49 protein-coding genes, 1 tRNA gene and 6 pseudogenes (2 of these 56 only partly in view) are annotated in these 56,317 nt (G+C 70.5%); 27 read left to right on the top strand and 29 right to left on the bottom strand.

The features are described from left to right. The 5 genes from ACQEWB_RS43430 to ACQEWB_RS43410 all read left to right on the top strand — a co-directional run. On the top strand, nt 1–670 hold the 3' portion of the coding sequence (locus tag ACQEWB_RS43430; protein ID WP_432841296.1) for a phytanoyl-CoA dioxygenase family protein. The gene continues 494 nt to the left of window position 1, outside the view; only the last 670 of its 1,164 coding nucleotides appear in the window; the start codon falls outside the window, past its left edge; its stop codon occupies nt 668–670. Between the two features lie 17 nt (nt 671–687). Next, entirely contained in the window at nt 688–1,464 is a 777-nt protein-coding gene (locus ACQEWB_RS43425) for an SDR family oxidoreductase (protein WP_432841292.1), read from the top strand. Nucleotides 1,465–1,507: 43 nt separating this feature from the next. Next, complete coding sequence (locus ACQEWB_RS43420; RefSeq protein WP_432841290.1) at nt 1,508–2,512, top strand: Gfo/Idh/MocA family protein; 1,005 nt, start codon at nt 1,508–1,510, stop codon at nt 2,510–2,512. A 158-nt stretch (nt 2,513–2,670) separates the two neighbouring features. Further along, a complete protein-coding gene (locus ACQEWB_RS43415) occupies nt 2,671–3,966 on the top strand; it encodes a protoporphyrinogen/coproporphyrinogen oxidase (protein WP_432841288.1) in 1,296 nt (431 codons plus the stop codon). A 23-nt stretch (nt 3,967–3,989) separates the two neighbouring features. After that, a complete protein-coding gene (locus ACQEWB_RS43410; RefSeq protein ID WP_432841286.1) occupies nt 3,990–5,012 on the top strand; it encodes a Gfo/Idh/MocA family protein in 1,023 nt (340 codons plus the stop codon). A gap of 4 nt (nt 5,013–5,016) precedes the next feature. Here the strand turns inward: ACQEWB_RS43410 and ACQEWB_RS43405 are convergent, their stop codons facing one another. The 6 genes from ACQEWB_RS43405 to ACQEWB_RS43380 all read right to left on the bottom strand — a co-directional run bounded on the left by ACQEWB_RS43405 (nt 5,017) and on the right by ACQEWB_RS43380 (nt 12,461). Continuing rightward, nucleotides 5,017–7,434, bottom strand: a complete 2,418-nt coding sequence (locus ACQEWB_RS43405) for a hypothetical protein (protein ID WP_432841284.1) — start codon at nt 7,432–7,434, stop codon at nt 5,017–5,019. Nucleotides 7,435–7,506: 72 nt separating this feature from the next. Then, nucleotides 7,507–8,526 carry a Gfo/Idh/MocA family protein gene (locus tag ACQEWB_RS43400; RefSeq protein ID WP_432841282.1) on the bottom strand — a complete coding sequence of 340 codons (1,020 nt, stop codon included), beginning with the start codon at nt 8,524–8,526 and terminating at the stop codon, nt 7,507–7,509. A 19-nt stretch (nt 8,527–8,545) separates the two neighbouring features. After that, nucleotides 8,546–9,448 carry a sugar phosphate isomerase/epimerase family protein gene (locus tag ACQEWB_RS43395; protein WP_432841280.1) on the bottom strand — a complete coding sequence of 301 codons (903 nt, stop codon included), beginning with the start codon at nt 9,446–9,448 and terminating at the stop codon, nt 8,546–8,548. Between the two features lies 1 nt (nt 9,449). Continuing rightward, nucleotides 9,450–10,361, bottom strand: coding sequence for an ATP-binding cassette domain-containing protein (locus ACQEWB_RS43390; protein WP_432841278.1), 912 nt, complete (start codon nt 10,359–10,361; stop codon nt 9,450–9,452). Between the two features lie 4 nt (nt 10,362–10,365). Further along, nucleotides 10,366–11,442, bottom strand: coding sequence for an ABC transporter permease (locus ACQEWB_RS43385; RefSeq protein WP_432844321.1), 1,077 nt, complete (start codon nt 11,440–11,442; stop codon nt 10,366–10,368). Then, entirely contained in the window at nt 11,442–12,461 is a 1,020-nt protein-coding gene (locus tag ACQEWB_RS43380; RefSeq protein ID WP_432841276.1) for a sugar ABC transporter substrate-binding protein, read from the bottom strand. The genes ACQEWB_RS43385 and ACQEWB_RS43380 overlap by 1 nt, the downstream gene beginning before the upstream one ends. Before the next feature lie 238 nt (nt 12,462–12,699). On the opposite strand from ACQEWB_RS43380, the pseudogene iolC reads away from it, so the two are divergent. The 7 genes and pseudogenes from iolC (at nt 12,700) to galE (ending at nt 20,927) form a co-directional block, all read left to right on the top strand. Next, a pseudogene (iolC, locus tag ACQEWB_RS43375) lies at nt 12,700–13,661 on the top strand (5-dehydro-2-deoxygluconokinase). A gap of 14 nt (nt 13,662–13,675) precedes the next feature. After that, entirely contained in the window at nt 13,676–14,563 is an 888-nt protein-coding gene (locus tag ACQEWB_RS43370) for a Cgl0159 family (beta/alpha)8-fold protein (protein WP_432841274.1), read from the top strand. Between the two features lie 33 nt (nt 14,564–14,596). Then, nucleotides 14,597–15,487 (top strand): 5-deoxy-glucuronate isomerase, encoded by an 891-nt coding sequence (iolB, locus tag ACQEWB_RS43365; RefSeq protein ID WP_432841272.1) that lies wholly within the window; start codon nt 14,597–14,599, stop codon nt 15,485–15,487. 43 nt (nt 15,488–15,530) lie between these two features. Then, the gene (gene iolD, locus ACQEWB_RS43360) at nt 15,531–17,366 is read left to right on the top strand and encodes a 3D-(3,5/4)-trihydroxycyclohexane-1,2-dione acylhydrolase (decyclizing) (protein ID WP_432841270.1); all 1,836 of its coding nucleotides are present in this window, start codon (nt 15,531–15,533) and stop codon (nt 17,364–17,366) included. A gap of 29 nt (nt 17,367–17,395) precedes the next feature. Then, nucleotides 17,396–18,889 (top strand): CoA-acylating methylmalonate-semialdehyde dehydrogenase, encoded by a 1,494-nt coding sequence (locus ACQEWB_RS43355; RefSeq protein WP_432841268.1) that lies wholly within the window; start codon nt 17,396–17,398, stop codon nt 18,887–18,889. 35 nt (nt 18,890–18,924) lie between these two features. Then, entirely contained in the window at nt 18,925–19,707 is a 783-nt protein-coding gene (locus ACQEWB_RS43350; protein ID WP_432841266.1) for a GntR family transcriptional regulator, read from the top strand. A gap of 179 nt (nt 19,708–19,886) precedes the next feature. Then, nucleotides 19,887–20,927: a UDP-glucose 4-epimerase GalE gene (galE, locus tag ACQEWB_RS43345; protein ID WP_432844319.1), complete on the top strand. Its 1,041-nt coding sequence runs from the start codon at nt 19,887–19,889 to the stop codon at nt 20,925–20,927. On the opposite strand, the pseudogene ACQEWB_RS43340 reads toward galE, so the two are convergent. Beyond that, a pseudogene (locus tag ACQEWB_RS43340) lies at nt 20,869–22,676 on the bottom strand (glycoside hydrolase family 15 protein). The gene galE and the pseudogene ACQEWB_RS43340 sit on opposite strands and share 59 nt — an antisense overlap. A gap of 330 nt (nt 22,677–23,006) precedes the next feature. Here ACQEWB_RS43340 and ACQEWB_RS43335 point away from each other — a divergent pair. Beyond that, on the top strand, nt 23,007–23,750 hold the full coding sequence (locus ACQEWB_RS43335; protein WP_432841264.1) for a TetR/AcrR family transcriptional regulator: 744 nt from the start codon (nt 23,007–23,009) through the stop codon (nt 23,748–23,750). 965 nt (nt 23,751–24,715) lie between these two features. Continuing rightward, nucleotides 24,716–25,291 carry a glycoside hydrolase family 16 protein gene (locus ACQEWB_RS43330; RefSeq protein WP_432841262.1) on the top strand — a complete coding sequence of 192 codons (576 nt, stop codon included), beginning with the start codon at nt 24,716–24,718 and terminating at the stop codon, nt 25,289–25,291. A gap of 42 nt (nt 25,292–25,333) precedes the next feature. On the opposite strand, the pseudogene ACQEWB_RS43325 reads toward ACQEWB_RS43330, so the two are convergent. Together ACQEWB_RS43325 and ACQEWB_RS43320 are read right to left on the bottom strand one after the other, a co-directional pair. Beyond that, nucleotides 25,334–26,297 (bottom strand): annotated as a pseudogene (locus ACQEWB_RS43325) (UDP-glucuronic acid decarboxylase family protein); the annotation flags it as partial. Between the two features lie 25 nt (nt 26,298–26,322). Further along, nucleotides 26,323–27,648, bottom strand: a complete 1,326-nt coding sequence (locus ACQEWB_RS43320) for a UDP-glucose dehydrogenase family protein (protein ID WP_432841260.1) — start codon at nt 27,646–27,648, stop codon at nt 26,323–26,325. A gap of 86 nt (nt 27,649–27,734) precedes the next feature. On the opposite strand from ACQEWB_RS43320, the gene ACQEWB_RS43315 reads away from it, so the two are divergent. After that, nucleotides 27,735–28,571 (top strand): class I SAM-dependent methyltransferase, encoded by an 837-nt coding sequence (locus ACQEWB_RS43315; RefSeq protein ID WP_432841258.1) that lies wholly within the window; start codon nt 27,735–27,737, stop codon nt 28,569–28,571. Nucleotides 28,572–28,576: 5 nt separating this feature from the next. Here ACQEWB_RS43315 and ACQEWB_RS43310 read toward each other — a convergent pair whose 3' ends face one another. After that, nucleotides 28,577–29,818 carry an ATP-grasp domain-containing protein gene (locus tag ACQEWB_RS43310; RefSeq protein ID WP_432841256.1) on the bottom strand — a complete coding sequence of 414 codons (1,242 nt, stop codon included), beginning with the start codon at nt 29,816–29,818 and terminating at the stop codon, nt 28,577–28,579. A gap of 127 nt (nt 29,819–29,945) precedes the next feature. On the opposite strand from ACQEWB_RS43310, the gene ACQEWB_RS43305 reads away from it, so the two are divergent. The 4 genes from ACQEWB_RS43305 to ACQEWB_RS43290 all read left to right on the top strand — a co-directional run bounded on the left by ACQEWB_RS43305 (nt 29,946) and on the right by ACQEWB_RS43290 (nt 34,328). After that, nucleotides 29,946–31,769, top strand: a complete 1,824-nt coding sequence (locus ACQEWB_RS43305; RefSeq protein WP_432841254.1) for a glycosyltransferase — start codon at nt 29,946–29,948, stop codon at nt 31,767–31,769. Then, the gene (locus ACQEWB_RS43300; RefSeq protein WP_432841252.1) at nt 31,766–32,116 is read left to right on the top strand and encodes a hypothetical protein; all 351 of its coding nucleotides are present in this window, start codon (nt 31,766–31,768) and stop codon (nt 32,114–32,116) included. Before ACQEWB_RS43305 ends, ACQEWB_RS43300 begins: the two co-directional genes overlap by 4 nt. 80 nt (nt 32,117–32,196) lie before the next feature. Next, entirely contained in the window at nt 32,197–33,480 is a 1,284-nt protein-coding gene (locus tag ACQEWB_RS43295) for an FAD-dependent oxidoreductase (protein WP_432841250.1), read from the top strand. Continuing rightward, nucleotides 33,477–34,328, top strand: a complete 852-nt coding sequence (locus ACQEWB_RS43290; RefSeq protein ID WP_432841248.1) for a glycoside hydrolase family 16 protein — start codon at nt 33,477–33,479, stop codon at nt 34,326–34,328. The genes ACQEWB_RS43295 and ACQEWB_RS43290 overlap by 4 nt, the downstream gene beginning before the upstream one ends. A 207-nt stretch (nt 34,329–34,535) precedes the next feature. Here ACQEWB_RS43290 and ACQEWB_RS43285 read toward each other — a convergent pair whose 3' ends face one another. From ACQEWB_RS43285 to ACQEWB_RS43260, 6 genes are all read right to left on the bottom strand, one after another. Continuing rightward, nucleotides 34,536–35,153: a polysaccharide deacetylase family protein gene (locus ACQEWB_RS43285; RefSeq protein WP_432841246.1), complete on the bottom strand. Its 618-nt coding sequence runs from the start codon at nt 35,151–35,153 to the stop codon at nt 34,536–34,538. Beyond that, complete coding sequence (locus ACQEWB_RS43280) at nt 35,150–36,154, bottom strand: glycosyltransferase family 2 protein (RefSeq protein WP_432841244.1); 1,005 nt, start codon at nt 36,152–36,154, stop codon at nt 35,150–35,152. Before ACQEWB_RS43280 ends, ACQEWB_RS43285 begins: the two co-directional genes overlap by 4 nt. Continuing rightward, nucleotides 36,151–37,494, bottom strand: a complete 1,344-nt coding sequence (locus ACQEWB_RS43275; RefSeq protein WP_432841242.1) for a lipopolysaccharide biosynthesis protein — start codon at nt 37,492–37,494, stop codon at nt 36,151–36,153. Before ACQEWB_RS43275 ends, ACQEWB_RS43280 begins: the two co-directional genes overlap by 4 nt. Nucleotides 37,495–37,503: 9 nt before the next feature. After that, nucleotides 37,504–38,802, bottom strand: a complete 1,299-nt coding sequence (locus ACQEWB_RS43270) for a glycosyltransferase (protein WP_432841240.1) — start codon at nt 38,800–38,802, stop codon at nt 37,504–37,506. Then, nucleotides 38,799–39,566 (bottom strand): glycosyltransferase family 2 protein, encoded by a 768-nt coding sequence (locus ACQEWB_RS43265; protein ID WP_432841238.1) that lies wholly within the window; start codon nt 39,564–39,566, stop codon nt 38,799–38,801. The genes ACQEWB_RS43270 and ACQEWB_RS43265 overlap by 4 nt, the downstream gene beginning before the upstream one ends. Nucleotides 39,567–39,713: 147 nt before the next feature. After that, a tRNA-Pro gene (locus ACQEWB_RS43260) sits at nt 39,714–39,787 on the bottom strand. A 101-nt stretch (nt 39,788–39,888) separates the two neighbouring features. Between ACQEWB_RS43260 and ACQEWB_RS43255 the strand changes: the two genes are divergently transcribed. The 3 genes and pseudogenes from ACQEWB_RS43255 to ACQEWB_RS43245 all read left to right on the top strand — a co-directional run bounded on the left by ACQEWB_RS43255 (nt 39,889) and on the right by ACQEWB_RS43245 (nt 43,549). Continuing rightward, the gene (locus ACQEWB_RS43255) at nt 39,889–40,518 is read left to right on the top strand and encodes a DUF309 domain-containing protein (RefSeq protein ID WP_432841236.1); all 630 of its coding nucleotides are present in this window, start codon (nt 39,889–39,891) and stop codon (nt 40,516–40,518) included. 96 nt (nt 40,519–40,614) lie between these two features. Continuing rightward, nucleotides 40,615–41,390 (top strand): annotated as a pseudogene (gene cobF / locus ACQEWB_RS43250) (precorrin-6A synthase (deacetylating)). 83 nt (nt 41,391–41,473) lie between these two features. Next, complete coding sequence (locus ACQEWB_RS43245; RefSeq protein ID WP_432841234.1) at nt 41,474–43,549, top strand: MDR family MFS transporter; 2,076 nt, start codon at nt 41,474–41,476, stop codon at nt 43,547–43,549. A gap of 69 nt (nt 43,550–43,618) precedes the next feature. Here ACQEWB_RS43245 and ACQEWB_RS43240 read toward each other — a convergent pair whose 3' ends face one another. Together ACQEWB_RS43240 and ACQEWB_RS43235 are read right to left on the bottom strand one after the other, a co-directional pair. Further along, a complete protein-coding gene (locus ACQEWB_RS43240; RefSeq protein ID WP_432841232.1) occupies nt 43,619–44,332 on the bottom strand; it encodes an Lsr2 family DNA-binding protein in 714 nt (237 codons plus the stop codon). Beyond that, a complete protein-coding gene (locus tag ACQEWB_RS43235; protein ID WP_432841230.1) occupies nt 44,329–45,081 on the bottom strand; it encodes a cobalt-precorrin-6A reductase in 753 nt (250 codons plus the stop codon). The genes ACQEWB_RS43240 and ACQEWB_RS43235 overlap by 4 nt, the downstream gene beginning before the upstream one ends. 222 nt (nt 45,082–45,303) lie before the next feature. Here ACQEWB_RS43235 and ACQEWB_RS43230 point away from each other — a divergent pair. Next, nucleotides 45,304–46,694: pseudogene (locus tag ACQEWB_RS43230) on the top strand (hypothetical protein). 54 nt (nt 46,695–46,748) lie between these two features. Here the strand turns inward: ACQEWB_RS43230 and ykgO are convergent. The 3 genes from ykgO to rpmG are packed head-to-tail and all read right to left on the bottom strand — an operon-like array spanning nt 46,749 to nt 47,346. Further along, a complete protein-coding gene (gene ykgO, locus ACQEWB_RS43225) occupies nt 46,749–46,871 on the bottom strand; it encodes a type B 50S ribosomal protein L36 (RefSeq protein WP_432841228.1) in 123 nt (40 codons plus the stop codon). Nucleotides 46,872–46,883: 12 nt separating this feature from the next. Continuing rightward, entirely contained in the window at nt 46,884–47,141 is a 258-nt protein-coding gene (locus tag ACQEWB_RS43220; RefSeq protein WP_432841226.1) for a type B 50S ribosomal protein L31, read from the bottom strand. Between the two features lie 40 nt (nt 47,142–47,181). Beyond that, nucleotides 47,182–47,346 carry a 50S ribosomal protein L33 gene (gene rpmG / locus ACQEWB_RS43215; protein WP_242761659.1) on the bottom strand — a complete coding sequence of 55 codons (165 nt, stop codon included), beginning with the start codon at nt 47,344–47,346 and terminating at the stop codon, nt 47,182–47,184. A gap of 123 nt (nt 47,347–47,469) precedes the next feature. On the opposite strand from rpmG, the gene ACQEWB_RS43210 reads away from it, so the two are divergent. Next, a complete protein-coding gene (locus ACQEWB_RS43210; protein WP_432841223.1) occupies nt 47,470–48,276 on the top strand; it encodes an HAD-IIA family hydrolase in 807 nt (268 codons plus the stop codon). On the opposite strand, the gene ACQEWB_RS43205 is transcribed toward ACQEWB_RS43210, so the two are convergent. Continuing rightward, entirely contained in the window at nt 48,262–49,035 is a 774-nt protein-coding gene (locus ACQEWB_RS43205; RefSeq protein WP_432841221.1) for a sulfite exporter TauE/SafE family protein, read from the bottom strand. The two genes, ACQEWB_RS43210 and ACQEWB_RS43205, sit on opposite strands and share 15 nt — an antisense overlap. 144 nt (nt 49,036–49,179) lie before the next feature. On the opposite strand from ACQEWB_RS43205, the gene ACQEWB_RS43200 reads away from it, so the two are divergent. From ACQEWB_RS43200 to ACQEWB_RS43190, 3 genes and pseudogenes are all read left to right on the top strand, one after another. After that, entirely contained in the window at nt 49,180–49,989 is an 810-nt protein-coding gene (locus tag ACQEWB_RS43200) for an alpha/beta hydrolase (protein WP_432841219.1), read from the top strand. 90 nt (nt 49,990–50,079) lie between these two features. Continuing rightward, a pseudogene (locus ACQEWB_RS43195) lies at nt 50,080–50,356 on the top strand (hypothetical protein). A gap of 89 nt (nt 50,357–50,445) precedes the next feature. Continuing rightward, entirely contained in the window at nt 50,446–51,249 is an 804-nt protein-coding gene (locus tag ACQEWB_RS43190; RefSeq protein ID WP_432841217.1) for an SAM-dependent methyltransferase, read from the top strand. Here ACQEWB_RS43190 and ACQEWB_RS43185 read toward each other — a convergent pair whose 3' ends face one another. The 7 genes in view from ACQEWB_RS43185 to ACQEWB_RS43155 are tightly spaced (at most 22 nt apart) and all read right to left on the bottom strand, a layout consistent with a single transcriptional unit that may run on beyond the window. Then, a complete protein-coding gene (locus tag ACQEWB_RS43185) occupies nt 51,250–52,152 on the bottom strand; it encodes an NAD(P)-dependent oxidoreductase (RefSeq protein ID WP_432841215.1) in 903 nt (300 codons plus the stop codon). Further along, nucleotides 52,149–52,838 carry an SDR family NAD(P)-dependent oxidoreductase gene (locus ACQEWB_RS43180; RefSeq protein WP_432841213.1) on the bottom strand — a complete coding sequence of 230 codons (690 nt, stop codon included), beginning with the start codon at nt 52,836–52,838 and terminating at the stop codon, nt 52,149–52,151. The genes ACQEWB_RS43185 and ACQEWB_RS43180 overlap by 4 nt, the downstream gene beginning before the upstream one ends. Next, nucleotides 52,835–53,710, bottom strand: coding sequence for a cupin domain-containing protein (locus ACQEWB_RS43175; protein ID WP_432841211.1), 876 nt, complete (start codon nt 53,708–53,710; stop codon nt 52,835–52,837). The genes ACQEWB_RS43180 and ACQEWB_RS43175 overlap by 4 nt, the downstream gene beginning before the upstream one ends. After that, nucleotides 53,707–55,059: an amidohydrolase family protein gene (locus ACQEWB_RS43170; RefSeq protein WP_432841209.1), complete on the bottom strand. Its 1,353-nt coding sequence runs from the start codon at nt 55,057–55,059 to the stop codon at nt 53,707–53,709. Before ACQEWB_RS43170 ends, ACQEWB_RS43175 begins: the two co-directional genes overlap by 4 nt. A 22-nt stretch (nt 55,060–55,081) precedes the next feature. After that, entirely contained in the window at nt 55,082–55,495 is a 414-nt protein-coding gene (locus ACQEWB_RS43165) for a transketolase C-terminal domain-containing protein (RefSeq protein ID WP_432841207.1), read from the bottom strand. Continuing rightward, nucleotides 55,447–56,061 (bottom strand): alpha-ketoacid dehydrogenase subunit beta, encoded by a 615-nt coding sequence (locus ACQEWB_RS43160; protein ID WP_432841205.1) that lies wholly within the window; start codon nt 56,059–56,061, stop codon nt 55,447–55,449. The genes ACQEWB_RS43165 and ACQEWB_RS43160 overlap by 49 nt, the downstream gene beginning before the upstream one ends. Next, nucleotides 56,049–56,317 carry the final stretch of a thiamine pyrophosphate-dependent dehydrogenase E1 component subunit alpha gene (locus tag ACQEWB_RS43155; RefSeq protein ID WP_432841203.1) on the bottom strand. Its footprint extends 709 nt past the window's final position, so only the last 269 of its 978 coding nucleotides appear in the window; the start codon falls outside the window, past its right edge; its stop codon occupies nt 56,049–56,051. The genes ACQEWB_RS43160 and ACQEWB_RS43155 overlap by 13 nt, the downstream gene beginning before the upstream one ends.

The raw sequence follows: 56,317 nt of genomic DNA, 5'->3' as shown, positions 1-56,317 counted from the left end.
CGTGGTCAACCCGGGCGGCCAGGCGCAGACCGTGCACCGGGACTACCACCTCGGCTTCCTCACCAACGAGGTCGCCGCCGCCTACCCGGCCCACGTCCACGTCCTCTCCCCCGTGCTCACCCTCCAGGGCGCCGTCGCGCACTGCGACATGCCCGTGGAGTCCGGGCCGACGATGTACCTCCCGCACTCGCAGAAGTACGAGCCCGGCTACCTCGCCTGGCGACTGCCCGAATTCCAGGCCTACTTCGAGGCCGAGCACGTCCAGCTCCCCCTCGCCAAGGGCGACGCGGCCTTCTTCAACCCGGCGCTGTTCCACGCGGCCGGCACCAACCGCTCCGCGGACATCCGGCGGATGGCCAACCTGCTCCAGGTGTCCTCCGCCTTCGGGCGGGCCATGGAGACGGTGGACCGCGAGGCGGTCGCGAACGCCGTCTTCCCGACCCTCCTCAGGCGCAGTTCCGAGGGCGTCGGCGAAGAGTGGCTGGAGCACGTGATCGCCGCGAGCGCCGAGGGCTACCCCTTCCCCACCAACCTCGACAGCGACCCGCCGGTCGACGGACTCGCCCCGCCCTCCCAGGCGGACGTGGTCCGGCGCGCGCTCGCCGAGAACCGGACTCCCGAGGCCCTCCGGGCCGAGCTGCGGGCCGGCGCCGAACGCCGGGAAAGCTGAAAGGACGTTCTGCAGTCATGGGACTTCTCGACGACAAGGTCGTTCTCGTCAACGGCGGCAGTCAGGGTGTCGGCGCCGCCATCGCGCGGGCGGCGGTCCGCGAAGGCGCGATCGTCTCCGTGACCGGCCGGCGGCCGGCGCCGGGCGAGGAGCTGGTGGCCGAGCTGACGGCGTCCGGCGGCAAGGCGATGTTCATCCGCGCCGACCTCTCGGACGCCGAGCAGGCGCGGACCGCCGTGGGTGACGTGGTCGCCGCGTACGGGCGGATCGACTGCCTGGTCAACTCCGCCGGACTCACCTCCCGGGGCACCCTGCTCGACACCACGCCCCAGCTCTTCGACCAGCACATCGCGATCAACCTGAAGGCGCCCTTCTTCGCCATGCAGGCCGCCGTCGCGGACATGGTCTCCCGCAAGTCACCGGGCACCATCGTCAACATCATCACCTCCTCGGCGCACGGCGGGCAGCCCTTCCTCGCCCCGTACGTCGCCGCGAAGGCGGGCCTGATCGGCCTGACCCGCAACGCCGCGCACGCCCACCGCTGGGACCGGGTCCGGATCAACGGCCTCAACATCGGCTGGACGGCCACCGAGGGCGAGGACGCCACCCAGAAGACCTTCCACGGCGCCGACGACGACTGGCGCGAGGAGGCCGCGGCCAAGCTGCCGATGGGCAAGCTGGGCCAGCCGGACGAGATCGCCGACTTCGTGGTCTTCCTGCTGTCGGAGCGATCGGGCGTGGTGACCGGATCGGTGATCGACTGGGACCAGAACGTCCTCGGCGGCCTCGACTAAGACCCCCCTCGGCAAACCCGCACCCTGCAAGGAGCAACACCCCATGCGTATCGGAATCCTCGGCCTCGGCCGCATCGGCGCCTTCCACGCCGAGACCCTGTCCGGACTCGACGCGGTCGAGTCGCTGGTGCTCACCGACCCGTTCGCGGACGCCGCCAAGTCGGCCGCGGAGCGGTTCGGCGGCGAGGTCGTGGACTCGCCGGAGGCCCTGTTGGCCGCCGGTGTGGACGGCATCGTGATCGCGGCCGCCACGGACGCCCACCCCGGGCTGATCCTGGCCGGCGTCGAGGCCGGCATCCCCGTCTTCTGCGAGAAGCCCGTCGCCAAGACCATGACCGAGGGCGTGCAGGTCCTCAAGGCCGTCCAGGGCTCGGACGTGCCGATCCAGATCGGCTACAACCGCCGCTTCGACGCCGGCTTCGTCGCCGCCCGCGCGGCCGTGCAGGCCGGCGAGCTGGGCAAGCTGCACACCGTCCGCTCCACCACCCTGGACCCGGCTCCCCCGCCGGCCGCGTACATCGCCGCCTCCGGCGGCATCTTCCGCGACTGCTCGGTGCACGACTTCGACATCATCCGCTGGGTGACCGGCCGCGAGGTCGTCGAGGTGTACGCCGTCGGCGGCAACCGGGGCGCGGACTACATCAAGGAGGCGGGCGACGCCGACACCACCGGCGCGATCCTCACCCTCGACGACGGCACCATCGCGGTGGTCTCCAACTCCCGCCACAACGCCCGGGGTTACGACGTCCGCATGGAGATCCACGGCTTCACGGACTCCATCGCGGTCGGCCTGGAGGACAAGCTCCCGCTGCGCTCGGTCGAGCCCGGCGTGACCTTCCCGGCCGGCACCCCGCACGACTTCTTCATGGACCGGTTCACCGCGGCCTACCGCGCCGAACTCACCGCGTTCACCGAGGTCGTGGCCGGGCAGCGCCCCTCGCCCTGCACGATCGAGGACGCGCTGGAGGCGGGCTGGATCGCCGACGCGTGCACGCTGTCGCTGCACGAGCACCGGCCGGTGACCATCGCCGAGGTCCGCAGCGCCTGACGGGCGCCCACGGTTCTCGTGTTCCGGGCACGGAACGGCCTCCGGTGCCCGGAACACGAGTGTGCGAACGGTCACGTTGCCCCAGTCGGTCACGCCCAGGCGATCTCCGGGTACGAGCATGAGATCCCGCCGGCCGGACCGACCGAGGAGCGATGCGCATGACCGAACAGACCTTCACTTCAAGGGAGTTACGTCCCCGCACGGTCGCCGTCATCGGCGCGGGCCCCAGCGGTCTCGCCGTCGCCCGGGAGCTGGAGCGGGCCGGGCACCGGGTGACCGTCCTCGAAGAGCGGGACACGGTCGCCGGGAAGTGCGAGAGCGTGGACGTCGACGGCCGGGCCTACGACCTCGGCGGACACATCTGCACCACCCGGTACGAGCGGATCGCGGAGCTGGTGACCGAACTGGACGTGGAGACGGAGCGCACCAGCCGGTACCGCGTCCTCGACGTCGAGGGGCGCGCGGCGACCCGGCAGGCGATGTCGTTCCTGCGCGAGGAATCCTTCCTGCGCTACCTGGCGCTGCGCGAACGGGAGTTCCCGCACATCGCCGACCCCGGCCTCGCCCACTCCGCGCGGGCACTGGCCGCCCCGGTCACGCAGTGGCTCGCCGAGCACGACCTCCAGTCCCTGGCCGAGTCCTTCGGCACGGGTTACACGGCGGCCGGATACGGCTACCTCGACGACGACGTACCGGCCCTGTACCTCGTCAAGTACGCCGAGATGACGGGCCTGTTGGCCGGTCCGCCCGAACTCCTGGGCCACACGGGCGCGTTCACGGTCGTGGGCGGGTTCGGCGCGCTGTGGCGGCGGGTCGCCGAGGAGCTGAAGGACGTGCGCTGTGGGGTGCGGGTGGAGTCGGTCGAGCGGCGGGCGGAGGGGGTACGGGTGCACACGGACGTCGGCCCCGTGGAGGCGGACGACCTGGTGCTCGCCGTCGCCCTCGACCGCGTCCTGCCGGTCCTGGACGCCACCGAGGAGGAGCGCGACCTGGCCTCCCGGATCCGCGCCAACGCCTACCACACCACCCTCGCCACCGCGTCCGGCCTGCCGGCGGACGCCTTCTACTTCCTCGACGCCCACACCGCGAGCCGCGAGTCGAAGGGCCACTGCGTCTCGTACCACCACCGCTACCCGGACAGCGACGTGCGGACCTTCTACTCCTACGGACACCCCGAGGACGTCGGCGCGCGGCTGCGGGAGGACGTGGCCGGGCTCGGCGGGCGGCTGGAGGCGGTGCATCTGGAGCGCGAGTGGGCGTTCATGCCGCACTTCGCCTCCGGCGACCTCGCGGACGGCGCCCTGGACCGGCTGGACGCGCTCCAGGGCCGTAACCACACCTACCACGTGGGCGGTCTGCCCGCGTTCGAACTGATCGAGTGCGCCGTCGCCCACGCCCAGGACCTCGCCCGCCGCCGCTTCCCGCCGGCGGGCGGCACACTGACACTGCCGTAACGGATCAAGGAGGAACCGACGTCATGAGCGAGACGAGCCGGGAACCACTGCGCATCGGAGTACTGGGCGCCGCGCGGATCACCGGGCGCGCCCTGATCGAGCCGGCCCGGGCGACCGGGCACCGCGTCGTCGCGGTGGCCGCCCGCGACCGGTCCCGTGCCGAGGCCTTCGCCGCCGAGCACGGCGTGGAGCGGGTCGCCGGCTCGTACGCCGAACTGCTGGCCGACCCCGAGGTGGAGGTCGTCTACAACCCGCTCGCCAACGGGCTGCACGGCCCCTGGAACCTCGCCGCGCTCGCGGCCGGCAAGCACGTCCTGTCGGAGAAGCCGTCGGCGAGCAACGCCGAGGAGGCGGCCGAGGTACGGGAGGTGGCGGCCAAGGCCGGCACGGTCTTCATGGAGGGCTTCCACTACCTCTTCCACCCGGTCACGCGGCGGCTGCACGAACTCCTCGACAGCGGTGAACTGGGCGACCTGCAACGGGTGGAGACGATGGTCGCGATCGGCGCCCCGGAGGACACCGACCCGCGCTGGTCCCTCCCCCTCGCCGGCGGCGCCATGATGGACCTCGGCTGCTACGGCCTGCACGCCCAGCGCATGCTGGCTCCCTGGACGGGCGGCGCCCCGAGCCTCGTCTCCGCACAGGGTGGCGAACGGGCCGGCACCCCGGGCGTCGACGAATGGCTGGACGCCGAACTCGCCTTCCCCAGCGGCGTCACCGGCTCCGCCCGCTGCCACATGGCCTACGACGGACTGGACATGGGCTGCCGGATCGTGGGCACGAAGGGCGAGGCCCTCGCCCCGAACTTCGTCCTCCCCCACCTCGACGACCGTGTCGTGGTCCGTACGGCGGAGGGCGAGCGGACGGAACGGCTCGGCACCCGGTCCTCGTACACGTACCAGCTGGAGGCGTTCGCGGCGCGGGTCCGCGAGGGCGCTCCGCTGGCGCTGGACGCGGACGACGCGCTGGCGACGATGACGCTGATCGACGAGTGCTACCGGGCCGCGGGGTTCGAGCCGCGGCCACGGACGACGATCGGGAGCTGAACGGCTAGATTCTCGCGGCGAGTTGGCGAACGACGGCGTCGAAGGCCGGGTCCGCGTAGTAGGCGCTGTGGCCGAGCATGGGGGTGGCGGGGGCGTTGTCGGACGCTACGACGGTGCGGGGGTCCCGGAGTTGGTATTCGGGACCCAGCTTGCGCCACCAGCAGCCTTGCGGTGGGCTGTCGGGGTCGGACTCGACCTGCACTTCGGTGATCGTCCGCCATTTGGTGACCGGCAGCACCGGGTCGACCGTCCCCGAGGCGGGATACGCGAGCACCGGCCCGCCGATGGGGTCGGTCCAGCGGTGCAGGTTGTACCAGCGTTCGGGCAGCTTGACCGCGTACAGGTCCGTGAGGGTGCCGTAGCCGATGTACGCCGGGAACAACCGGGAGTACGCCCACATCAGTTGGGAGCCGTAGGTGAGCAGGGCGAGCCGCTCGCGGGCTTTCTCGGTCGTGGCGAGGGCCGCCGCCGCGCAGATCAGGCTGCCCTGGCTGTGCCCGGACAGCACCACCTTGCCGCCGGCCGCGGTCCTGTCCTCCACCCGCTTGACCAGCCCGAGCACCGCGCGCCCTCCGTACGGCGGCGGCACGATCGGGTGGGTCCAGCGGGGCCAGAAGGCGAGCAGGTCCCAGATGATGCCCACGGAGCGGCGCCAGGCGGGGCTGCGGAAGGCCCGCATGCCGAGGAAGGCCAGGCCGGCGGCGAGGGCTGTCAGGGTCCAGGTGCCGAGTGCCTCGTCGGCGAAGGAGAAGACCGTGCGGGACGCGCGCCCGCCGTACAGGTGGTCGTCCAGCCACCCGGGGACGGGGTCCCGTCCGGGGAGCACCGCCACGACGCCTGCCACCCCCTGCGTGACGGCAGCGGCGCAGCCGACGGCACCGATGGCGCACAGCCAAGTCGGCAACCGGTACTTCAGGCGGGCGCGTTGCCACGCTTTGCGGATGAGGGTGACGGTGCGAGCTTCCGGCCGTGCGTCGTCCGGGTACTCCTGCACGATTCGCCCTGGGAACGACACCCCCTCGGGCCACCGGGGGCGCACCGCACGCCAGACGAGGGCGGCGGCCGCCATCGCGACGAGCGGCACGATGAACAGGCCCCACAGCAGGGTCGTCACGTGGAAGAGGTCGGGCAGGTCCAGGGACTGGTGGGTTTCCGTGAGCCGGTCGCGGTGGCCCAGCAGACGGGCCGTCTGCAGGATCAGGCCGGAGGTGAAGCCGGTGGCGAGCAGTACGGCGAAGCCGGTCAGGACGGTGCAGGTCATACCGCCCCACAGCCGCCGGTACGGCTCGGGTACCTCGGTGGGCTTGTACCCCCGTACCAGGATCAGGTTCGTCAGCCCGAGCGCCACCAACAGCACTGCCGCGTAGGCGTAGTACGCCTGGAAGGCCCAGTCGAAGCCGGTCAGCCATACCGGCAGCCCTCCCGTGCGCCGTACCACCCGGCCGCCCCAGAAGGCACCGGTGACCGCCGCGGCCACGAAGACCGCCCAGACGAGCCCGTACAGGATGTTGTAGAGCCGCGGGACGGCGTTGGGATCGTCAACGGCGTCCACCTTCTTCGCCCTTGGCGCGCGTCCGGCAGCAGTGACGACGAAACACCAGGCGGCGATGGCGGCCGCGACCCAGAACAGCGCCCACAGCAGGCACCAGGACCAGCCCATGGCGGCGTTCAGGCCGTACACGTAGTGCGTGGACAGGTGGGCGATCAGCATCGCGACCACGGCGAGGGAGGCGGTCAGGTGCAGGCGGCGCAGCAGCGCGGTGCGCGGCTTGGGTGCCCAGAAGTCCTTGCGCCCGAGGTCGCGGCCCGGTTCGGCGGTCGGCTTCAGGTCTCCGGGACGGGCGGGCGGCGGGTACAGGTAGACCTTGGAGCTGATCCTGTCGAGCACCAGGACCACGATCGCGGGCACCGCCGTCGCGACCAGCAGCCTCAGATGCCAGCCCACGCGCGCGTCGGTCAGGAAAAGCAACTTCTTCGCGCAGTTGGTGTCCCCGCCGCACTGCCAAGCCGCCTGGTCCACCGCCACGAAGGTCACGGCGGTGACCAGCAACAGGGTCATGCCCAGGGCGAGCAGCCGCAGCAGCGCCTCGGCCACCCCGAGGGCATGCTTCTGCCCCTTCTTCCCGGCCGGCGCAGGCAGCGTGAACCCGGCCAGGTTGATCACCCCGAGCGGAGCCATCAGCAGCCATACGGCCTTGGAGACCGAGCCCGAGGTCATGGCGCCCCAGCGGAACGCCTCGCAGCGGACGTCCGACTCCGGCGGGGTCTCGGGGAGGCGGTAGAACCCCGCCAGGTCGTCGCCGTCGACCTGACGGACGTCACTGATCTCCAGCAGGCTCTCCACGGGCGTCCCGCTGACGCCGTGCACGCGGATCTCCACGGTCTCCGCGGATACAGCCGCGGCAGGAAGGGTTTCGGTCACGGCGACAGGGTTCCGCGGCGCGCGGCGCCGGTCCATCACGCAATCGGGCGAAATTCCAAGGCCGTTGGGCCGTCAGCGGTACAGCGCCGGCCTCTCGGCCAGCTCCACCTCCACCCGGCCGCCCTCCGTCAGCGCCCGCACCCCCGCCTCGCACACCGCCGCCACCGCGTAGCCGTCCCACACGCTGGGGCCGGTGACCTCGCCCCGGCGGGTGGCGTCGACCCAGGCCTGCACCTCGCGGTCGTAGGCGTCGGCGAAGCGTTCGACGAAGTCCTGGGCGATGGTGCCGCCCCAGCGGCCGGCCATGGTGGTGACCATGGCGTGACCGTCGCCGATGCGCGCGGTGCCGCGTTCGCAGACCACCTCGGCCTGGACCTGGTAGCCGAAGCCGCAGTTGACGAAGATCTCGACGTCGACGATCGCGCCGCCGTCGGTCTCGAAGACCACGAACTGGGGGTCCTGCATCCCGCCCGGCGCGTTCGTGGACGGTGTCGGGCACAGCACCGTGACGGCGGTGATCTCCTGGTCGAGCAGCCAGCGGGTCACGTCCATCTCGTGCACGACGGAGTCGTTGATGAGCATCCCGCTGTGCCAGCCCGGCGGGGAGGCGACGTTGCGATGCCGGTTGTGCAGCATCAGCGGTCGGCCCAACTGGCCTGTGTTCAGGAGGGACTTGAGTCTCATGTACTCGGCGTCGTAGCGCCGCATGAAGCCGACCTGCACCCGGCGCCGCCCCAGCCGCTGCTCGGCCTCCATGACGCGCAGGGCGGAGGCCGCGTCGGGGGTGAGCGGCTTCTCGCACAGCACGGGCAGACCGTGCTCGAACGCCGCCAGCAGGGCCGCCTCGTGAGCGGGCCCCGGGGAGGCGATCAGTACGGCGTCCACGTCGACCGCCGCCATCGCGGCGGCCGGGTCGGTGTAGGCGGTGCAGCCGTCGACGCGGGCCGCCACGGCCTTGGCGCGTTCCGCGTCGACGTCCACGACCGCGGTGACTCTGGCCCCGCTGATGACCTCCTGGATGCGGCGGACATGGTCGGCGCCCATCTTTCCGGTGCCGACGACGGCGACTTGCAGCGTTCCCGGCCGAGCCATGGTCGTCCCCCTCGGTTGGTCAGGCGCCGCAGGACCTCAGGAACTTGCGGGTGCGCTCCGCGATCGGCAGCGGCTTGTCGGGCTCGCAGGGGTACATGTCCTGCTCGACGATCGCGAACAGCTCCACGCCGAGCCCCTGCGCCGCCTCCAGGACCGGCCCCAACTCCGGTACACCGGACGGAGGTTCGCACATCACGCCCTGCGCCACCGCGGGGCCGAACGGCGTCCCCTTCGCCCGCACGTCGGCCAGGATCCCCGGATCGACCTGCTTGAGGTGCAGATAGCCGATCCGCTCGCCGTACGTCTCGATCAGCTTGACGCTGTCGCCGCCGCAGTAGGCGTAGTGGCCGGTGTCCAGGCAGAGGTTGACCAGCTCGGTGTCGGTCGAGTCGAGGAAGCGCTCGACGTGGTCCTCGGTGTCGATGTGCGTGTCCGCGTGCGGGTGCACCACGAGTTCGAGGCCGTACGCCTCCTTCACCTCGTGCCCGAGCCGTTCCATGCCCTTGGTGAGGTGGGCCCACTGCTCGCCGGTCAGCTCGGCCGGCTCCAGGATCTCGGCCGTCTTGTCGTCCCGCCAGAAGGACGGGATGACGACGAGGTGCCGGGCGCCCATGGCCTGGGTGAGCGCGGCCACCTGACTCACGTGCTCCCAGGTGGACTCCCAGACGGACGGGCCGCGGTGCATGCCGGTGAAGACCGTACCGGCCGAGACCTTGAGGTCGCGCTTGGCGATCTCGTCGGTGAGCCGGGCCGGGTCGGTCGGCAGATAGCCGTACGGACCCAGCTCGATCCACGAGTAGCCGGCCCCGGCGACCTCGTCCAGGAAGCGTTCCCAGGGCACCTGCCTGGGGTCGTCCGGGAACCAGACGCCCCAGGAGTCCGGGGCCGAGCCGACTCGGATTCGGTCGAGGGCGTTCGCCATGTCAAGAGGCCCCTTCCGAGGAAGCGACGGGTGCGGTGAGGTCCTTCTCCTCGGGGAGTTCCTCGGTGTCGACGCCGCGGACTTGGGCCAGCTCGTGTTTGAGGGCGGCGAGTTCGGCGCCGCCGGCCATGTGGTTGGTCAGCTCGTCGAGGCTGACCTCGCTGCGGGAGGCGGACAGTTCCAGGGTGCCCAGGCGCAGGACGCTGAAGTGGTCGCCGACCATGTAGGCGTGGTGCGGGTTGTGGGTGATGAAGATGACGCCGAGGCCGCGGTCGCGGGCGGCGGCGATGTACTTGAGCACGACCCCGGACTGCTTGACGCCGAGGGCGGCGGTGGGCTCGTCCAGGATGAGGACCCGGGCGCCGAAGTAGACGGCGCGGGCGATGGCCACGCACTGGCGCTGGCCGCCGGACAGTGTGCCGATGGGCTGTTCCAGGTCGTCGAGGACGATGCCCATCTCGCGCAGTTCGTGGTCGGCGGTCTTCTTCATCTTCTCGATGTCGAGGCGGCGCAGGGGCCAGGGGCCCTTGGTCATCTCGGAGCCGAGGAAGAAGTTGCGCCACACCGGCATCAGGGGGACGACCGCGAGGTCCTGATAGACCGTCGCGATCCCGCAGTCCAATGCCTCACGGGGGCTGGAGAAGCGCACCGGGGCGCCGTCGACGAGGAATTCGCCTTCTGTGTGCTGGTGCAGCCCGGAGATGATTTTGATGAGCGTGGACTTGCCGGCGCCGTTGTCGCCCAGCACGCAGGTGACCTGGCTGGGGTGGACCTGGAGGTTCACCCCGTGCAGGGCGCGGATGTTCCCGTACGCCTTGCCCGCGTTGCGCAGTTCGACGATCGGGCCGCCCTCGCCCTCGGGTTCGACGTCCTGGAGGATGGCTCCGTGAGTTCCGGATTCGTTCTTGGTCATCGGGTCACCTCCTGGTCGCCGACTGGCGGACCCACAGATTGATCAGGACGGCGCCGAGCAGCATGACGCCCAGGAAGGCCTTGAACCAGTCCGGGTTCCAGCCGGCGAACACGATGCCCTGGTTGACCATGCCGAACATGAACGCACCGAAGACCGGACCGATCGCCGAGCCATAACCACCGGTCAGCAGACAGCCGCCGATGACCGCCGCGGCGATGTAGATCAGCTCCTGGCCCACTCCTTCGCCGGACTGAACGGTGTTGAACGTGAACAGCTGGTGCATGCCCAGGAACCAGGCGCCCAGGCCGACGAGCATGAACAGGGAGATCTTCGTGAAGGTCACCGGCACACCGACGGCCCGCGCGGACTCCTTGTTGCCGCCCACCGCGAAGATCCAGTTGCCGTACTTCGTGCGCAGCAGCACCCAGGTGGCGATGGCCGCGAAGACCAGCCAGTAGAAGACCGTGATCTTCACCTGGACGCCACCGATGTCGAACGAGGACGCGAAGACCTTACGGGCCTGGTCGAAGCCGTCCATGTTGCTGATGTCGTCGGTGGCGACGTTGGTGGTGACCAGCTTGGTCACCGCGAGGTTGGCGCCCTGGAGGATCAGGAAGGTGCCCAGGGTGACCAGGAAGCTGGGCAGGCCGGTCTTGACGACCATCCAGCCGTTGAAGAAACCGACGGCCAGCGAGACCAGGAGGGCGGCGAACACGCCGACCCACACGTTCACGGTCAACTGGTAGGCGAGCATGCTCGCGGTCAGCGCCGAGGTGATCACCGCGACGCCGGAGGAGAGGTCGAACTCGCCGCCGATCATCAACAGCGCGACCGGGAGGGCCATGATGCCGATGGTCGACGACTGGTAGAGCACGGTGGCCATCGAGCTGCCGTCCCGCACCGGCGGGGCGGCGATCAGGAAGAACACGTACACCGCGGCGGCACCGAGGAAGACACCCACCTCGGGGCGGGCCAACAGCCGAAGGGCCAGGGGCCGTTCAGCAGTCCGCCCGTCGGTCTCCTTCGGGCCGGGGGCCGGCGGTGTGGTCACCGCCGGCTCGGCATGCTGGGTCATACGGATCACCGAGTGCCCTTCGCGGCGAACGCGGCCACCGTCTCGACGTTCGACTTGTCGACGAAGGCCGGACCGGTCAGCACGGGCTGCTCACCGCCGCCGCTGTAGTTGCCGTTGTTCTTGTAGAGCCACAGCGAGTCCACCGCGAGGTAGCCCTGGAGGTAGGGCTGCTGGTCCACCGCGAACTGGATGGTGCCCTTGCTGATGGCGCTGGTGAGGTCCTTGTTCAGGTCGAAGGTCGCGATCTTCGCCTTGCTGCCCGCGTCGGACACCGACTGCACGGCCGTGAGGGCGAACGGGGCGCCCAGCGTGGCGATGTAGTCGATCGAGGAGTCCTGCTTGAGCTTGGCGGTGATCGTCGACTTCACGGACGGCATGTCGGTGCCGTTGACGTTGAGCACCTCGGTCTTGCCGGAGAAGGTGCTCTTGAGGCCGTCGCAGCGCTGGGTGAGGCCGACGTTGCCCTGCTCCTGCACGACACAGACGGCGTGCTTGGCACCGAGGGAGTTCAGCTTCTTGCCGAACGCCTCGCCGGCCACCGTCTCGTCCTGGCCGAAGAACTCCATCAGGCCGAGCTTCTTCCAGTCGCTCAGACCGGAGTTGAGGCCCACGACCGGGATGTTGGCCGACTTCGCCTTGCCGATGACCGTCTTCATGGCGTCCGGCTTTGCGAGAGTGACGGCGATGCCGTCGACCTTCTGGTCGATCGCGTTCTGCACCAGGGTGGCCTGGTTGCCCGCGTTCGGGTCGGCGGAGTAGATCAGCTTGATGTTGTCCTTGGCGGCAGCGGCCTCGGCACCCTTGCGGACGATGTCCCAGAAGGTGTCGCCGGGCGACTGGTGGGTGACCAGCGCGACGGTCATCCGGGGCGTGCTGGCCTTGCCCGCGGAGGCGGCGGCGCCGCTCTCCTCGGACTTCTTGCCCCCGGAACTGCTGGAGCAGCCGGCGAGGGTCAGGGCAGCAACCGCAGCCACCGCGACGACGGGGGCGAGTCTGCGGGAGCGGGGCTTTGAAGAGCGGTCCATCTTTCCTGGCACCTCACTGTGCTTTGCGGGGGAAAGGGAGAAAGGGATCCGAAGATCCAGGGCCCGGGATCTTGGCATGTCCGGGTCGTCTGCCGCAAATGCGGCGGTTGCGCTGGGACGGGATCCAATCCCTTGGCGCGCTCGCTGTCAATACTTTGTTAAGACATCATTTCACAAGCAGGTCCGAATGTAAGTACAAACTATTGACATTGCCGGTCCCGAGGCCTACACCTGTGACATGCCCGAGCCAGCGCAGTCCCTCGACTTGATCACTATGGGCCGTATCGGAGTGGACATCTACCCTCTTCAGTCCGGCGTTCCTCTGGCGAAGGTGGAGACCTTCGGCAAGTTCCTCGGTGGTTCGGCGGCCAACGTCGCGGTCGCGGCGGCCCGGCTCGGCCGGTCCACCGCGGTGATCACCCGCACCGGCGACGACCCCTTCGGCGCCTATCTCCATCAGGCGCTCAAGGAGTTCGGCGTCGACGACCGCTGGGTCACGCCGGTCGCCTCCTACCCGACACCGGTGACCTTCTGCGAGATCTTCCCGCCGGACGACTTCCCTCTGTACTTCTACCGGCAGCCTAAGGCTCCTGACCTGGAGATTCACACCGAGGACCTGGACTACTTCGCCATTCGGGCGACCAGGGTCTTCTGGATCACCGGCACCGGCCTGAGCGAGGAGCCCAGCCGCTCCACCACGCTCGCCGCCCTGAAGGCGCGCGACAAGGCGGGTACGACGGTCTTCGACCTCGACTGGCGCCCGATGTTCTGGCGGGACCCGGAGGAGGCGCGCCCGTACTACGCGGAGGCCCTCCGGCACGCCACCGTCGCGGTCGGCAACCTCGACGAGTGCGAGGTCGCCACCGGCGTCCGCGAGCCGCAGGCCTGCGCCGAGGCGCTGCTGGAGGCGGGCGTGGAGCTGGCCGTCGTCAAGCAGGGCCCAAGGGTGTCCTGGCGGTGCACCGCGACGGCAGCAGCGCGGAGGTCCCGCCGGTGCCGGTCGAGGTGGCCAACGGACTGGGCGCGGGCGACGCCTTCGGCGGCGCGCTGGTGCACGGGCTGCTTTCGGGCTGGGATTTGGCCGAAACCATGCGGTACGCCAATGCGGCCGGCGCCCTCGTCGCCTCCCGTCTCGCCTGCTCCTCCGCGATGCCCACCACGGCCGAGGTCGACGGCCTCCTCGCGCGCGCCACCCCCTGAAACGGAGCCTCGACTTGTCCCTCAGCATCTCCGACCTCGTCTCGGTCCGGGCCCGGCACCCGGAGGCCGTGGCCGAGGCGGCCGCCCGGCGCTCGCGTCGTCCGCTCGTCGGCGGCTCCGGCCGGCTGATGATCGTGGCCGCCGACCACCCGGCCCGCGGCGCGCTCGGCGTCGGCGGCCGCGGCCTCGCCATGGCCAACAGGGCCGACCTGCTGGAACGTCTCTGCATCGCGCTGTCGCGGCCCGGCGTGGACGGGGTGCTGGCCACCGCCGACATCCTGGAGGACCTCCTCCTGCTCGGCGTGCTGGAGGACAAGGTCGTCATGGGGTCCATGAACCGCGGGGGCCTGGCGGGCGCGCGCTTCGAGATGGACGACCGCTTCACCGGCCACCGCGCCCAGGACATCGCCCGCCTCCGCTTCGACGCGGGCAAGCTGTTGCTCCGTATCGACTACGACGACCCGGGCTCGTTGACCACCCTGGAGTCCACGGCACGAGCGATCGACGACATGGCGGCGCACCGTCTCCCGCTGTTCGTCGAGCCCTTCCTCTCCCGTCGGATCGACGGGAAGGTCAGGAACGACCTGTCCGCGGAGGCCGTCACCAAGTCCATCGCCATCGCCTCCGGGCTCGGCGGCACCTCCGCCCACACCTGGCTGAAGCTGCCGGTCACCGAGGACCCGGACGACATGGCCGAGGTCATGGAGACGTCCACGCTGCCCGCCGTGCTCCTGGGCGGGGAGGTCGGGGGCTCCGCAGAGGAGCAAGCCGGAGCGTACGAGCGCTGGCGCAAGGCGCTGCGGCTGCCCACCGTCATGGGCATGGTCGTCGGCAGGTCGCTGCTCTACCCGGCGGAGGGCAGTGTGGAGACGGCGGTCGACACGGCCGTCGGGCTGCTGTGACGCGCCTGTCATGACACGGACGAGGAGTGCTATATGACATACCACCTTCCCGCCGGCAAGGCCCTCGGCGGCCCCTACGTCGTCGACGTCACCCCGGAGAAGGCCGGCTGGGGCTACTCCAGCCTGCGCGTGCTGGAGCTGCCGCCCGGCGGCACGCACACCTTCGACACCGGCGAGAGCGAGTGGATCGTGCTGCCGCTGAGCGGCGGCTGCACGGTGTCGGCCGCCGACGACTTCGGCCACGACACCTTCGAACTCGCCGGCCGCGAGGGCGTGTTCAGCGGCGTCAGCGACTTCGCGTACGTACCGCGTGATGCCCGTACGACCGTCACGTCCGACGGCGGCGGACGGTTCGCGCTCACCGGCGCCCGCTGCGCCCGCCGGCTGCCCGCCCGTTACGGACCGGCCTCCTCGGTCCCGGTCGAGCTGCGCGGCACCGGCAACTCCTCCCGGCAGGTCAACAACTTCGGCGCGGCGGGCGTGTTCGAGTGCGACAAGCTCATCGCGGTGGAGGTGATCACGCCCGGCGGCAACTGGTCGTCCTTCCCGCCGCACAAGCACGACGAGCACCGGCCCGGCGAGGAGTCGGTCCTCGAAGAGGTCTACTACTTCGAGTTCGCCGACCACGACGGCACCCCGGGCCTCGGCTACCAGCGCGTGTCGCCCTCCGGTCACGGCCGCAACACCGACGTACTGGCCGAAGTACGCGGCGGAGACGTCGTGTTGATCCCCGACGGCTGGCACGGGCCCTCGATGGCGGTGCCGGGCCATCACATGTACTACCTGAACGTCATGGCGGGCCCCGAGCCCGAGCGCGCCTGGCTGATCTGCGACCACCCGGACCACGCCTGGGTCCGCGGCACCTGGCCGGACCAGCCGGTCGACCCCCGACTCCCCCTCTACACGGCCCCGGAGAAGTCCTGATGAGCACGACCCCACCCGCCGCCTGACCGTCGCCCAGGCCCTGGTGCGCTTTCTGTCCGTCCAGTACACCGAGCGCGACGGGGTCCGCAGGCGGCTGATCGCCGGCACCTGGGGCATCTTCGGCCATGGCAACGTCGCCGGACTCGGCCAGGCCCTCCTGGAGGCGGGCGAGGACGCGATGCCGTTCCACCAGGGCCGCAACGAGCAGGCCATGGTGCACGCGGCCGTCGGCTACGCCCGCCAGCTGGACCGGCTCTCCGCGCAGGCGGTCACCACCTCCATCGGGCCGGGCGCGACGAACCTCGTCACGGGTGCCGCCCTCGCCACCATCAACCGCCTGCCCGTGCTGCTCCTCCCCGGCGACTACTTCGCGACCCGCGTCGCCGATCCGCTGCTCCAGCAGCTGGAGCACCCGGTCGAGGCGGACCTGTCGGTGAACGACACCCTGCGCCCGGTGTCGCGGTACTTCGACCGCGTCACCCGCCCCGAGGCCCTGATCCCCTCGGCCCTGAACGCCATGCGCGTTCTCGCCGACCCCGCCGAGACCGGCGCCGTCACCCTGGCCCTCCCCCAGGACGTGCAGGCCGAGGCCTACGACTGGCCGGAGGAGTTCTTCGCCGAGCGGGTGTGGCATGTACGGCGTCCCGCTCCCGACCCCTACGAGCTGGCGGAAGCGGTGGCGGCGATCCGGGCCGCCGAGCGCCCGCTGATCGTGGCGGGCGGCGGCATCCACCACAGCCGGGCCGAGGAGGCGCTGAAGGCCCTGGTAGAAGCCACCGGCATCCCGGTCGCCTCGACCCAGGCGGGCAAGGGCTCGCTCCGCCACGACCACCCCGCCGACCTCGGCGGCATCGGGCACACCGGCACGGCGGTCTGCGACGACATCGCGCGTACGGCGGATCTGATCATCGGCGTCGGCACCCGGTACACGGACTTCACCACGGCCTCCAACACGCTCTTCCAGCAGCCGGACGTCCGGTTCGTCAACCTCAACATCGCGGCCTTCGACGCCCACAAGCTGGCGGCGCGGACGGTGGTCTGCGACGCGCGTGCGGGGCTCACGGCCTTGGCGGAGGGATTGGCCGGTCACCGTGTGAGCTCGGTCTACGAGGCCGAGTACCGCGAGGGCAAGCAGCGCTGGGAGCAGGTCGTCGACGCCGCCTACACGGCCGCCGACGAGAACGCCGTCCCCACCCAGACCCAGGTGCTCGGTGCCCTGGACGCGGTCGTCGGCGACGACGACGTGGTGATCAACGCGGCCGGCTCGCTCCCCGGCGACCTGCACAAGCTGTGGCGGGCCCGCAGCCCCCGCCAGTACCACCTGGAGTACGGCTACTCCTGCATGGGCTACGAGATCCCGGCCGGCATCGGCGTCCAGCAGGCCGCCCCCGACACCCCCGTCTGGTCCCTGGTCGGCGACGGCACCTACCTGATGATGCCGACCGAGATCGTCACGGCCGTCCAGGAGGGCCTCCCGGTCAACCTGGTCCTCATCCAGAACCACGGCTACGCCTCCATCGGCGGCCTCTCCGAGTCGGTCGGCGGCGAGCGCTTCGGCACCGCGTACCGCTACCGGGCCGCCGACGGCACCTTCTCCGGCGCCCCGCTCCCCGTCGACCTGGCCGCCAACGCGGCCAGCCTCGGCATGGACGTGCTGCGCGCCAAGACGATCCGCGAACTGCGCGAGGCGCTCGCCGCGGCCCGCGCCTCCGACCGCCCGACCTGCGTGTACGTCGAGACCGACACCGCCGGCCCGGCCGCTCCCCCGGCCGAGGCCTGGTGGGACGTGCCGGTGGCCGCGACCGCCGCCCGCGAGGCCGCCGTACAGGCCCGTGAGGAGTACGACCGCCAGGTCGCCGGGCAGCGTCGCCACCTCTGAACCACCGCTCTGTGAAAGGCCCTTGCACCATGAAGACCATCACCCACTGGATCGGCGGCAAGCCCGTCGAGTCCGCCTCCGGCCGTTTTGGCGCGGTGTACGACCCGGCGACGGGCACGCAGGAGAAGCAGGTCGGCTTCGCGACCGTCGACGAGGTGGACGCCGCCGTCGCCTCCGCGAAGTCGGCCTTCGAGACCTGGGGTGTCTCCTCGCTGGCCAGGCGCACCGCGATCCTCTTCAAGTACCGCGAGCTCCTCGACGCCCACCGCGACGAGATCGCCGAGCTGATCACGGCCGAGCACGGCAAGGTGCACAGCGATGCGCTGGGCGAGGTCGCGCGGGGGATGGAGATCGTCGAGCTGGCGTGCGGGATCAGCGTGCAGCTGAAGGGTGAGCTGTCGACGCAGGTGTCGACCCGGGTCGACGTCGCCTCGATCCGGCAGCCGCTCGGCGTGGTCGCGGGCATCACGCCCTTCAACTTCCCGGCCATGGTGCCGATGTGGATGTTCCCGCTGGCCATCGCGTGCGGCAACACCTTCGTGCTGAAGCCGTCCGAGAAGGACCCGTCGGCCTCCTTCCGGCTGGCCGAACTGGCCGCCGAAGCGGGCCTGCCCGACGGTGTGTTGAACATCGTGCAGGGCGACAAGACCGCCGTGGACCGCCTGTTGGAGCACCCGGACATCGAGGCGGTCTCCTTCGTCGGCTCAACGCCGATCGCAAAGTACATCCAGCTCAAGGCAGTTGAGCACGGCAAGCGGGTCCAGGCGCTCGGCGGCGCCAAGAACCACATGCTCGTACTCCCGGACGCGGATCTGGACTTCGCGGCCGACCAGGCGATCAACGCGGCCTACGGTTCGGCGGGCGAGCGCTGCATGGCCGTGTCGGTGGTCGTGGCGGTCGGCGACACCGGCGACGAACTGGTGGCGAAGATCGCCGAGCGCGCGAAGAACCTGCGGATCGGCCCCGGCAACGACCCGGCGTCCGAGATGGGCCCGCTGATCACCCGCGAGCACCGCGACAAGGTGGCCTCGTACGTCACTTCGGCGGCCGCCCAGGGCGCCGAGGTCGTGGTGGACGGCACCGGCTGCACGGTGGACGGCCACGAAGACGGTTTCTTCCTCGGCGTCTCCCTCCTCGACAAGGTACCGCTGACGGCGGACGCGTACCGGGACGAGATCTTCGGTCCCGTGCTGGCTGTGGTCCGTGCGGAGTCGTACGACGAGGCCATCAAGCTGATCAACGACTCCCGTTGGGGCAACGGCACCGCGATCTTCACCCGTGACGGCGGCGCGGCCCGCCGCTTCCAGCTGGAGGTCAAGGCGGGCATGGTCGGCGTCAACGTGCCGATCCCGGTACCGGTCGGCTACCACTCCTTCGGCGGCTGGAAGGACTCCCTCTTCGGGGACCTGCATGTCTACGGCAACGACGGCGTCGCCTTCTACACCCAGGGGAAGGTGATCACCACGCGCTGGCCGGACCCGGCCGACGCGGGCATCAACCTCGGTTTCCCCAGCCACTCCTGACGTCACGTCAGCTCTCATCGGAGGGAGGTACGTCCATGGCGAAGACCCGCACGACCCGTGCCGCGAACGCCCCCGCGCTCGACTCCCTGGACTTCGCCCTGGACCGGGGCAGTCCGGTACCGCTGTACTACCAGCTCGCCCAGCAGCTGGAGGCGGCGATCGAGCACGGGGCGCTCGCCCCGGGAAACCTCCTGGGCAACGAGATCGACCTGTCGACGCGCCTGGGCCTGTCCAGGCCCACGGTCCGCCAGGCGATCCAGTCCCTGGTCGACAAGGGGCTGCTGGTGCGCCGCCGGGGCGTGGGCACCCAGGTGGTCCACAGCCAGGTCAAACGCCCCCTGGAACTCTCCAGCCTCTACGACGACCTGGAGGCGGCCGGCCAGGGCCCGACCACGCAGGTGGTGCGCAACGAGCGCGAGCAGGCGTCCCCCGACGTCGCCGCCGCGCTCGGCATCGCCGAGGGCAGCGAGGTGATCGCCCTGGAACGCCTGCGCCTCACCCACGCCCAGCCGGTGGCCCTGCTCTCCAACTACCTCCCGGCGAACCTCCTCGACCTCGACTCGGCCCGCCTGGAGTCGACCGGCCTGTACCGGATGATGCGCACGGCCGGAATCACCCTGCACAGCGCCCGCCAGACCATCGGCGCCCGCTCCGCCACCGCCGAGGAGGCGGCCCGCCTGGACGAACAGGCGGGCGCCGCGCTGCTGACCATGCAGCGCACGGCGTACGACGACACGGGGCGCCCGGTCGAGTACGGCACCCACATCTACCGGGCGTCCCGGTACGCCTTCGACTTCCAGCTGCTGGTCCGGCCCTGACCCGCGCCCCTCTCCCCCTCGGCTCCGGCTTGACTCAGGGGGGCAAGGGGCGCAGAGTCGTACATATACGTCGTAAACATACGGCGTCAAACCGCCAGGACCGGTGAGGCACCGTGGATCATGAGCGGCGAGCACGGGCGCGCCAGGGGGCGGGTTCCCCGTGGGCGCCGTCCACCGTCCTGGTCACCGGCGGCGCCGGCTTCATCGGCAGCCACGCCTGCGTGGAGCTCCTCGACCACGGTTACGAGGTGATCGTGGTCGACGACTACGCCAACAGCACGCCCCAGGTCTTCGCCCGGGTCGAGCGGATCGCGGGCCGTTTCGTCGGCGCCGTCTACGAGCTCGACATCCGGGACCGGCGTGCCCTGTCGGCCGTCTTCGACCGCCACCCGGTGGACGCGGTGATGCACTTCGCCGCGCTCAAGTACGTGAGCCGGTCGGTCGGAAGGCCCGTCGAGTACTACGACACCAACGTGGGCGGCACCACAGCCCTGCTCCGCACGATGCACGAGCACGGGGTGCACCGGCTCGTCTTCTCCTCCTCCGGCTCGGTCTACGGCGAGGCGGGCCCGGGGCTCCTCGACGAGACCACCCCGGCCCGGCCGACCAACCCGTACGCGGCCTCGAAGTGGATCTGCGAACAGATCCTGGCCGACGTGTGCCGCCGCTGCCCCGAGTACACGGTGCTGTGCCTGCGCTACTTCAACCCGGCCGGCGCGCACGCCAGCGGCCTGCTCGGCGAGGCCCCGCGGGGCGTGCCCGAGAACCTCATGCCGTACGTGGCACAGGTCGCCGGCGGCCGCAGGGAGCGGCTACGCGTCTTCGGCGGCGACTATCCGACCCCCGACGGCACCGCGATCCGCGACTACATCCACGTGATGGACACGGTGGAGGCGCACCGGGTCGCGCTCGACCACCTGGTCGACGCACCGGGCATGCGGGTGTTCAACCTCGGCCTGGGGCAGGGCAGTTCGGTCCTTGACGTGGTCGCCGTGTTCGCCGAGACGAGCGGCCGCCCGGTGCCGTACGAGATCGGACCACGCCGCCCTGGTGACGTAGCCGCGCTCGTCTCCGACCCGAGTGCGGTGACGCGGGCCTGGGGTTGGCGGCCGACGCGGGATCTCGCGGACATGTGCCGGGACGCCTGGCGCTTCCAGCAGCTCAACCCGCACGGGTACGCCGGTGCCGGGCGCCGCCCGAACTCGGAGCACCCAGAGTGAAGGCGGTCTCCACCAGGGCGAGGTGGCTGAACGCCTGTGGTGCGTTGCCCAGTTGACGCCCGGCGTCCGGATCCCACTGCTGGGCGAGCAGTCCGACGTCGTTGCGGACGCCCAGCACCCGCTCGAAGACCTCCCGGGCCTCGTCGAGCCGACCGGTGGCGGCCAGCGCGTCTGCGTACCAGAGGGAGCAGGAGACGAACACGCCCTCCGAGCCCGACTCCCCTCCCCGTCCGGCGCGTACCGCCTCAGGAACCCCCCGTGCCGCAGCCGACGCATCGCACTGACCGTGCCACGCACCCGCTCGTCCCGGGCCGGCAGGAAGCCGAGCCGCGGCATGAGCAGCGCGGAGGCGTCGAGGGCGCAGGAGCCGTACGACTGGACGAAGGACCGCTGGCGGGCGTCCCAGCCCTCCCGGCACACCTGGCGGTGCACCTCGTCCCGCATGGCCCGCCACTCGCCCGTGGAGCCGTTACGGCCGAGCAGCCGCCCCATCTCCAGCGCGCGGTCGGCGGCCACCCAGGCCATGACCTTGGAGTGGACGAACTGCCGTCCCGGCCCTCGCACTTGCCACAGACCCTGGTCCGGCTCCCGCCAGTGCCGCAGCAGATGGCCCATCATCGCCTCGACGAGGTCCCACACATGGGCGGGCATGGGAATCCCGGCGCGCAGCGACAGACAGAAGGCGTCGAGGACTTCGCCGTAGACGTCCAACTGGAACTGTTTCACGGCGGAGTTGCCGAACCGCACGGGCCGGGAGCCCTCGTAGCCGGACAGCCACGGGGCCTCGGTCTCCGGCAGCAGCCGCTGCCCGCCGACGCCGTAGACGGCCTGAAGATCGGCGGGGTCGCCGGCGATGGCCCGCACCAGCCAGTCCAGCCAGGCGGTCGCCTCGTCGCGGTAGCCGCTGCGCAGTAGACAGGACAGGGTGAGCGTGGAGTCGCGCAGCCAGCAGTAACGGTGGTCCCAGTTGCGCTCCCCGCCGATGCGCTCGGGCAGCGAGGTGGTGGGCGCGGCGACGATGCCGCCGGTGGGCGCGTAGGTGAGGGCCTTGAGCGTGATGAGCGACCGCATCACGGCGTCCCGCCATGGCCCTTCGTACCGACATTGCCCGGCCCACCGCCGCCAGAGGTCGACGGTCTCCTTGAGCAGCGTCTCGGCCGGGACGCCGAGCGGCGTGGGCGGGTCGGGCAGATGGGAGGGCGACCAGACGAGGGTGAAGGCGAGGCGGCGTCCGGCGGCCACGGTGAACTCATGGACCGTGTCCTCCGCGCCCCCCAGCCCCTCCACGGGCCCGTCGACCCCCAGCCAGACGGCGTCCGGGCCGGCGACCGCCACCGCGCACCGGTCGACGGCCCGGATCCAGGGCACGACCCGGCCCTGGTGGAAGCGCAGCCGCAGCTCGCTGCGCATCCGCACCTCCCCCGAGAGCCCTTCGACGACCCGCACGAGGCACGGCAGTCCGCCGCGGGGCGGCATGAAGTCCACGACCTTCACGACCCCGGACGCCGTCTCCCAGCGCGACTCCAGCACCAAGGTGTCCGGCCGGTACGCCCGCCGCGCACAGGACCGCCCACGCTCGACGGGCGCGACCCTCCAGAACCCGTTCTCCCCCGTCCCCAACAGCCCGGCCAGACACGCGGGCGAGTCGAACCGCGGCAGACACAGCCAGTCGACGGATCCGTCGCGACCGACCATGGCGGCGGTTTCGAGATCGCCGAGAAGGGCGTAGTCCTCGATGGGCGCACTCATGACCGGAGGACCCCCCTCACGGGGCCGGGCGGGCCCAGCGCCGACGGGGGCGGCAGCTCCACCGTCGGCGCCGGTTGCGGGGACATCCGGTTCCGCATCACCCATCACCACTGGTCGGGGAGAAAAGGTATGTTTACGTCGTATACGTACATCATCGACCCCCGAGGTATCGGGGTCAAGTCCTTGGCAGCCGTGCCGAACGGGTGGGACGGGACGGCAAACGGTGGGGCGCCGACGAAGGGGATGATTTATGCCGTATACGTACATGGCGGCAATGCATAAAGTCATGGGGAACGGCACCCGCACGGGCTGATCGACTGGAGGCGGCACATGGCCAAGGAGCGGACCCAGGCGCCCCGGAAGAACACAGAGGCCGGCCCCGCCCGCCGGGCCGGGGACCGCGGGCGCTACGGCCGGCTGAGCCGGGAACGCGTGCTGGCCAGCGCCCTGCAGCTGGTGGACCGGGAAGGGCTCTCGGCGCTGAGCATGCGCCGACTGGGGGCCGAACTCGAAGTCGAGGCGATGGCGCTGTATCGATACGCGGCCAGCAAGGAATCCCTTCTGGACGGCCTGGTGGAAGCGCTGTATCTCGAACTCGAAGAGCGTCTGCCGACCACCGCCGGACCTGCCACCGAAGGCCCCGAATGGCGGGCCACGCTCCACCGGAACGCCCTGGCGACCTACGAGGTCTGCGTCGCCCATCCCCATGCGGTGCCGCTGCTCTCGACACGCATGCTGGCGGTCCCGCTGGCCAGGCGACCGCTCGCCGTCCTCAAGGACCACGAGAGGGTGATCGCCGCACTCCAGGAAGCCCGGCTGGACGGGACCCGGACCTCCGCCGCGTTCCGCGCCTACACCGCATGGCTGCTGGGCTACATCTCCGTGGAGCTGCAGCCCATGGTGGACAACCCCGAGGAACCCGATCCGGCATTCCGCCTGGGCCTGCACCGCATGCCACCCCAGGTCCTGCCCGGACTCCGAGAGAGCGCACCGGCCCTTGCCGTCCCGGGCGGACCGGAGCGGCTGGCCGCCGGGCTGGATGCCCTGCTCGACCGTTTCACCCGGGCCGAGTGAGCCTCACTGCCGCCGGACCGCGCGCGGGACGCGGCCGAAGTCGCGCTCAGCGATGCGCCGTTCGCTACATATGACCGAATTATTCCCGGCTGTGTCGGACATCACGCTATGAGGCCCAGCCGGTCAACTCCGCGCTGAAACAAGAAATTCCGGGCCGCCGGCACGCTTCGCCATGGAACAGGCTCTTGCGGATCGAATTCGCCTCGCGCAGAGTCCAGGGTCATTCAGTCCGCCATTACCCCGTACACAAGCGTGGCTCAACTGCCGAGTGTGGGGCGAAAGGTCACGCCGTACATGCCAAAACACATGCCTGCAATTCCGCGACACCGTCGCACCCGCACCAGGACCAAAAGGGTCGGTGCCCTTGTTCTCGCCGCTGCCGCCCTCGCCGGTGGTGCCGTAACCCAGGCCGACAGCGCGGAAGCCTCGACGCCGAACGTCGTCGTCGATTCCCTGTCCCTTTCGGCGACACCGAACGGGCAACTCAGAGCGACCGCGAAGGTCCACGCCTCGAGAACGATCAGAGTGCAGGCGCTGACCGTGGAAGCGCGATCTTCCGGCGGCGGCGCCTACGACTTTCCCGGATCCACCGCAACCGTCCTGGGAACTCAACCCACCAGCTACACCTCAGGAAGTCGCGCATTCCCCGCGGGCACCTACAGGTATTTCGTCGCCTACAAGCTGTACAACCGCTGGCACAGCCTTTCCCCGGTGAAGTCCTTCACCTCCGGCGAGGGCTCCACGCCTACGCCTACGCCTACGCCTACGCCTACGCCTACAGCAACGACCACACCATCAGCGCCGACGCCGACGCCCACTCCCGCAGACTCGCCCTCCGCGTCCCCGACAGCCGCCGACGCGCCGGTCGGAATTCCCGGGTCGTGGCACGCGGTGTTCAGCGACGAATTCAGTGGCACCGGCCTTGACGGCTCCAAGTGGAACTCGAACTGGTTCGGATGCTCCGGGTGCGTGACCAAGCCCCCAACAGCGCCGAAGAGTCCGCCTATTCCCCGTCACAGGTAAGCGTCAGTGACGGGTATCTCCACCTCAAGGCCGTCCAGCAGCCGACCACCGTCGGCGGCAAGACCTACCCGTACCTCTCCGGCCTGGTGAGCAGCAACGGCAAGGCCCAGTTCACCTACGGTGCCTTCGAAGCCCGCATCTACACGCCTTCGTCCGCCACGCAGATCGCCAACTGGCCCTCGTTCTGGGCGGATGGGCAGAACTGGCCGACGGACGGCGAGATGGACGTGCTGGAAGGCCTGAGCGGCTCCGCCTGTTACCACTTCCACTCCACGGCAGGCGGCCCGGGAGGCTGCGCCTCGGGCTCTTACACCGGATGGCACACCTTCGGCGCCGAATGGAAGCAGGGGTCGGTCACGTATTACTACGACGGCAGGCAAGTCGGCCAGATCACTTCCGGGATCACTTCCGCTCCGATGTATCTGATCCTCAACCACGCCATCAGTTCGAGTTACGGCGGCCCCACTGTGGTCCCGGCCGACATGATGGTCGACTACGTGAGGGTCTGGCAGCACTGATCCGGCCGTCTCGCAGCGGGTGCGGTGGTTCAGACGGGCCGAGCCACCGCGGCTTGTTGCGACGTTCGACCGAATGTCCCTGACTGTGTGGCGAACCAGTCCGCGGTGTACCGCAGCCCTTCCTCCAACGGCACCCGCGGCTGCCACCCGAGCCTTTCCCGGGCCCGGGTTATGACCGGGCGCCGGCGGACAGGATCGTCGACGGGCAGCGGGAGATGGCGCAGCTCGCTGTTCGATTCGGTGATCAGCCTGACCAGCTCCGCCAGTTCCCGCACCGTCCGCTCCTCCGGATTGCCCAGGTTGAACGGGCCCGGCTCATGTGAATCGAGCATGGCCACCAGGCCGCGGACCAGGTCGTCGACGTAGCAGAAACTCCGCGTCTGGCTGCCGTCCCCGAATATGGTCAGTGGTTCTCCCTGGAGAGCCTGTCGGATGAAACTGGAGATCACCCGCCCGTCATGGGCGCGCATATGAGGTCCGTACGTGTTGAAGATCCGCACGATCCCGACATCGGTCCCCCGGCTGCGCCGGTAAGCCATCGAAATCGCCTCGGCGAACCGCTTGGCCTCGTCGTAGACGCTGCGCGGGCCGATGGGGTTGACGTTGCCCCAGTAGTCCTCGTCCTGTGGATGCACCGCGGGATCGCCGTAGACCTCACTGGTGGACGCCAGGACGAAACGCGCTCCCCGACGCTCCGCCAGCCGCAGCGTGTTCTCCGTTCCCCGGCTGCCCACCGCCAGTGTCTCCAGCGGGTGCTGACCGTAGTCGACCGGGGACGCGGGGGACGCGAGGTGCACCACCGCGTCGATCCCCCGGGAGCCCGGAACGGCTCCGTGACGTCGCACGGGATGAGGTGGAAGCCTGGCTCGTCCAGCAGTTGGGCGATGTTGACGGACCTGCCCGAGGAGAAGTTGTCCAGGCAGCAGACGGAGTCTCCTCTTCGGAGCAGCGCCGCGCAGAGATGCGAGCCGAGAAAACCGCCGCCGCCCGACACCACGACACGCATGGCTTCCTCCTTCCGGTCGGCCCGGTCAGTCGAGTCCCGGACGCCCCAGGGCCCGCAGGGTCCATCCCGCCGAGCGCCAGGGCAGGGGGTCGAGTGTGTTGCGTGCGTCGACCAGGGCCGGGGTGCGCACCACCGTGGCCAGAGCCTCGGGGTCCAGCTGCCGGTACTCGGGCCATTCGGTGAGGTGCAGGACGACATCGGCCCGCTCGCAGGCCTTGGCCACATCCAGGGCGAACTGAAGCTCGGGGGACGCGGCCCGGGCGTTGTCGACCGCCTCGGGGTCGTGTACCCGGACCGTGGCACCACGCGACCGGACCATCTCGGCGACGGCCAGCGCCGGCGAGTCGCGGATGTCGTCGCTGAACGGCTTGAAGGCGGCGCCCAGTACCGCGACGTTCCGATCCGCGAAGGACCCGCCCAGGAGCCGCTTGGCGAGTTCGACCGTGCGCTTCCTCTGTCGCGTGTTGATCTCGTCCACCTGGCGGAGGAAGCCCACCGACCGGCCGAGCCCGAGTTCCTCGGCCCGCGCGGTGAAGGCCCGGATGTCCTTGGGGAGGCAGCTGCCTCCGAAGCCGAGACCGGGAGCCAGGAAGCGCGGGCCGATACGGGAGTCCTGGCCCATTGCATGGGCCAACGTGAGCACGTCGGCGCCGGTCGCGTCGCAGACCTCCGCCATGGCGTTGATGAACGAGATCTTCGTCGCCAGGAAGGCGTTCGACGCCATCTTGACCAGTTCGGCGGTGGCGAGGTCGGTGCTGACGAAGGGAGCGCCCGCGTCGAGAAGGGGCGCGTATACGGCCCTCAGCCGTGCCTCGGCGTGTTCCGTGCGGACACCGGCCACGACGCGTTCGGGTCGCAGGGTGTCCTGGACCGCGCATCCCTCGCGGAGGAACTCCGGGTTCCATGCGACATCGGCCGCCGGAGACACTGCCCCCAACCGCCGAGCCAGTCGCGCCGCCGTACCCACCGGCACGGTGGACTTGCCGACCATCAGCACCTCGTCGTGAGCACTGCCGTCCAGGCAACCGGCGAGTTCGTCGACGACCGAGTGCAGGTACCTCAGATCCGCGACTCCCGAGGCTGGATCCTGCGGGGTGCCGACGCAGACGAAGTGCGTGTCGCCGAACCGGACGGCCTCGGCAAGGCTGGTGGTGAAGCCCAGCCTCCCCGCGTTCACCGCTTTCACGAGCATCTGGGAGAGACCGGGCTCGAAGAACGGGACCCTGCCTCCTGCCAGCGCGGTCACCCTCTCCCGGTCGATGTCGACGCCGAGGACCTCGTGTCCGATCTCCGCCATGCAGGCGGCGTGAACTGCTCCCACGTATCCGGTGCCGATGACTGTCAGACGCATGTCGATCTCCCTGGGCGCAACCTTTCAAGTGTATATTTACGACGTATACGGACATGGTCACCCTGGCGAGAGCTCAGGTCAACACGATGACGGGAAACGTATTCCAGAGCGAGAAGATCATTCGACTGCGCCACCTGGGCCGATCGTTCATGACCGATCCACGGGAGGCGGTTCGGCTGGTGCCGGAAGGACTCGCCAGCTACTTCGAACATGCCGTCGACTACGACATCGACAAGGGCTGGGAACCCCGGTTGCATGAATGGCTCGGCGCCCCGTGGCCCTGCCCCGAGCTGGAGCGGGGCCAGGAGCTGTGGGAGTCCACGGGAGAGGAACTTGAGGCCCACGGACTGTCGTTCGGACGCCACACCTACGGGCAGTACAGCGACGCCGATGCCGCGCTGGGACGGGCCGTGTGGTGCGTGGTGCTCCATCTGCATCCCGCCGTGGTGGTCGAGACGGGGGTTGCCCGGGGAATCACCAGCCGAGTGGTACTCGAGGCCCTGGAGCACAACGGCGAGGGGCACCTGTGGAGCGTGGACCTTCCGCACCCCTTCGAGCCCGGCATCAGGGCCCAGACAGGAGTCGCCGTACCTCCGGACCGCCGGTCGAGATGGTCGTACGTCGAGGGGTCCAGCAGACGGAGGCTGCCGCCGCTGCTGCGCAGGCTCGGCCGGGTGGACGTCTTCGTGCACGACAGTCTGCACACAGCCCGGAACACACGGTTCGAGATGGAGTGCGTCGGACGCGTGCTGACCCCGGGGGGCGTCATGCTGGTCGACGACATCAGCACCCACCAGGGCTTCGACGACTGGACGCGCAGGACTGCGGGGACCCGCAGGCTGATCTGTCCGTCCGCCGACAGCGAGGGCCTGTTCGGCATCGTGGACATGTGCCCCGGCGCACGGCCGACCGCCCCGTCCTGACCCGGTCAGGGCCCGTCGGACGGAGGGTGGTCCGGTCGGGCTCGCGCACTTCGCGCCAGACGGCGTGCCACGAGTCCCATGAACCGCATCGCCTCGATCACGGCCGGCGCAGGGTCGTCCCTGCTCAACCATGCCCGCTCCGTGGCCCGCTCGTGCAGCAGATCGGGCGGCAGCCGTCGCTCCGTGCGCAGCCACGCGGCCGCCGACGCGAAGTCCAGCTGGCCGGCCACGAAGACCCGTCCCTCGACCTGCGGACCGACGGGCACCTCGCGGCCGGTCAGATCCAGGTACATGGCACGTACGACGTCGACTCCATGGACGTTCTCGAAGAGGCGGAACTGGGCGCCCGTACGCGGATTGAAATCGACCAGCTTGTACCGGCCGTCCCGCCGGTCGTAGCGCCAGTCGAGGTCCCCCACTCCGCTGTAGCCGATCCGCCCGCACAGCCGGGCCGCCAGCTCGGCCAGTTGCGGATTGCGCAGCGCCACGGCCCGGGTGGTCACCCCTGCGTAAGGCGGCCACGAGCGCAGTTTCAGTCCGGTGAACAACACCCGCGGCCGACCGCCCGGACCGCAGTAGAAGTGGGTGATCCAGTCCTCCGCCTGCTGTCTGGGTATGTACTCCTGCACCAGGAGCGGCGGCAGTGTGTCGGTCGGAAACCGGCCGAGCAGCTCCCGCTCGTCCCGCACCTTGGTCGTACTGGCCACAGCCGGTGCGCGGAGCCGGCTGAACGGCTCCAGGTTCTTGAGCACCAGCGGAAAGCCGAGTTCCCGGCCCGCGTCGACCAGTTCGCCTCGGTCGGCGGGTGCCAGCGAGCGCGGCGAGGGCACACCGGCGTCGGCGCAGATGCGATGCATGCTCGCCTTCCCCGCCAGGACACGCGGCAGGTCCGCAGGCACCGGCGGCAGCAGAAAACACTCCGCCAGCCGATCGGCATGCTCGGCCAGCAGGATCGCCGCCTCGTCATCGGTCGGCACCGCCACGCACCGCCTGCCCACGGACCGGCCGATGGACAGCAGGGCGTCGGCGAGCCGTCCCGGATCCTCCCGTCCGGTCGTCGGCCAGACGACTCCGCGGGTCAGATGACGTGAGACCGCGACCGGAGTGAAACGGTCCTCGACGATGGCGTGGACGGGGACACCCAGCCGTCCGAGCGTGCGTACGACTCCCAGACTGCCGTGATGCTGCGGGTAGTTGCCGATTCTGGTGAGGAGCACGGGAACTGGTTCGTCGAGCTCGGAGCTCATCCGCTCTCCCCTCGGAATGAACGAACACGGGCATGGTTCTAGAATCGAAGAGAAGTAATTCGCGGCTTATATCCCATTGTCTCGCGCATCACAGGTCGCGCCTGCGGACGACCTGACGAGGACCGATATGAAGCCTCCCGCGCCGACGGGCCCCGCCACCGATGCCGAGGCCGGATCCGGCGTCGCGGAAACGGACACGTCCCGCCCGAGGGCGGGTGCAGCACGCCGCTGGGCGGCCCGAGCGCTGCTCCCGGCCGCCCTCGCTCTGTGGTTGTTCTCGCTGCGCGACGTGCGTCTGCGCGGCATGCGGGACCTCGGCCTCCTCCAGGTGCTCCCGGTCTCCTTCTGGATCGCACTCGCCCTGCTCACCCTGGGCTTCTGCTTGGCGCTCGGAGACCGGCGGACGTCGAGTGCGTGGCTCGGCGCCCATGCGCTGGGCCTGATCGCCGTTCTTCACGCCACCCCCGCGCTTCTCTATCCGACCTTGCGGTACCCCTGGGCCTGGAAACACGTCGCGGTCGTCGATGCCGTGCTCCGCCACAACGGCAGTGTCCCGGCGGCCGAGGGATTCGCCATCTACAACGACTGGCCGGGGTTCTTCCAGCTCAACGCGTTGTTCGTGCGAGCGACCGGCCTGCACTCCGCCCTCGGGTACGCGAGCTGGGCCCCGCCGGTCAGCAACGCCCTCCTGCTGGGCCCCCTGCTGTTGCTGTACCGGGCGGTGGTCCAGGACCGGCGACTCGTCTGGGGAGCGGTGTGGATCTACTACTCCTGTTCATGGGTGGGGCAGGACTACTTCGCACCGCAGACCTTCGCGTTCCTGCTCTTCGTGACGGTCATCGCCCTGGTGCTGCGGCAGTTGCCGTCCTCGGCGCTGCCTCGATCCGGGGGCAGGCGCTGGGGAGCATGGCCGCCCGGCCCCCTGCTCGCCGTACTGATCATGGAAGTCACCATCGCGTCCTCACATCCGCTCACTCCGTTGATGCTGATCAGCGCGTTGCTGGCCCTTTCACTGCCCCGCCGCAACCGGAAGGTGACACTCCCGGTTCTGGCGGCGGCGGTGCTCGTCACCGCCGCCTGGGACGCCACCGTGGCCCGGCCGTACCTCTCGGCCCATCTGGACGGCCTCCTGGGGGCCCTGGCCCAGCCGGTCACCAACATCGCGTCGGCGGGCGTGGTGGGTCTGAGCAGTGCCGCCCCCGGCGAGGTCCTGCTGTCCTGGGCCGACCGGGGCCTGACGGGCGCCGTCGTCCTTCTGGCGGTGATCGGTTTCGTACGCCGTCCCTGGACGCGCCGTACCGGACTCCCGCTCCTCGCCGTCTCTCCGCTGGTGGCGCTCATCGCCAACAACTACGGCGGAGAGATGATCTTCCGGGCCTATCTCTTCGCGCTTCCCGCGACGGCTTTCCTGATCTCCGCGCTCCTGTTGGAACGCGGCACCCACAGCCGGCGGCGGCGCGAGCCGTTGGTCGTCCTCCCGATTCTGCTCGCCCTCCTCGGCGGCCTGGTCTTCGGCTACTACGGCAAGGAGGCCGTGAACCACGTGACCCGCGAGGAAGTCGCCGCCGCCCGCTTCGTGACCGCCGACACCCCACCGGGCGCCCGGCTCGTCACGCTCACGACCGAGGTCGCGGGTGCCGACATGTACTACGACCGCCACCCGCGGATCCGGCTGGCAGGACAGGACATCGACGTCAGGCGACGGCTGGTGAAGGACCCGGTGGCGGCCGTGCAGCCGTTCGTGGCACGGGCCACCGCGCGCAGACCTGCCTATGTCCTCCTCACCCGCGCGCAGGCCATGGAGTGCTATCTCACCGGCGTCCTGCCCGCCGACACGATGCGTCGCATGGAGCAGTCGCTGTCGAAGGCGCCCGGCTACAGCGTCGTCTACCGCAATCGTGACGCGGTCGTGTTCCGGTATGTGCCCCCCGCGACCGGAGGTGGGCGATGAGGGTGCTGAACTGGGGACTCGCCGTATTCGGCTGGATCGCCCTCGCGGCCACGGCCCTCCCGGCCGGGCATGCCCTGCGAGTGACCGCCGTGGCCCTCTTCCTGATCGTGTGTCCGGGACTGGCGTTCGTGACGCTGATCGCCCGCGGGGTGCGGCCGCCACGGAGCGGCCCGTACGCGCTGGTGGAGGCCGCGGTGCTGGGCGTCGTGCTCAGCCTGGCCATGTCGCTGCTGGTGACCGAGGCGCTGTGCCTCGGTGACCGGCTCACGAGTACCCGGGCGCTGATCGTCCTGGCGACGCTCACCTCTGGTCTGGCCTTGCCGTCCCTGATCCGGCGACGCGGCTGAACGCGTCTCGCATGGCTGATCGCCCGATACGGATGCAACCTGAAGGAAGAGTCTTTTGTCGGCCTTGAGGAGGGATGAGCATGCCCGGGAAGACCGGCTTCGCCGCCCGGCACCGAGCGGCCAGGGACAAGGCGACCAGCGGCTCCCACCGGCGGGCCCCCACCGTCGTGATCGGTGCCGGCCCGTACGGGCTTGCGACAGCCGCCTGGTTGAGCGCGGCAGGGGTCACACGACGTGTGTTCGGCGAGCCGATGGAGGGCTGGCGGACGCACATGCCGAAAGGCATGTATCTGAAGTCGGTCCCCACGGCTTCCTCGATCTCCACACCGGAATCCGGCTACCGGTTCGCGGACTTCCGCGCCGCCCAGGGGCTCGGCCCCGTGGGCGACAAGTATCCGATTCCCATCGAGGAGTTCATCTCCTACGGACAGTGGTTCCAGGACCGTCGTGTGCCCGGGTTGGAACGGCAGAAGGTGCGAACCGTCGCGGCGGTCGACGGCCGATTCGGTGTCACCCTGGACTCCGGTGAGGAGTTCCTCGCCGAGAACGTGGTGGTGGCCACCGGTCTGGTTCCTTTCGCCCACGAACCCTCGGAGCTTCGCGGCCAGGCTCTCGACGGCCTGGTCTCGCACACCTCCCAGCACCGTGATCTGGCCCAGTTCGCGGGACAGCGGGTGGCCGTTCTCGGCGCCGGTCAGTCGGCGCTGGAGAGTGCGGCGCTGCTCCACGAGGCAGGTGCCAGTCCCACCCTGATCGCTCGCGCTCCGTCCGTCGCCTTCGCCGTTCCGCCGACCACGGACCGGCCTGCCGACCGCTCCCGCACGACCCGGATCGCCAAGCCCGGTTCACCACTGGGTCCCGGTTGGTCCCTGCTGGCGTGCAGTTACGGCGGCGATGCCTACCGCCATCTGCCGCTGCGCGTGCGGACGCGGCTTCTGCACGACGTGCTGGGGCCGTGCGGTGCCTGGTGGCTGCGCCACCGCGTGGAGGACCACGTCTCGGTACGGAGCGGCCTTGCCGTGCGCTCTGCACGGCCCGAGAACGGGGCCCTGCGCCTGGAGCTGGCGGCCGCCGAGGGCCGGACGGAAGTACTGACGACCGACCATCTGATGCTCGCCACCGGCTACCGGGTGGACATCGACCGGCTCGGACTGCTGGCACCGGAGATCCGCCGAGCGGTGCGGACCTCCCGTGGCGCCCCCCGGCTGTCCGCCGGATTCGAATCCTCGGTGCCCGGCCTGTACTTCACCGGGCTCGCCGCGGCTCCCACATTCGGCCCGGTGCTGCGCTTCGTCGCCGGAACCGGATTCGCCGCACGAAAGGTCGCCGGCTCCGTGGTGACGGGCCCCCGGCACGAGCCGTGACCGCAAGACGTGCGCACCGCACGGCCCTCGGCATCCTGATGATGCTGATCGCGGCCTGCGCGGGCGGCACGCGTCCTGGTGCTCCGGCGTCCCCGCCTCCCACTCAGGCGAAGTCCTCCGTGCCTCCCGCTCCGGGAAACTGGAAACTCGTCTTCCATGACGACTTCGACGGCGCGCGTCTCGACACATCCCGCTGGGCCACGTGTTACGACTGGAACCGGAACGGCTGCACCATCGGCACCAGCAAGGAACTGGAGTGGTACAGACCCGGCCAGGTGTCGGTGGGCGGAGGGAAACTGACCCTTACGGCCACACGCCGCCCCACGAACGGCAGCGACGGACGTGTCCACTCCTGGACCTCCGGCATGATCTCAACCGGCCGCGACAACTGGTACGCCCAGCCCCGGCACACCTTCACCTACGGCTACTTCGAAGCGGCGATCCGCATTCCGTCGGAGAACGGGATGAGCCCGCAGTTCTGGATGATGCCCGCCTCTCGCCACACCCCGCCCGAGATCGACATCATGGAGTTCCTCTCCACCACCCACGAGCTCTCCATGTACATCCACTTCCGTGGCCCGAAGGGCACCGACAAGCATCGGGGGGCGCACTTCAAGTCGCCCGGCTTTCCCGACGGCTACCACGTGTTCGCGCTGCTGTGGGACGTCCGCAAACTGGTCTGGTACGTGGACGGGGTCGAGCGGTGGCGGGTGACCGACCCGGCGGAGGTGCCGAAGGTTCCCATGGAGGTCATCGTCAACCTCGCCGTGGGCCTTCCCCACCCTCCGCCCCGCTCGGTCGACTCCGCGCGGATGAGTGTGGACTGGGTCCGTGTCTGGCAGCGCTGACACCCGCGGCGGCCGGGAGGTAGCTGTACGGCCTTCCTGCCATCGCCCTCAGCCTGCGGTACGCCCGCCAGCCCCGGGTGCGGAACGCCTCGCCGAACGGCGCCACCGGAGCGCCCTCGCCCCGTGTCCAGAGCTCGAAGCGCTCCCTGCCGTGGTCGGCACGCACCATGAGCCGGGCGATCCGCAGCGGGTCGTCCCCGGGTGAGCTCAAAGCCGCTCCGCCCCTCGGACAGCGGCGGCCGACGTCCAGCCCGCCTCCCCCACCAGCGCCCGGACTCCGCGGCTGGAAAAGCCGTACGGGTACGCGAACGAGAGGACGCGATGGCCGAGGGCGTCCTCGAGTTGGCGCTTGCAGACTCCGACCTCGTCCCGCACCGTCCTCCGGGGCACGGTGTCCAGCTGTGCATGGGTCCTGCTGTGTCCGCCGATCTCGATGCCCGCTCGGTCGAGTTCGCCCACCTGGGCCCAGCTCAGCATCACGACGTCCGGGAAGGCGTTCCCGCCGGTCCGTGTGCACCGACCGCTCAGCGCGTCCGTGGTGACGTACACGGTGGCGGGAAGCCCCCGGGAGGCGAGCAACGGAGCCACCGTGGAGGCGAAGTCCGCGTATCCGTCGTCGAAGGTCAGCACGGCGGAACGGGCCGGAAGGGGGCTGCCGCCGTGCAGTGCGGCCACCAGTTGCCGCAGCGGGATCACCTTCAGACCGCTGTCGGCGATCATGTCCAGGTGCTCGACGAAAGTTCGTGGGGCGACGGTGAGCGGCGCGAGCCATGACGGCGGGTCGTCGGACACCGCGTGATACAGGAACACGGGTACGGCTCTCATCGGCGGCCCTCCGCCGCCGGCGGCCCCGATGTCTCCCTGCTCCAGGAGCCTTCGAGCCCCAACGGCCTGATCCACCCCGCGACATAGCCCACGACGGTGGCGCACACACCCACGGAAAGCGCCCCGACGGTACGCAGCGCGCCGGGGCGCCCGGGCCGGCGCAGATTCCGGGCGAACGCCCTGGGGATGGTGGACCGCAGATAGGTCCCCTCACTGGCCAGGGACGGTCTGCTTCCGATGTACCGGGCCACGAGAGCCTTCGACAACCCCTCCGCGAAGCAGCGGGCGCGGAAGTAGGACCAGTGGGTACGGCGCTCGGGAACGTGGTGGCGCACCTCCGCGGCCGGCTCGTAGAGCAGCACGGCGCCCGGGTTGCGGGCCGTGATCCGCAGGCACAGCTCCGTCTCGTCGCAACCCACCGGCGGCCAGGCACCGACACGGGCCAGTTCGTCGCGGAAGCCACCGCTGGTCACCACTGCCGACCTGCGGAAAGACATGTTGGCGCCGATGAAGTTGCGAACCGGCGCGACCGTCGTGGGCAGTCCCGGGTAGGAGCAGCCCACGACCCAGTCGAACTCCGGCGGGAACCAGACGGGCCGCGCGGTGGACCATCGTGGCAGGATCCGTCCGCCGACCCCGACCACCCGGGGATCGTCGTACCGCGCCAGCAGCCGGGCCGTCCATCCGGGCTCCGCGGCCGCGTCGTCGTCGAGGAAGGCGATCACCTCACCGTGCGCGGCCCCCACCCCGGTGTTGCGTGCGGCCGACACTCCTCGGCGCCCATGGCTGTGCATGACCCGGACGCCCGGGAACTCGGCCGAGGCTCGTTCGTAGAGGCCCTGACAGTGGTCGATGACCACGACGACCTCGTCGGCGGGGCGGTCCTGGGACAGCACCGAAACGACCGCGGACCGGAGGTCGTCCCACCGGTCGAGGGTGTAGGCGCAGATGACGACCGACAGGGTCCTCGTGCGGGGAGCGGCGGAGATTGCGTTGTTCATGATGACCTCTCTGCTGCCGGAACCAACCAGCGCGACCTGCATGCCAGCAGGGGGACTGCGATGAGGATCTCTGTGGCGAGCCAGGCAACACCCGCCCCGGTGACGCCGAGCCTCGGCAACAGCACCTCCGTGAGCCCGAGCACCCCGACGCACAGCGCCATCTGCAGGCCGATGGCCCAGCGCAGTCGCCGGCGTGCCCGGGCGACGTCGATCGCCACGCTCACCGCGAGATTCGGCAGTGCGGACAGCGCCAGCAGCCTCAGCGTCGTGGTGGCCTCGGCCGCGTAGGAGGAACCGAAGAGCGCCAGGATCTGCGGGGCCAGGGCGATCAGCAGGGCGCTGATCCCGGCCAGCAGCAGAATCGAGTGGCGAAGTACGCGAAGGCCGTGCTCGACCAGCCGTTCAGGCCTGCGCACCGACTCCACCACCAAGGACGTTCCCATGTTGCAGGCGAGCAGATACGGCACGTAGCCGATGGTCCACGCCAGTGAGAAGTAGGCGCTCTGCTCGGCACCCAGACTCTGCAGCACCATGAGCGGGACCAGGGTGTACGCGGCCAGTCGAAACAGCGAGCCGAACCAGTCGGCCGCCGCATACCCCAGCAGCCGGGGCGGCGGTGTCATCGCCCGGGTGTCCCGCTCGTGCCGCGGGACGGCCCGGCGCAGCAGGACGGCGTTGGCCACGAGCAGGGAGACGACGAGGGCTCCAGCCCACGACAGCAGAATCCCGGAGAAGAGTGCCAGCGCGGCCCCCAGGGCGAGCAACAGAATCTTCGCGCAGGCGAAGATCACGTTCTCGGCCACGACCCAGCCGGGTCGGCGCACGGCGGTGAGGGCGCCGTCCTGCATCACGAAGACGGCGTATCCGGCGGTGGCCAGCACGAAGCAGGCGCCGGTCACCGGTGTCAGCAGGAAGTCCAGCCGGGGCACGGCCACCGGCACCAGCGCCAGGAACACCGCGGCGGCCAACAGGCTGCAGGACACGCTCACCGCGTAGCAGGTGAGCACCAGTCTGCGGGTACGCAGCCCGGCGGTCGGCACGAACCGCACCAGGAACTCGTTGAGGTTGAGCTGCCCGATCCCTGCCAGCAGCAGGGACGCGGAGAGCGCCGCGTAGCTCAGGCCCACCACGTGCGCGTCGTACCAGTGCGTGGCGCACAGCCAGAAGACCGCGCCCAGGCCCGAGTTGACGAGTGAACTGACGGCGAGGAGATGTCCCGTACGCAGCAGGGGTTCGCCCGGAAGGACGGCGGCGATGCCCGCCCGCACCACTGCGCGGAGGGAGCGGTGCTCCGCACGGTCGGCACTCTCGGCGGGGGTGAGTGCCCGTGTGGTGTCCACGCGCTCACCTCAGAGTCCGGCGCGGTCGCGAGTCAGGCGTCCACGCAGATAGCCGCACGGTCCGTAGGCCATTCCCCTCACTTCCAGCAGGGCGAGGCGCCGGGACCAGTCGGCCTGCGGATCGGCGCTGCGGGCGCGCGATCGGGTCACGGCGTACCGGATCCCGCCGGGGAGCCGACGCACCAGGGCGGGCAGCCGACGGGGATGGCGCGCCAGGGCGCCGGTGAGATAGGCGCTGAGCCCGGCACCGTAGCCGAACACCTGCGCCGCCAGGGCTTCCTGCTGACGACGGTGGTGATGCCAGATGATGGCAGCCGGCTGGTAGGCGAGAGTGTGACCGGCGGTCAGGACTTCGAAGAAGGAGAGCAGATCGTCCCCGCCCAGGGCCGGGGTGCCGGCACCCGTGGCGTCGTCGAAACCGCCCAGCGAGCGGAGCACATCCGTCCGGAAAGCCATGTTCGCACCGGAGCCGAAGCGCCCGGCGGTGAAGGGGAACAGCGGGTCCGTCGGCGGATCGGACAGTGACCAGGTGCGGGGCGCGTATCCCTTGGCGAAGTCACCGTGCCGGTCGAGCGCGATCTGGGCCGGTGTCTCCAACTCCGCGGGAACGATCAATCCGGTGACGCAGCCGATGCGCGCGTCGGACGCGAACGTCTCGGCCAGCGCGGACAGCCATGAGGCGTCGACGAGGGTGTCGTCGTCCGTGAAGGCGACCGTGCGACCCCGCACGCGGGTCATTCCTCGGTTGTGGGCGCGCGCCAGGCCGGCGACGGGTTCGCGGACATAGCCGACCTGTCCGCCGAAGACTTCGCGGACCAGTGTCTCGGCCGCGCCGTCCGCCGGGGCGCTGTCGACCACGATGACCTCGAACTCGGGGTAGTCGGACCGCAGCAGAGAGCGCAGACAGCGGCGCAGTTGCTCCGGCCGGTCGCGGGTGGCCACGATCACGCTGATCAGCGGAGTATCCCTGAGGGCGCTGCGCCCGGTTGTCCGGCAAGGCCGTCCGTCGGGGCCGCCGTCCACGGTCCACTTCCGGTCCGCGGCGAGATGCCGTTCGAGGTCGCTTGCCAGCTGGACACGGGCGGCTTCGGCAATCGCCCGCCAGAGGTCGTCGGGCCCGGAGACCTCCGTGGCACCGACCATGCCCAGTGGGAGTCCGTGCAGCCGCACGAGCGCGCGCACCTGCCCCTGCGGCACGATCAGCCGCCGATCCCCCGGTCCCCGGAACTCGCCCGGGCGGGCCAGGTCGATGTCGACCACCCGGACCGGTGCTCGGACGCGGGCGGGACGCGCGGCGACGGAGCTCATGACGCGCTCGGCCGGCTCGGCGTGGCGGACCTCGCACCCGGCCGTTCCGAGAGCAGAGTGCGCAGCACCCTGCGTCCGTCGGAGATGGCGTGGAGATTGGAACGACCGCTGCGCCGGGGCAGTTCGAGGCTGGGGACCTCGGCGATCCGCAGCCCGGAGCGCAGGGCGTGCACGACCATCTCGGCCTCGATCTCGAAGCCCGCGGCATGCAGGTCCAGCTGGTCCAGGAAGCTTCGCCGGAAGGCGCAGAAGCCGTAGCAGAGGTCGGTCAGGGACGCGTGGTAGAGCCGGTTGGCGGTCATCAGAAGGGCCCGGTTCCCCATCCGCCGGAAGTGGGTGATGTCCAGGGAGCCACCGCCCTCGACGAATCTGGAGCCCTTGACGAAGTCGTAGCCGTTCTGGAGGAAGTGCAGGAAGTGGGGGATCTCGGCCGGAGACATGCTGCCGTCCGCATCCATCATCACCACGTAGTCCCCGGTCGCCGAGAGGAAGCCGGTACGCAGTGCGTTGCCCTTTCCGGGGCCGCTCTGGCGTACGTGGCGCACCGTGGGCAGGCACTCCATGGCCACCGGAACCGTCGCGTCGACGGAGTCGCCGTCGACGAGGATCACCTCGTCCACACACGTCGGGATCTGTTCGAAGACCCAAGGGATGTTCCGTGCCTCATTGCGCGCCGGCACGACCAGGCTCACGGTGCCACGCGGCCCACCGTTCGCCTCGCTGCCGGTGATCGGGTCGCTGCTGGTGATCGGGTCGCTGTACATGGCCACATGCCTCCACGACTACGGCATATGTTTACGGTGTATATCTACACTTTCGCCCGATCTGCCCTTTACGTCAAGAAGAGCCGGCTCAGGGAGCAAACGAAAAGGGCCCCCACAGGCTCTCGCCTGCGAAGACCCTTCGCACCGTCGGGACGACAGGATTTGAACCTGCGACCCCTTGACCCCCAGTCAAGTGCGCTACCAAGCTGCGCCACGTCCCGGTGCGATCGCCGCGGTGAACCGCGTGATCGCGCGAACAGCACTTTACCCCACGCCGGAGGCCCGACCGCAGCGGGGAGCCGGGGCGCGGGACAATCGGTGCATGGCCAGCACATCCTCAGGACGAACGCCGGGCACACAGGGACGGGACGACAAGGGCGGGGCGCGCGACGCGCGGGACCGGGACGGCGAGGGCGGGGCAAGTGGCACGCGGGACCGGGACGGCGACGGCCGGGCGCGCAACGCGCGTCCGCGGGACGGGCTGGGGCGGCCTCTGCCGTACGGCGCGCAGGGTGTCTCCCGGCAGCCCGAGGGCGTCGTACGCACCCCGGAACAGACCGTGACCGAGGCGCAGAAGCTGCTGGACGCCGGGAAGCCCTTCCACGCGCACGAGGTGTTCGAGGACGCCTGGAAGTCGGGTCCGGCGGCGGAACGGGAACTGTGGCGCGGGATGGCTCAGCTGGCCGTGGGGCTCACGCATGCCGCCCGGGGGAACGTCACGGGAGGCGCGCGGCTGCTGCGGCGAGGAGCCGGGGCGGTGGAGCAGTGGGCGATGGAAACAGGAGAACCCCAGCCGTACGGGATGGATCTGGCAGGGGTCGTCGCCTGGGCTCGGGGGCTGGCGGGCGAGGTGGAGCGGGACGGCGGGGACGGCCAGGGCGTGGATGCGGGGGCGCGGGCGCCGAGACTCAGAGGGCGGCCGGGACCGGGGGCAGATGCCGGGGAGCGGTAGGGCGGCAGGCGGCAGGCTCAACCCTGCGAGGCAGGGCCCGCCCACCAGCCCCGACGCGGTGTCCCCGTTGTCAGTGCCGTGCGGCAGACTCGAGGGGTGCGAAAGATTCATGTCATCGGTATCGGTGCGGGCGACCCCGAGCAGCTCACCCTGCAGGCCGTCAAGGCACTGCGGAGTACGGACGTGTTCTTCATCCTCGAGAAAGGTGAGGTGAAGAGCGATCTCACCCAGCTCCGCAGGGACATGCTCGACGCGCACATACCGGAGGGGCAGCCGTACCGGGTGGTGGAGGCGACCGACCCCGAGCGGGACCGGAAGGCGGGCGGGGCCGGGTACTCCCGGCCGTCGGGGACTGGCGGAGTGCCCGGGCCGGGATCTACGAGCGGTTGATCGCCGAGGAGTTGGGGGACGGGGAGAGCGGCGCGTTTCTGGTGTGGGGGGACCCGGCGCTCTACGACAGCACGATCGGGATTCTCGACGAGGTGCGGGAGCGCGGGGGCGTCGAGTTCGAGTACGTCGTCGTGCCCGGCATCAGCAGCGTCTCGGCGCTCGTCGCCCGCCACCGGACCGGGCTGAACCGCGTCGCCCGCCCCGTGCAGATCACCACCGGGCGGCGCCTCGCCGAGGGGTTCCCGGAAGGGGTGGACGATGTCGTGGTGATGCTGGACGCGCAGCAGACCTTCCGGCAGTACGCCGACCAGGACATCGACATCTACTGGGGCGCCTACATAGGCACGCCGGACGAGATCCTCGCGTCCGGGCCGATCGCCGAGGCCGCCCCGCGGATCGAGCGGCTGCGGTCCGAGGCCCGTGAGCGCAAGGGCTGGATCATGGATACGTATCTGCTACGCAGGCACCCCGAGGAGCGCTAGCCCGAGCCGCGGACCTGGGCTTACGCCACCCAAGCGGACCGCCTCCGCAGGCGCCGCTGGGCCGTCGGTGTGATCGTGACCTCGTGACAGTGACCGACGACACCGCCCCGTCCGTGGCCGCGCAGCCACCCGTGCTGGACTCGCGGCGCCGCAACGTCGTCTTCGTGACGATCATGCTCGGCATGCTGCTCGCGGCCCTGGACCAGACGATCGTGGGCACCGCCTTGCCCACGATCGTGTCGGACCTCGGCGGTGCCGCGCACATGTCGTGGGTGGTGACGTCGTACCTGCTCGCGGAGACCGTCTCGACCGTGCTGGTCGGCAAGTTCGGCGACCTGTTCGGCCGCAAGGTGGTCTTCCAGGTGTCGGCGATCGTGTTCATCACCGGCTCGTTCCTGTGCGGTCTGGCCACCAACATGTCGTTGCTGATCGCCTGGCGGGCGATGCAGGGCATCGGCGCCGGCGGGCTGATGGTGACGGCGATGGCGCTGATCGCCGACGTCATCCCGCTGCGGGAGCGCGGCAAGTACCAGGGCGCGATCGGCGCGGTGTTCGGCGTGGCGACGGTCATCGGACCGCTGCTCGGCGGGCTGTTCACCGACCATCTGTCCTGGCGCTGGGCGTTCTACGTCAACGTACCGATCGCGATCCTGGTGGTCGTCGCGGCCGCCCGCACCATCCCGGTGGTGAAGTCGGCCTCCCGGCCCGTCATCGACTACCTGGGCATCGCGCTGGTCGCGGTCGGCGCGAGCGCCCTGATCCTGGCGACCAGTTGGGGCGGCAACGAGTACGCGTGGGGTTCCGGCGTCATCATCGGCCTCTTCGTCGGGGGCGCGATCGCGCTCGCACTGTTCTGCTGGACGGAGACCCGGGCCCGCGAACCGATGCTGCCCATGCGGCTGTTCGGGAACCCGGTGTTCACGGTCTGCTCGATCCTCAGCTTCATCGTCGGCTTCGCGATGCTCGGCGCGATGACGTATCTGCCGAGCTATCTCCAGTACGTCGACGGCGACTCGGCCACGGTCTCCGGCGTGCGGACGCTGCCGATGGTGATCGGCCTGCTCATCGCGTCGGTCTTCAGCGGCAACGTGGTCAGCAAGACCGGCCAGTACCGGGTCTTCCCGATCGTCGGTTCCCTGGTGATGGGCCTCGGGCTGTATCTGATGTCCCTGATGGGGCCGGGTACCGGGGCGTGGCTGGAGTCGCTGTACATGTTCGTGCTGGGCACCGGTATCGGCCTGTGCATGCAGGTGCTGACGATCGCCGTACAGAACACCGTCGAGTACGCCGACCTCGGCACCGCGACCTCCGGCGTCACCTTCTTCCGTACGCTGGGCAGTTCCTTCGGCACCGCGGTCTTCGGGACGATCTACACCAACTCGCTCAAGCCGAACCTCACCGACGGGATCGCCGCCGCCGTGAAGACCGGCGCCGCGGCCCCCGCCGTGATCTCCAAGGCGGCGACCAGTCCGGAGGGGCTGCACAAGCTGCCGTCGGCGGCCGCCGCGCCGATCATCGACGCCTACGCGGACACCATCCAGACCGTCTTCCTGTGGACCGTGCCGGTCGCGGCGATCGGCTTCCTGGTCTCGCTCTTCCTGAAGCAGGTCGAACTGCGCGACAGCGCCCGCAAGGGTTCCACCGACATGGGCGAGGGCTTCGCCTCCCCGCACGGCGCGGACTCGCAGCGGCTGCTCGAAACGGCCGTGGGGAAGATCATCGGCAGCACCGACCTGGACACCGCGCGCCGGATCATGGCGGAGTCCGACACCCGCCTCGACATCGCCGGTGCCTGGGCCGTGATGCAGGTCGAGCTGTTCACTCGGCTGGTCGGCCACGCCAGCCTCGGACTGATCGCGGCACGCCGGCACATGCCGCCCGAGGTGCTGCTGCCGGTCTTCGACCGCATGGTCGAGGAGGGCTATCTCACCCGCGACGGCTATCTGCTCTCCCACACCGAGGCGGGCGAGCGCGAGGCCGGCGTCATCGGCAAGGCCTGGGGCAGGTGGCTGGAGGAGCGGGTGCAGCAGGACATCGGCCGTCCCTCGGGCACCGACCTGCGCGCCGCGGTGGACACGATCGCGAAGCGACTGCTGGTCGAGGACCTGACCACCGGACTGCCGCAGAGCCGACAGGCCGAACTGGCCGACGCCCACTAGGCCCTGCTCTGAGAGTGGCTCAGTTGAGAGAAGCCGATGGTCGTCGGCCGGCACGGCCAGAGGCGGCGGTCACCTGTGTGACATCTCGTAAGCCTCGCGGATGGATGCGGGGATGCGCCCACGATCGTTCACGGGATAGCCGTTGGCGCGTGCCCACAGGCGTATCGGCTCGTCCTCCGGACGGGGATCGGGCTCTCGGGGTTCAGCCGGCCGGCCGGGGCCCCTCCAATCTCCCGAGGACGCACCTTCCAGCCGGTCCGCCGTCTCCTGGAAGAAGGCGGACAACGAGGCGTACACGCCCTCTTCGGGACCGTGTGCCTCGTCCCAGAATCCGATGGTGCCGCGGATCGCGTCCAGAAACGTCCCGTAGAGACCATCGCGCTCCGCGGCGACGGGTATCCACTCACGGCGCCAGAACGGGTAGTCGGAGTCCGGCGACGGTTCCATCTCCTCCAGGCCCATCCGGCTGAGGTAGACCCGCTGAATATCTGTCAGCCCGAGCAGGAGATGCCCGCCAGGGATGTCCAGCTCGCACCCCAGCGCCACCAGAGACGACCGATCGTCGGGTTGTCCGCCGGCGTCGATGTCGTTCGTCAGCAGCCACAGCCGCAGTTCCTCCGGCAGGGCCAGCCCCATACGCAGTTCGGCTTCCCGGACGGCCTCATGACTCCCCGGGCCGCCGAGCGCCGCGAGAGTCTCGGGGTCGTTGCGGGCAAGCCACACGGTCACCCGACCCCACGCCGCCCGCACGTCTCCCGTCCCGTACCGCGGAGTTCCACTCATATCCGATCTCCACCCCGCCAGAGCCACCACAGGGCCCCCGCCACGTCCGACACCACCTGCGTGCCGTCCGGCAACGACGGCCGTCGTACGACCACCACCGGCACCCCCAGCCCACGCGCGGCCGTCAGCTTCGCCGCCGTGGCCGCTCCCCCGCTGTCCTTCGTCACCATGACGTCGACCAGGTACTCGCGCAGCAGCGTCGTCTCGTCGTCCACGCTGAACGGCCCGCGCCCGAGCAGCACTTCGGTGTGCGGGGGCATCGGCGGCTCGGGGGGCTCCACGGATCGTACGACGAAGTGGTGGTCCGAGAGATGGGCGAAGGCCGCGAGGCCCAGGCGGCCGGTGGTCAGGAACACGCGGGGGCCGAAGCGGTGCAGCGCGTCGGCCGCGGCGGACAGGGACGCGACCTGGTGCCAGCGGTCCTCGGGACCGGGCTGCCAGCCCGGGCGGCGCAGCACCACCGATGGGACGCCGGTGGCCGCCGCGGCCCGGGCCGCGTTCGCCGTGATCGCCTCGGCGAAGGGGTGGGTGGCGTCGACCAGGGCGTCGACCCGTTCGGCGAGCAGCCAGGCCGCGAGTCCGTCCGCGCCGCCGAAGCCGCCGACCCGGACGTCGCCCGCCAGCGCGCCCGGCCGGGACACGCGCCCGGCGAGGGAGGTGGTGACGCGCACGTCCGGGCGGGCCGCGAGGGCGGCGGCCAGTTCGCGGGCCTCGGTGGTGCCGCCGAGGATCAGGACGTGGTGGGGCATGCGAGGAGCCTACGAGGTGCGGGGCGACGGCCCGACGTCGCGCCCGGGTGCTGCGCGGGGCGAACAGTATGAACACAACGATCAAGACCATGGCCCCGGCTCACAGCCCGTTCCTAGCATCGCCGCCGACGGCGCGACGGAGCGTCGACGAGGTCGAGGAGCAGCGTCTTGGACAGGTCGGGAACGCGTGCACGGATCCGCAGAGCCAGCCGCCGCACGGGGTTGATCGTCGCACTGACGGCGGTGGTCGCCGCGCTCGCGGGCGGCCCTCCCGCCCAGGCGGCCGAACCCCCGCCGGCCGCCGTCGGCTGCCCGGCCGAACTCGCCGCGAAGGCCACCTGTTACACCGGCAAGGACTCCAACGGCGCCTACTACGCCATCGCCGTCCCGAAGGCCTGGAACGGCTCCCTCGTCGTGCACGCCCACGGTGGTCCCGACCTCGGTGCCGGTTCGGATCCGCAGCGCAGCCTCGACGATCTCGCGCGGTGGTCGGTGATGGTGAAGGAGGGGTACGCCTGGGCGGGATCCTCGTACCGGCGCGGCGGTTACGGCACCCGGATGGCGGCCGCGGACACCGAGAACGTACGCCGGTTGTTCGTCGGGGAGTTCGGGAAGCCGCGGCGGACGTATGTGCACGGGCAGTCGTGGGGCGGGGACGTGGCCGCCAAGGTGGTGGAGACCTACGGTCGCCAACACGGGCCGTACGACGGGGCGTTGCTCACCAGCGGCGTCCTCGCGGGCGGGTCCCGGGGATACGACTACCGTGTCGACCTGCGCGTCGTCTACCAGTACTACTGCCGCAACCACCCCGGCCCGCCGAGCCTCAGTACCCGCTCTGGCAGGGGCTGCGGGCCGACTCGACGATGACCGCCACCGGGCTGCGCGCCCGGCTCCAGGAGTGCACGGGGTACGCCTCGCCGCCGCAGGAGCGGACCGCGCTGCAACAGCGCGACCTCGACGACATCCTCGCCGTCACCGGTATCCCCGAGCGCACCCTGGAGTCGCATCTGCGGTTCGCGACCTTCACCTTCCGCGACATCGTGCGCGACCGGCTCGGCGGGCGAAATCCCTTCTCCAACCAGGGAGTTCGATACGCCGGTTCACACGACGACGAGGCGCTCAACGCGGGCGTCGAGCGCTTCGCCGCCGACCCGACCGCCGTACGGGATCTGTCCTACGACAGCGATCTCACCGGCAAGGTGGCGATCCCCGTGCTCACGCTCCACGCGATCGACGACCCGACGGCGTTCGTGGAGCACGAGGCCGCGTATCGGGCGACGCTCCAAGGGGCCAACCGGGAGCGGTACTTGGCGCAGACGTTCACCCGGGAGGCCGAGCACAGTGAGCTCAGCGACTCCGAGTACGCCAACTCCATTGCCGCACTGGACACTTGGGTGCGCAGCGGGAAGAGGCCGACTCCACGGTCGGTCACGGACTCGTGCGCACGCTTCGACCGGACGTACGGCACGGGCTGTTTCTACGACGCCGGCTTCCACCCCTCCTCCTACGCCTCCCGGGTGCGGCCGCGGCCGGGCGGGCTGCGCTGGCCCGCCATGACCGCGGCGCAGGAGAAGGCGTGGGGCAGGGTCGACGGGGTCGGGATCGTGCCCTGACGCAGACACGGGCGGCCCCCGCAGGTGGGGGGCCGCCCGGTACCCGTATCGCCGTCAGCCCTGGCGGGCCTTGAAGCGCGGGTCCCTCTTGTTGATCACGTAGACCACGCCGCGCCTGCGGACCACCTGGGCGCCGGGCCTGGACTTCAGCGAGCGCAAGGACTTGCGCACCTTCATGGTTCTGCTCTCCTAGTCGCGCGTGCCGGCACGGCCGTAGCGGCGCTCGAAGCGCTCCACTCGGCCCGCGGTGTCCACGACCCGCGTGTTGCCGGTGTAGAAGGGGTGGGACGCCGAGGAGATCTCGACGTCGATCACGGGGTATGTGCGGCCGTCCTCCCACTCGACCGTCTTCGACGAGTCGGCGGTGGAGCGGGTCAAGAAGGCGGTGTCCGCGGCACGGTCGCGGAAGACGACGAGCCGGGTGTCGGGATGAATGCGGGGCTTCACGGGGTTTCCTTCCTGGGGAGGCGGTGCGGTACGGCGATGTTCAGCGGGTTTCGCGGAACTCGACGTGGGCCGCGGCCACCGGGTCGTACTTGCGCAGGACCAGCCGGTCAGGGTGGTTCTGGCGGTTCTTGCGGGTCACGTAGGTGACGCCGGTTCCGGCCGTCGACCTCAGCGTTACGACGGGGCGCGCCTTGCTGCGTGCCATCGGGTCCTCCCTTCGCCCACGCCACGGATTCTCGATCCGAGCATGTCAATCACAGCCGGTTCAACAACGCCTCCCGCCGTCGCATTCCCGTGTCCTGCGGGCGGGTCCGGCTATCGTCCGCACATGGATTCCGTACGTGCCGTGCTGATCGACATCGACGGAGTGCTCACCGTCTCCTGGCAGCCGCTGCCGGGGGCCGTGGCGGCGCTGCGGGAGATCCGGGAGGCCGGGCTCGGTGTCGCGCTGGTGACCAACACGACCTCACGGACGCGGGCGTCGATCGCCGGGACGCTGCGGGCGGCGGGGTTCGAGGTCGACGCGGAGGACATCCTCACGGCTCCGGTCGCCACCGCCGCGTATCTCGCCGAGCGCTGGCCGGGGGCGCGGTGCGCGCTGCTGAACAGCGGGGACATCCGGGAGGACCTGGTCGGCGTCGACCTCGTCGAGCCGGGCGACCTTGCGGACGGGGCCGTTCCGGATCTGGTCGTCGTCGGAGGTGCCGGTCCGGAGTTCGACTACGACACGCTCAACCGGGTCTTCGGTTGTCTACAGCGCGGGGCGCGACTGGTGGCCGTACACCGGAATCTGTACTGGCGTACGGACCAGGGGTTGCAGCTCGACTCCGGTGCGTTTCTCGCCGGGCTGGAACGGGCGGCTCGGGTCGAGGCCGAGGTCACCGGGAAGCCCGCGGCCGCGTTCTTCGAGGCGGCGCTGGCGCGGCTCGGGGTGGGGGCCGACGAGGCGGTGATGGTCGGGGACGACGTCGAGTCGGACGTGCTGGCCGCGCAGCGCGCCGGGGTCACCGGGGTGCTGGTCAGGACGGGGAAGTACCTGCCGGAGACGGAGCGGGCGGCGAGTGGCGGACCCGATCATGTGATCGACTCGTTCGCGGACCTGCCGGGGCTGCTGCGGGGTTCAGCGCAGAAGTAGTTGCAGGCCGCCGACGATCGTCGCCGCGATCACGAGTTGCTCGAAGAGGCGCTGGTTGATTCGGTTCACAGCCCATTTGCCGAACAGCGCGCCGGGGACGACGAACACCACGAGAGCCGCGTCGAGGAGGAGGGAGTGGCCGTCGATCAGGCCGAGGCCGGCGCTGAAGGGCACCTTCGACACGTTCACGATCAGGAAGAAGAACGCCGAGGTGCCGAGGAAGCCGAGCTTCCGGAAGCCGGCCGACAGGAGGTACATCGACATCACGGGGCCGCCCGCGTTCGCCACCATGGTGGTGAAGCCGCCGAGGACGCCGTACGAGCGGGCCTTGATCCGGCCGGAGCGGGTGGTCACCGAGTCCGGTTCCTCGTCGGCCTCCGCCTTGCGCCGGCGCCATATCGTCACCGCCGCCATGAGGAGCAGGATCGCGCCGATCGACGTCCGTACGACCGCGTCGTCGGCCCACACCAGGAAGAGTGTGCCGACGACCACCCCCGCCGCGACCGCCGGGAACAGTCGCCACAGGGTGGGCCAGTGGGCGTGGCGGCGGTACGTGATCACGGCGAGGACGTCGCCGGCGATCAGAATCGGCAGGAGGACGCCGGTGGAGGCGCGGGCGGGCAGGATCGCCGCGAAGATGGCGAGGCTGACCGTGTTGGCCCCGCTCACGGCGGTCTTGGAGAAGCCTACGAGGAGGGCTGCGCAGGCCAGGGCCGCGAATTCCCAGGTGGTTATGTGCCAGAGCGTCATCGTGTCCATGCGGGGACCGATGCTATGTGCAGGCAACGGTGTGTGTAAGTACCGTCTCGCTGGTTGGCGCCCGGCGTTCGGATGCGCCGGATGTGCCGACCCGCACTGGGAAGATCCCGGAGACGACCTTCCGCCGAAGCAACTGGAGGACAAATGCCGGACGTCCGCGAGCACGTGCTCCCGGGAACCCGTGGTGCCGTCGTCGTGCGCGAGTGGCCTGCGGAGCGGCCGCGGTACGTGGCTCTCGTGGTGCACGGTTACGGCGAACACGTCGGCCGCTACGAGGAGGTGGCCGGGGTCCTGGTGGGGCATGGCGCGGTCGTCTTCGGGCCCGATCACATGGGGCACGGGAAGTCGGACGGCGAGCGGGTGCTGATCGAGGACTTCGAGGAGGTCGTCGCCGATGTCCACGCCGTGGTCGGGCTGGCGGGATCCCTGCACCCAGGGCTGCCGGTCGTCCTCGTCGGGCACTCCATGGGCGGGCTGATCTCCGCGCGGTACGCCCAGCGGTACGGCGACGGGCTCGCCGCGCTGGTGCTGTCCGGGCCGGTGATCGGGGCCTGGGAGCTGCCGGGGCGACTGCTCGCGCTGGACGAGATCCCGGACACGCCGATCAGCCCGGCCTCGCTCTCCCGGGACCCGGCGGTCGGGGCGGCGTACGCGGCGGATCCGCTGGTCTGGCACGGGCCGATGAAGCGGCCGACGCTGGAGGCGTTCGCGCGGACCCTGGAGACCGTGGCCAAGGGCGGGGACGTCGGGCCGCTGCCGCTGTTGTGGCTGCACGGCGACGACGACCGGCTGGTGCCGCTCGCCGGGAGCCGGGTCGGCATCGAGCAGCTGAGGGGCCGGTGGCTCACCGAGCGGATCTATGCAGGCGCCCGGCACGAGGTCTTCCACGAGACGAACAAGGCGGAGGTGTTCGCGCACCTCGTTCGCTTCCTGGACGACAGGCTCAGGGACTGAGACGGCGCCGCGAGCCGGCAGACCGTCACGTCTGCCCTCCTTTCGCCCTGGGCACCCGCGCGTCCACGGACGACAAGGAGGAGCAACCCCATGACCGTGGTGAAGAGCACGCTTCCCGAGCCGGCCCGCGAGGTCGCCGGGGAGGCACTTCAGAGCACGCTCGTACGCCGACACGGTGGCGGAGCGGTCGGCGGCGCTGGGCCTGCCGCCGGACGGCCGGCTGCGGTGGGGGTGCCCCCTCTGGGGGAGGATCGCCGCGACCGACGAGCCGGATCCGGTCACCCAGGACCTGCTGATCTCGCTCACCGCGGAGCTGGAGAGGGAGCGGTGGATGTTCGACGCCGAGAACTGGCCGCGCGGCAACTGACCGACACCGGGCGAGGGCTACGTCGGGGTGGGTGGGCGTGCCAGACTGCTCGCGCGTGACTTCGGGTACGCCGAGCAGAGGAGCAGTGCGTGACCGCGACCGGGCCGGGCCTCTCCCGGATCGACACGAGCAGGCCGCACCCGGCCCGTGTCTACGACTGGTTCCTCGGCGGCAAGGACAACTATCCCGTCGACGAGCAGCTCGGGCGGCAGATCATGGCCATCGAGCCCGCCGCGGCGAGGGCCGCGCGTGCCAACCGCGGCTTCATGCGGCGGGCCACGCGGCTGCTGGCCGAGCAGTCGGGGATCCGCCAGTTCCTCGACATCGGCACGGGGATCCCTACCGAGCCCAACCTCCACCAGGTCGCCCAGGGTGTCGCACCGGACGCGCGCGTCGTCTACGTCGACAACGACCCGATCGTGCTGGCCCACGCGGGCGCGCTGCTGCGCGGCACGCCGGAAGGTGTCACGGAGTATGTGCAGGCGGACGCCCGCGATCCCCGCTCGATCCTCGAACAGGCGGGCCGCGTACTCGACTTCGGCCGGCCGGTCGCACTCTCACTGATCGCCCTGCTGCACTTCGTCGCGGACGAGGACGGCGCCCACGACCTGGTGGACACCCTCGTCGACGCGCTGGCGCCAGGGAGTTGTCTCGTCCTCTCGGCGATGACCGCCGACTTCGAGCCGGAGAACGTACGGCGGAGCATCGAGGCGTACTCGGCGGGCGGAGTGACGCTGGTGGCCCGTTCGCAGGCCGAGATGGGCAGGTTCTTCAAGGGACTTGAGGTGATCGAGCCGGGGATCGTGTGTGTGGTGGACTGGCGGCCGTCGGAGGTCGGTGGGGAGGGCGAGGAGCCCGTGGCTCTTTATGCGGGAGTCGGTGTCAAGGGCTGACTACGGACCTCCGGGGACACGGCCTCGGAGGAACTCCGCGATCGCGCTCAGGTCCCGGTCGGCCAGACCGCCGTCCATGGCCTCACCCACCAACTGTCGGTTGGTGGCGGCCTGTTGCATGGGTGCGCCCACCCGTTCCGCGAGGGACAGGGCCAGGTCGAGATCCTTGGCGACCAGTTCGAGGGTGAAGGCGACCACGGCTCGGTCGGGGTGCAGATACGCGTCCCGCTTGTACTGCACGAACGGCGCCCCCGCGGCGCCCGACGCGAACACCTCGTACGCCGACTCGCGGGACACCCCCGCCCGCTCGGCCAGGACGAGGGCTTCGGCGAGGGCCTGATTCAGGCCCAGGAGAAGGGAGTTGACCGCCAGTTTCATCGCGGCGCCGGCGCCGGCCGGGCCGAGGTGGACGACGTGCGCGGCCAGGACGTCCAGCACGGGGCGGGCCCGCTCCAGTGCGGTGGCGTCTCCGCCGACCATGACGGTGAGCCTGCCCTGCTCCACGAAGACGACGCTGCCGGAGACGGGGGCGTCCAGGAGGGTGGCGCCCGTCTTCTCGACGAGCGGGCTCAGCGCGGTCACCGTCTCGGGGGCGACGGTACTCGTGTCCAGGACCACCGTGCCGGGACGCAGGCCGGCGGCGATCCCGTCGGCCCCGCCGTACGCCTGGGTCACGGCGCGGTCGTCGGCCAGCGAGACGAGGACGACGTCCGCCGCCGCGACGGCCTCCCGGGCCGAGTCCGCGACGACGGCACCGGTGGCCTCGGCCTTCGCCCGGGTGCGGTTGTACGCCGTCACCTGGAACCCGGCCTCGCGCAGCCGTACCGCCATCGCGGCACCCATCCGCCCGGCCCCGATCACCGCCACGCACGCCTTGCCTCCACTCACGGTCGCTTCGCTCACCCCAACAGCCACCCCCCGTCCACGCTCAACTCCACCGCATTGACAGACCTGTTGCGCAGCAGGAAGTCCACCGCGTCCACCACATCCGCCATCGTGGCGAGCCGTCCGGTCGGGGTCCGGGCTCGCAGGGCCGCCAGCACCTCCGCCGGCTTGGCCTGCCAGTACGGGCTGTCGCCCACGACGCCCGGGTGGACGGCATTGACACGGACCGGCGCCAGCTCGACGGCCAGGGTGTTCACCAGGCCCCGTACTCCCGCGTTGACCGTCGCCACCGTCGTCGCCCCGGGATACGGCCGCTCCTTGGCCTGGCCACCGAAGACGACGATCGCGCTCTCGTCGGTCATGCGGGGCCGCAGCACGTGCACGACCTCGGTGTAGCCGACGAGTTTGAGGGTGACGAGGGCGAGGGCGCCGTCGATGTCGTAGTCGGCGGCGCGGTTCTCGTCGCGGGAGACGCCCGCGAGGACCAGGTGGTCGACGCGGCCGACGTCTGCCAACGCCCCTGCGATCGACCGGGGTTGGGAGAGGTCCAGGGCGAGGCCGCGGGCACCGACCTCCTTGGCGACGGCCGCGGCACGGTCGGCGTCGCGGCCGGTCAGCACGACCTCGTCGCCCGACTCCGCGCGGACCCGGGCGAGTTCGCGGCCGATGCCCGACGTGCCGCCGACGACCAGGACACTGCTCATGGCTCCAGGGCCTCCCTCAGGTACTCCCAGTCGCGGGTGAAGCGGTACGAGTGGCGCGGCGGCGGCTGCGGGGCCTGGGTCTCCAGCCAACGCAGCGGTCCGTTACCGGCGTTGGCGAAGCCGTGCACGCAACCGGCGCCCGCCCAGGCGCAGTCGCCGGGCCCCAGGCGGTAGCGCTCACCGTCGAAGACCGCGTCGGCCTCGCCTTCGAGGAAGTAGTACGTCTCCTCGAAGGGGTGGTCGTGGGTGCCGGCGACACCGTCGGGCGCGTACTGGACCATGAACATGGTCGAGGCGACCGCGCCGAGGTCGCCGTCGACCATCATCTTCACCGTGATGCCGCTGTAGACGAGCAGCGCGGTGCGCATGCTCGCGGAGACCGCGAGGAGGTCCTGGGACTGCTTGCCCGGGTCCATCTGGGCGGGCTCGAAGTGGCCGAAGGACCTGGTGCGCGGGTCACGGACGTCGATACGGACGGGCGTGCGCGACGGCAGGTCCGGGACCGACTGGGTGTCGTGTCCGTAGCGGGCCCGCGGTACCGGCGCGAGCATGTCCGCCCAGCGGGCCGCCGTGTCCCCGGCGCCGCGCCAGGCGTGCGGGACGCCGGTCGGGAGGATGCCGTAGTCGCCCTCCTCCAACAGGAAGGCGCCCTCCGGCATTTCGAGGATCACCGTCCCGTCGAGGACGTGGAAGCTCTCCTCGTACGAGTGCACATGCGCGGGGACCGCGCCGTCCGGCCGCAGTTCGCAGACGCCGAAGCCGGTGTGCGCGCTGCCGTCGCCCTCGCCGACCAACTCCCGCCTGTAATAGCCGAGTTGGTCGTACGGCGGCTCGGTTGCGTCGGCGGCCCGGCGCACCAGGTGTCGAGTCATGCGGTCGGCTTCGCCTCCTTCGCCGCGAGGAGCCGGTCACGGGACTCCTCGACCAGCCGCCGGGCCCGCGCCACGTCGGCCGTCAGCTTCCCGTCGCGCTTGTGTACCACGCCGTCGACGATGACCGTCTCGACGTTGGAAACGTCGGCGGACAGGGTGACCGCGGCGGCCGCGTCGTGCACCGGCGCCACGTTCAGGGCGGTGGCGTCGAGGGCGACGATGTCGGCGCGCTTGCCGGGGGTCAGGGAACCGGTGCGGTGCTCCAGTCCCGCGACATGCGCGCCGTTGCTCGTGGCGATCCCCAGCATCTGACGTGCCGTCAACATCGTTTCGGGGACCGGCACATCGGCCTGCCAGCACTCGGCGTTGACGCGGGCCCGCTCGGCGCCGAAGGCCGCGCGGATCTGGGTGAACATGTCGCCGGGGACGGTGGTGACGACGTCGATGCTGAGGGACGGTCGCAGCCCGTACTCGATCGCCTTCATCACGGGCGGCCAGCCGTGCCCCATCTGCGTCTCGACCTGCGGCGCGATGGACACCGTACCGCCGCTGTCGGCGACCATCCGCCACTCCTCCTCGCTGAAGTAGCAGCAGTGGATGTAGGTGGTGTCCGGGCCGAGGAGACCGAGGTCGCCCAGCTGCTTCACCATGCCGAAGCGGCCGGCCATCCGGCCCATCGCCACGTGCACGGTGATCGGGATGCCGAGTTCGCGGGCGAGGGCCCATTCGGCGGTGACGACGTCGTTGACGCAGAAACCGGGGCCGCGGGTGGCGAGCCCCATGGTCAGCAGGCCGTCGTCGGAGGCGAAGTACCTGTCGCGGATACGGCGGACGTCGTCGCCCGGGATCGCGATCTTGCTCTCGAACCAGTAGTCGGCGAGGGAGGTGTTGGCGCTGCCGTACGCGTACTGCGCGCGGATGCCGGTCTCGCCGAGCGCCTGGATCGCCGCGTCCGGATGCTCGGGCGTGTTGTTGATGTGGGACCAGTCGACGACCGTGGTGATGCCGGCGTTGAGGCATTCGAGGGCGCCGGCGAGGTTGGCCGCGTACACGTCCTCGGGCGTGTAGAGCGGGGCGAAGGTGTCGAGGATGTCGACGAAGTAGTCGTCCAGGGTGGCGTCGGGGGCGACGCCGCGGATGGACGCCTCCCAGGTGTGGCGGTGGGTGTCGACGAAGCCGGGGACGACGATCCGGCCGGTCATGTCGAGTACTTCGGCGTCGGCACTGATCTCCGGCTGTACGGCCGTGATCTGCCCGTCCTCGATCAGGACGTCACCCCTCGGCAGGTCCCCGATGGCGGGGTCCATGGAGACGACGTGCCCGGCGCGAAGGAGTGTCCGATCGGTCATCGCGCTTCCTCCTAGCGGGTGTTCAGTACGCGGCGAGACTCCGGACGGCCGCCACGACCTTGTCTGTGGTGGGGATGACCTGCTCCTCCAGCGTGTCGGCGAACGGAAGCGGGACGCACTCCCCCGCGATCCGCCGCACCGGCGCGTCCAGCAGACCGAACCCCTCGTCGGCGACGACCGACACGAGCGTGCCGCCCCAGCCGCCCTGGTACGGGTTCTCCTCGACGGTCACGAGTCTCGAGGTCTTCGCGAGGGAGGCGAGGACCGTCGCGGTGTCCAGCGGGACCAGGGAGCGCAGGTCGACCACCTCGACGCCGACGCCCTCCTCGGCCAGCCGCCCGGCGGCCTCCAGCGCCAGCGGCACCATCGAGGCGAGCGCCACCAGCGTCACGTCGGCGCCCTCGCGGACGACGGCGGCCCGGCCCAGCTCGACCACGTGGTCCGGGGGGCGGGCGCGCCCTTGCTCGCCAGCAGTCCCTTGTGTTCGAAGAAGACGACGGGGTCGTCGCTGCGGATGGCGGCGGCCATCATGCCGACCACGTCGGAGGGGGTGGCGGGCGCGGCGATCTTCAGTCCCGGTACGGTCAGCGCCCAGTTCTCGGTGGCCTGCGAGTGCTGGGCGCCGAAGCCGAGACCGCCGCCGTTGGCGGTGCGCACGACGAGCGGAACGGTGACCTGACCACCCGTCATGTACCGCACTTTCGGTATCTCGTTGGCGAGGTAGTCCCAGCAACAGGCAAGGAAGTCACTGAACATGATCTCGGCGACCGGCCGCATCCCGGTCATCGCGGCGCCCATCGCCGCGCCCACGATGGCCTGTTCGGAGATCGGCGTGTCCCACACCCGGTCCGGCCCGAACTCCTTGAACAGCCCGGCGGTCGTCTTGAACACCCCGCCCGCCTCGCCGATGTCCTCGCCCAGGCACACGACGGACGGATCGCGCCGCATCTCACGCGCGATGCCCTCGGCGACCGCCTCCCGATAGGTGATCACGTCCGCCATGCCGCACCTCCGTCCGCCCATACGTCGGTCAGCGCCTCGCGCGGATCCGGCGGCGGGGCGTTCCTGGCCGCCTCGACCGCTTTCTGTACGAGGTCACGGGTGCGCTCGTCGGCGGCGGTGACCGTCTCCTCGGGCACCCCCATCTCGACCAGCCGGCCGCGTGCGAGGTCCAACGGGTCGTGCTTGAGCCAGCGTTCGACCTCCTCGGCCGGGCGGTAGGTGGCCGGGTCGGCGCGGCTGTGCCCGAAGTGGCGGT

Source organism: Streptomyces sp. CA-249302, from assembly GCF_050936785.1.
Taxonomy (GTDB): domain Bacteria; phylum Actinomycetota; class Actinomycetes; order Streptomycetales; family Streptomycetaceae; genus Streptomyces.
The sequence above is the reverse complement of the archived record's forward strand: the minus strand, read 5'-3'. Positions and strand labels throughout refer to the sequence as shown.

Coding starts and splice junctions, on each gene's coding strand:
- ACQEWB_RS43265 (WP_432841238.1), bottom strand. CDS start 39,566: ATGTACAGCGACCCGATCACCAGCAGCGACCCGATCACCGGCAGCGAG.
- ACQEWB_RS43270 (WP_432841240.1), bottom strand. CDS start 38,802: ATGAGCTCCGTCGCCGCGCGTCCCGCCCGCGTCCGAGCACCGGTCCGG.
- ACQEWB_RS43295 (WP_432841250.1), top strand. CDS start 32,197: ATGCCCGGGAAGACCGGCTTCGCCGCCCGGCACCGAGCGGCCAGGGAC.
- ACQEWB_RS43355 (WP_432841268.1), top strand. CDS start 17,396: ATGAAGACCATCACCCACTGGATCGGCGGCAAGCCCGTCGAGTCCGCC.
- ACQEWB_RS43255 (WP_432841236.1), top strand. CDS start 39,889: ATGGCCAGCACATCCTCAGGACGAACGCCGGGCACACAGGGACGGGAC.
- ACQEWB_RS43240 (WP_432841232.1), bottom strand. CDS start 44,332: ATGAGTGGAACTCCGCGGTACGGGACGGGAGACGTGCGGGCGGCGTGG.
- ACQEWB_RS43175 (WP_432841211.1), bottom strand. CDS start 53,710: ATGACTCGACACCTGGTGCGCCGGGCCGCCGACGCAACCGAGCCGCCG.
- ACQEWB_RS43335 (WP_432841264.1), top strand. CDS start 23,007: ATGGCCAAGGAGCGGACCCAGGCGCCCCGGAAGAACACAGAGGCCGGC.
- ACQEWB_RS43300 (WP_432841252.1), top strand. CDS start 31,766: ATGAGGGTGCTGAACTGGGGACTCGCCGTATTCGGCTGGATCGCCCTC.
- ACQEWB_RS43310 (WP_432841256.1), bottom strand. CDS start 29,818: ATGAGCTCCGAGCTCGACGAACCAGTTCCCGTGCTCCTCACCAGAATC.
- iolB (WP_432841272.1), top strand. CDS start 14,597: ATGACATACCACCTTCCCGCCGGCAAGGCCCTCGGCGGCCCCTACGTC.
- ACQEWB_RS43390 (WP_432841278.1), bottom strand. CDS start 10,361: ATGACCAAGAACGAATCCGGAACTCACGGAGCCATCCTCCAGGACGTC.
- ACQEWB_RS43280 (WP_432841244.1), bottom strand. CDS start 36,154: ATGAACAACGCAATCTCCGCCGCTCCCCGCACGAGGACCCTGTCGGTC.
- ACQEWB_RS43380 (WP_432841276.1), bottom strand. CDS start 12,461: ATGGACCGCTCTTCAAAGCCCCGCTCCCGCAGACTCGCCCCCGTCGTC.
- ACQEWB_RS43285 (WP_432841246.1), bottom strand. CDS start 35,153: ATGAGAGCCGTACCCGTGTTCCTGTATCACGCGGTGTCCGACGACCCG.
- ACQEWB_RS43160 (WP_432841205.1), bottom strand. CDS start 56,061: ATGGCGGACGTGATCACCTATCGGGAGGCGGTCGCCGAGGGCATCGCG.
- ACQEWB_RS43180 (WP_432841213.1), bottom strand. CDS start 52,838: ATGAGCAGTGTCCTGGTCGTCGGCGGCACGTCGGGCATCGGCCGCGAA.
- ACQEWB_RS43210 (WP_432841223.1), top strand. CDS start 47,470: ATGGATTCCGTACGTGCCGTGCTGATCGACATCGACGGAGTGCTCACC.
- ACQEWB_RS43420 (WP_432841290.1), top strand. CDS start 1,508: ATGCGTATCGGAATCCTCGGCCTCGGCCGCATCGGCGCCTTCCACGCC.
- ACQEWB_RS43200 (WP_432841219.1), top strand. CDS start 49,180: ATGCCGGACGTCCGCGAGCACGTGCTCCCGGGAACCCGTGGTGCCGTC.
- ACQEWB_RS43305 (WP_432841254.1), top strand. CDS start 29,946: ATGAAGCCTCCCGCGCCGACGGGCCCCGCCACCGATGCCGAGGCCGGA.
- ACQEWB_RS43170 (WP_432841209.1), bottom strand. CDS start 55,059: ATGACCGATCGGACACTCCTTCGCGCCGGGCACGTCGTCTCCATGGAC.
- ACQEWB_RS43205 (WP_432841221.1), bottom strand. CDS start 49,035: ATGGACACGATGACGCTCTGGCACATAACCACCTGGGAATTCGCGGCC.
- ykgO (WP_432841228.1), bottom strand. CDS start 46,871: ATGAAGGTGCGCAAGTCCTTGCGCTCGCTGAAGTCCAGGCCCGGCGCC.
- ACQEWB_RS43425 (WP_432841292.1), top strand. CDS start 688: ATGGGACTTCTCGACGACAAGGTCGTTCTCGTCAACGGCGGCAGTCAG.
- rpmG (WP_242761659.1), bottom strand. CDS start 47,346: ATGGCACGCAGCAAGGCGCGCCCCGTCGTAACGCTGAGGTCGACGGCC.
- ACQEWB_RS43320 (WP_432841260.1), bottom strand. CDS start 27,648: ATGCGTCTGACAGTCATCGGCACCGGATACGTGGGAGCAGTTCACGCC.
- ACQEWB_RS43415 (WP_432841288.1), top strand. CDS start 2,671: ATGACCGAACAGACCTTCACTTCAAGGGAGTTACGTCCCCGCACGGTC.
- ACQEWB_RS43235 (WP_432841230.1), bottom strand. CDS start 45,081: ATGCCCCACCACGTCCTGATCCTCGGCGGCACCACCGAGGCCCGCGAA.
- ACQEWB_RS43315 (WP_432841258.1), top strand. CDS start 27,735: ATGACGGGAAACGTATTCCAGAGCGAGAAGATCATTCGACTGCGCCAC.
- ACQEWB_RS43410 (WP_432841286.1), top strand. CDS start 3,990: ATGAGCGAGACGAGCCGGGAACCACTGCGCATCGGAGTACTGGGCGCC.
- ACQEWB_RS43400 (WP_432841282.1), bottom strand. CDS start 8,526: ATGGCTCGGCCGGGAACGCTGCAAGTCGCCGTCGTCGGCACCGGAAAG.
- ACQEWB_RS43395 (WP_432841280.1), bottom strand. CDS start 9,448: ATGGCGAACGCCCTCGACCGAATCCGAGTCGGCTCGGCCCCGGACTCC.
- ACQEWB_RS43350 (WP_432841266.1), top strand. CDS start 18,925: ATGGCGAAGACCCGCACGACCCGTGCCGCGAACGCCCCCGCGCTCGAC.